Origin of the sequence: Tepidiphilus baoligensis, assembly GCF_012911495.1 — a bacterium.
In the GTDB taxonomy this organism is placed as follows: domain Bacteria; phylum Pseudomonadota; class Gammaproteobacteria; order Burkholderiales; family Rhodocyclaceae; genus Tepidiphilus; species Tepidiphilus olei.
Window position 1 is genome coordinate 54,597 of record NZ_JAAAUB010000007.1, and the last position, 57,671, is coordinate 112,267.

A 57,671-nucleotide genomic window follows, 5' to 3' on the forward strand; every position below is an offset into this window, starting at 1 on the left:
CCTCGCCCCCACTGGATGTTCCAACTGACGATGCGCATTCTTCCCCCTAACCGGTCAACGCGGGGTTGGTCTGCACCGTCGCGATGTAGGTCATCAGGGCGACGGTATCCTCGGGCGTGAGCTCGACGAATTCGATGCCATAACCCTTGGCCCCTTCGAGGGTACGATCCTCGATCTCACGCGATGAACGCACGATGGCCGGCACCGCCAGGATGATCTCCGAACCAGCGATCTCCAGCTTGAATTTGAGCTGAACGCGTTGCCCGACTTTCAGCGGATGGCGCGTGGCCAGCAGCCCTCCGCCCACCGACAGGTCGAGGATGATCCCACCGAAGGCTTGGTTGTCGTCGGAGACCACCGCCGCCACCAAGCGCACCGCCACCCGCTCGCTGCGCCGTAGTCGCACCGCCATCACATCCATCGGATACATGAGATGAAGATGAGGATAGGGGCGCGAGGCATTGACCAATACGGAAGAAGGGAAGACGAAGGCGTAGGAACCGACGCTACCGCGCACCCGCAAGGCAGTGCCTTCGGGCACGAAGAGTGGCAACCCTCCTCGCTCCAAGGCGTCGACGATCACCGACTTGCCGCGCAGTGCCCCGATGTAGCGCGCGAAATAACGATCCTCTTCCTGCCCCAGCTGGAGCTGCAAGACGGTGCCTGGTATGAGGCGCAGTTCCTCGAAATCGAGGTGGATCGTGTTTTTACCCGGTTCGTCCGCCTTTTCGACCACTTTCAGGGCGGTACCGATCGCCTGGCGAAAACGCTCGTCGGTGTTCAGGTTGCGCTCAGGCCCTTGGCGCAAGAGCTTTTCTTTCTCCTCGGCCGAGGCGATCACGTGCCCTTTCGCCAACAACAAGCGGCCGTGCCGGTCGTAGACGTCGAATGGAATGGGCTTGCCGACCAGAAATTCGCTGGGACGAACGGGAACCCGGAGCACCGAGCAGTCTCCTTTTCATGCCGAAACGGTCGATTCATTCTAACCCGGCGCCGTCACGAACGGTAAAAACACCACGAAAAACCGCACGACGTCGCGGATCGACGCAATCGTCCGCGGCCCGACACCCATCTACCGAAAGCGGCAGTCGAGCAAGCGCGCGCCGAGCACCCGACCCTAGGATCGCGCTCCAGCGTGCTCGAGCTGTCCACCGGGGCCGGCATCCTCGCTCTTTTCGCTTTCCGCCGGCAGATAAACGCCGAGCAAATACCATTCCGCCCCCGGCCGTGACGTGAGTTCTGGCCCCACGCCACGCAAATTTCCCTTCGGATCGATCGCCAGCAGCAACTGCCCTCGACCCGCAAACCGCTCCTGGTACGCCTCGAAAGTGAACGCCTCGCTCAAGCGAGTGGTATAGACTTTCCCTCCGCGATCGAACAAGACGAGCAGTTCGGCCAGACCCACTTGCGGTCCGCCCAGCAGACGCGCATAACGTCGATCCAGCACTTGCTGCCTCTTTTTGCTCACCTCTTCGGGCGTGAGTAACACATAGACGTTACCCCGCCCGAATTCACGCTGGTAGCGTAGCGCCGCCAGCGCGTTCAATTCCGGATACGGCGACATCGCCAGCAAATATCCTACTCCGACGAGATCGAGCCGCCGGTCGGCCTCCTTCGAAACCACGTTGCCGAAAAAAGTCTCCAGCCCCGCCATGCGCGCCGTACGCACGAGGGCGTAATCGGTATCGGCGACGATCGTCCGAAACCCCAGCTTGGTGAGCGCCAAACCCAATTCTCGCCCCAGGCGATGCGCCCCCACGATCAGGACCCCGCGCGCTCGCGGCTCCGCCACCCCTAGACGTTGCGCTGCCAGTCGGGCGGTACCGCCAGCGAAGAGCACGGTGCCGATGATCACGGCGAACGTGAGCGGTACCAGAATCTCCGCCCCGGGGTGCCCCAATTCTCGCAAGCGCAAGGCAAAGAGCGCCGACACGGCCGCAGCCACGATCCCGCGCGGCCCGATCCAGGCGATCATGGCTTTTTCCTGCCATCTCAATCCACTTCCCGTGGTCGAGGCCCATACTTTGAGCGGCTGGGCCACGAACTGGATCGCCAGAAAGACCAATACGACCCCTTTGCCCACCTCGGCCAAGCGCTCCACGTCGAGCCGAGCGGCAAGGACGATGAAGAGCACCGAGATCAACAAGATGGTGAGGGTTTCCTTGAACGAGAGTATGTTTTCGAGCGGCACTCCTTTCATGTTGGCCAAACGCATCCCCATCACGGTCACCGCCAACAATCCCGCCTCATGGGCGAGCATGTTCGCTGCCGTGAACACCCCAACCACGAAAGCGAGGACGATGACGTTGTCGAGATAATCGGGTACCAGATAATGCCGCAACATCCGACCCAGCAGCTCGGCCGCGATCCAGCCGACGGCGAACCCGACCGCCACCGCTTTGACGAACACCCACAGCGCCAGCCAGGCCGGAAGATCGGGCAGAGCACGGCTGACGAGAAACTGATAGACCAACACCGCCGCCAGTGCCCCGATCGGATCGATCACGATCCCTTCCCATCGCAGCACCGTGGCTACCTTGGCACTAGGACGAACGAAACGCAATAGCGGCACGATGACCGTAGGGCCCGTCACCATCACCAGCGCCCCGAAAAGCCCTGCCAAGCCCCAATCCAGGCCGACGAACACATGGGCCGCCGCCGCGGCCACGGCCCAGGTCAGCAACGCGCCCAAGCTCACCAAACGCAGCACGACTTGACTCATGCCTCTGAGTTCGCTGAACCGCAGGGTAAGACTCCCCTCGAACAGGATCACCGCCACCGCCAGCGATACCAAAGGAAAGAGCACGGGCCCGAACAAGCGATCCGGATCGAGAAATCCCAGCCCGGGTCCGGCCACGATTCCCAATATCAGCAAAAAGACGATCGCTGGTATCTGGGTTCGCCACGCCACCCACTGCGCCGCCGCGCCGGCAACGACGATGAAAGCGAGCGTCAATAAAATGTTTTCATGCACCGATTTTCTCCCGGCTTCGATTCGTTCCCGATTATAAGAGGACAATGAAGGCCGGCCTGCTTGACCAAAGCCGATCGAGCCGCTAACGTTACGGGTTTACCCGATCTTTGCACGGATCATCCTCACGAGGTATCCCCCATGCTTCTCACCGGCGCCGAAATCGTCGTCCAGTGCCTACGGCGCGAAAACGTCAAATACGTCTTCGGCTATCCCGGCGGCGCGGTCCTGCACATCTACGACGCATTTTTCCAGCAAGACGAGATCCGGCACGTGCTCGTACGCCACGAGCAGGCCGCGGTGCATGCCGCCGACGGTTATGCGCGGGCGAGCGGCGAAGTGGGCGTGGCGCTCGTCACCTCCGGCCCCGGCGCGACCAACGCGGTCACCGGAATCGCCACGGCCTATTGCGACTCCATCCCGGTGGTGATCCTCTCCGGCCAGGTCCCCACCGCCATGATCGGGCAGGACGCCTTCCAGGAAGTCGACACGGTGGGCATCACCCGCCCCTGCGTCAAGCACAACTTCCTCGTCAAGGACGTCGCAGAACTCGCCGACACCCTCAAAAAAGCCTTCCACATCGCCCGTACCGGCCGCCCCGGCCCGGTGCTCGTCGACATCCCCAAAGACGTCTCGGCCGCCAAGTGCGAGTTCCGCTACCCCGAAACGGTGTCGATGCGCTCCTACAACCCCGTCGTCAAGGGGCACCAGGGGCAGATTCGCAAGGCCGTCAAGGCGCTGCGCGAGGCCGAGCGCCCCATCCTCTACGCGGGCGGCGGGGTGATCCTCGCCGATGCCGCCGACGAGCTCACGGCGCTCGCCCGCCGCCTGGGGGCTCCGGTCACCACCACGCTCATGGCGCTGGGCGCCTACCCGGCGAGCGACCGCCAATTCCTCGGCATGCCCGGCATGCACGGCACCTATGAAGCCAACCTCGCCCTGCACCACGCCGACGTCGTGCTTTCAGTGGGCGCACGTTTCGACGATCGCGTCATCGGCAGCCCCGAGCACTTCGCCAGCGAGCCGCGCACCATCATCCACATCGACATCGACCCCTCCTCCATCGGCAAGCGCGTCAAGGCCGACCTGCCCATCGTCGGCGACGTGCGCCACGTGCTCGCCGACTTCCTGCGCATCCTCGACGAAGAGGGCGTCACGGCCCCGAGCGAGGCGCTCGCCCCCTGGTGGGAGCGCATCGAACAATGGCGCGCCCGGCGCTGCCTCGCCTACGAGCAGCCAGCCGAAGGCCCCATCAAGCCGCAATACGTGATCGAGACCCTGTGGAAAGTGACCAAGGGGGATGCCATCGTCACCTCCGACGTGGGGCAACACCAGATGTGGGCCGCGCAATATTACCGCTTCGATCACCCGCGCCGCTGGCTCAATTCCGGCGGCCTGGGCACCATGGGCGTGGGTCTGCCCTACGCCATGGGCGCGCGCTTCGCCCGACCCGAGGCGCCGGTGGTGTGCGTCACCGGCGAAGCCTCGATCCAGATGTGCATCCAGGAGCTCTCCACCTGCAAGCAGTTCCGCCTGCCGCTCAAGATCGTCAATCTCAACAACGGCTACCTGGGCATGGTGCGGCAGTGGCAGCAGCTCTTCCACGGCGGGCGCTATTCCGAATCCTACATGGACTCCCTGCCCGACTTCGCCGCGCTCGCCCGCGCCTATGGGCACGTCGGCATCCGCGTGGATCATCCCGCCGAGCTCGAACCGGCGCTCGAGCGCGCCTTCACCGAGCACGCCAACGAGCTCGTCTTCCTCGACGTTCTCGTCGATCCGCGCGAGAACGTCTATCCCATGATCCAGGGCGGCAAGGGGCTCACCGAGATGATCCTCTCGGCCGACAGCCTCTGACCCACGGCACAGGAACGAACCCCATGCGACACCTCATCTCCGTGCTGATCGAAAACGAATCCGGAGCACTGTCGCGCGTTGCCGGCCTCTTCTCGGCGCGCGGCTACAACATCGAATCGCTCACCGTCGCCCCTACCGAAGACCCTTCGCTGTCGCGCATGACCATCATCACCACCGGTTCGGACGACGTCATCGAGCAGATCACCAAGCAGCTCAACAAGCTCATCGAGACGGTCAAGGTGGTGGATCTGTCGGAAGCGCCGCACCTCGAGCGCGAACTGATGCTACTCAAAGTGCGCGCCACCGGCAAGGACCGCGAGGAGATGAAACGCATGGCCGACATCTTCCGCGCGCGCATCGTCGACGTCACCGACACCACCTACGTCATCGAACTCACCGGCAACCAGGGCAAGCTCGACGCCTTCATCCAGGCAATCGACCCCGCCCTGATCCTCGAGACCGTGCGTAGCGGCGTCTGCGGCATCGGCCGCGGCGAACGCGTCCTGCGCGTCTGACCCTCTCAAGACCACAACGGAAAGGAAACGCCATGAAAGTGTATTACGACAAGGACGCCGACCTCTCGCTCATCAAGGGCAAGTCCGTCACCATCGTCGGCTATGGCTCGCAAGGCCATGCACATGCCCTCAACCTGCGCGACTCGGGCGTGAACGTCACCGTGGGGCTTCGCCGCGGCGGTAGCTCCTGGAGCAAAGCCGAAGCCGCCGGCCTCACGGTCAAGGAAGTGGGCGAAGCCGTCAAAGGGGCGGATCTGGTGATGATCCTGCTCCCCGACGAAACCCAGCCCGAAGTCTATACGCGCGACATCGAGCCCAACCTCAAGCAGGGCGCGGCGCTCGCCTTCGCCCACGGATTCAACATCCACTACAACCAGATCGTGCCGCGCGCCGACCTCGACGTCATCATGATCGCGCCCAAAGGCCCGGGCCACACCGTGCGCTCCGAATACGTGCGTGGCGGCGGCGTACCCACGCTCATCGCCGTGCACCAGGACGTCTCCGGCAAGGCGCGCGACTTGGCGCTCTCCTACGCCGCGGCCAACGGCGGCACCAAGGGCGGCGTGATCGAGACCACGTTCCGCGAAGAAACCGAGACCGACCTCTTCGGCGAGCAGGCCGTGCTCTGCGGCGGGGCGGTCGAACTCGTCAAGATGGGATTCGAGACGCTGGTCGAAGCCGGCTACGCCCCCGAGATGGCCTACTTCGAGTGCCTGCACGAACTCAAGCTCATCGTCGATCTCATGTACGAGGGCGGCATCGCCAACATGAACTACTCGATCTCGAACAATGCCGAGTTCGGCGAGTACACCACCGGCCCCGAAGTCATCAACGAGCACTCCCGCGCCGCCATGCGCCGCGCGCTCGAGCGCATCCGCAACGGCGAGTATGCCAAGCAGTTCATCCTCGAGGGCAAGCTCAACTATCCGAGCATGACGGCGCGCCGGCGCCTGAACGCCGAGCACCCGATTGAACAGGTCGGCGCCAAGCTGCGCTCGATGATGCCGTGGCTCGCCAAGAACAAGCTGGTCGATCAGAGCAAAAACTAACGAACACCTCGAATAACCTACTGCGCGGCTGCATGGCGGCGTTGCGCGGTGCTCGGATGCTCGCCTATCTGGGTGATATGTCTCGCATCCTGCGCTCCGGGCGCCTTGCCCTGTAGCCGCTCGCGACGGTTCTTCGAGGTATCGCCCTGGATATTAACCGCAGCGATAAGCGGCGTCGCACCCCTGCGGTGCCGCCTCCACCCACAGACGCTCGCCGCGGGCGCACAGCCACGCCTCCCCCAGGGGGAAACGCCACACCCCGCCTGCATAGTCCGCCGCCTGGCGCAATCCTTCTTCCAAACGCCGGTGGGTCGGCGGCAGGGCCGGCAGCCGCAGGGTTGCCCAGCGCACCAAATTCTTCTGCCGATGGACCGGCAACCGCAAAAACTCCGCCAAATCCCAGCCGCCCTGCGGATGGCCCACCCGTTCGTCGTCGAGCGCGGCCAGATCGTCCAAGCCTTGCTGCGCCTCGGCCATGGTCTCGGCGGTACGAGCGAGCACGGTGCGCACGCCGGGCAGCCTGTGTTCCAGCTGCGGCAGGATCTCTGCGCGCAGCCAGTTACGGGTGAAGTCGGCGCTCGCATTCGACGGATCCTCGACCCAGCGCAAACCGCGTTCCCGTGCCCAGGCGATGAGCGTCTCTTTGGGCAGATCGAGGAAAGGGCGCAGCCACCACGGCGCCGCCGCCCCGGCCAGGGGCGCCGGTGCAATGGGCCGCATCGCCGCGAGTCCGGCTACGCCCGAGCCGCGCAGCAAACGAAAGAGCACCGTCTCGGCCTGATCGTCGCGATGCTGCGCGAGCACCAACGCATCCCCCGGCACCGCGGCGAGCGCGCGCAGGCGCGCCGAACGCGCCGCGGCCTCCAGCCCTCGGCCGTCCGGCTGCACGCGCACGTACGCCACCTGTAGCGGCACTCCGAGTGAAGCACAGTGCGCTCGCGCTGCCTCGACCCAGGCATCGGCTTGCTCGAGGAGCCCATGGTGCACATGCACCGCCCTCAGTTCCAGCGGAAATTCGGCGCGCGCCTCGGCAAGCGCATGCAGCAGCACGGTGGAGTCGACCCCGCCGGAGAACCCCAATACGAGCCGCAAAGGAAACGCTGAATAATTGGCTGCGCGGGCGAATCGCTGCGTTGCGCGGTGCTCGCTCCGTGCGCCTTGCGCTTCATCCCGCTCGCTCATTTCTTCAGCGCTTCCCAAAGGGTGCGAAGGGATCCGCGCCGCGAGCGATTCGATCGCCTGGAAGATCGCCGCGGCGACCTGATCGCGCTCAGGTGCGCTCGGCGAAGCGGCCATAGGAAACCAGGCGCTGCTGCCGGCGTTCCACCAGCGCTTCGGGCGCGAGCCCTTCGAGCCCGGCGAGCGCCTGCTGCAGATGCCCTTTGAGGATCTCGGCCATCCTCTCCGGTTCGCGGTGTGCGCCGCCCACCGGTTCCGGCACGATGCCGTCGATCAGACCCAAGGACAAGAGCTTGGGCGCGGTGATACCCAGGATCTCGGCCGCCTCGGGCGCCTTCTCCGCGCTCTTCCACAGGATGGAAGCGCAGCCTTCGGGCGAGATCACCGAATAGACGGCGTGCTGCAACATGAGCACCGTGTCCCCCACGGCGATCGCCAGCGCTCCGCCCGAGCCCCCCTCGCCGATCACGGTGACGACCACGGGCACGCGCAGCATGGCCATCTCGAAGAGGTTGCGCCCGATCGCTTCCGACTGTCCCCGCTCCTCGGCGTCGATTCCGGGATAGGCACCGGGCGTATCGACGAAAGTGAAGATCGGCAGGCCGAACTTCTCGGCCAGTTTCATCAAACGCAGCGCCTTGCGATAGCCTTCGGGCCGGGGCATGCCGAAATTGCGTGCGATCTTCTCCTTGGTGTCGCGCCCTTTCTGATGGCCGATCACCATGCACGGCCGCCCGTCGAAGCGCGCGAGCCCGCCGACGATCGCCTTGTCGTCGGCGAAATGACGATCGCCGTGCAGTTCCTCGAAATCGGTGAAGATTCGTTGCACATAGTCGAGCGTATAGGGGCGCAGCGGATGGCGCGCCACCTGCGTCGTCTGCCAGGCATCGAGCCGGGCGTAGAGATCCTCGAGCTGCTTGCGCGCCTTCTTCTCCAGCCGCTCGATCTCTTCGCTGATGTCGACGGCGGAAGCGTCGTGCGCGTAGCGTAGCTCGCCGATCTTCTCCTCCAGCTCGGCTACCGAGCGTTCGAATTCGAGAAAGATCCGTTTCATCACCTACATCCCGACCTGAGAAGAGGGGATTTTACCCGAAGGCCGCCGCCCAGGCCCGAAAAAACGGAAAGGGCGCTTGCCGCGCCCCTTCCTGGCTAGCGAAAAACCGCGTTCGACTCAATCGTCGCCGTTGAACACCCCGAGCAGATGCAACAGGCTCGTGAAGAGGTTGAAGATCATGACGTAGAGGGAAACGGTCGCGAGGATGTAGTTGGTCTCGCCGCCGCGCACGATCTGGCTCGTTTCATAGAGGATCAGGCCAGACATGAGCAGCACGAACATCGCGGACACGGCCAACGACAATCCCGGCATCTGGAAGAAAATCGCCGCGAGTCCGGCAAGGAAGGCAACCAGCACGCCCACGAACAGGAACCCGCCCATGAAGGAGAAATCGCGCTTCGAGATCGTCGCATAGGCCGACAGCCCCAGGAAGATCGCCGCCGTACCGCCAAAGGCCTGCATCACGATCGCCGAGCCGTTGGGCAAGGCCAAATAAGCGGAGAGGATCGGCCCGAGGGTGTAACCCATGAAGCCGGTGAGTGCGAATACGGCCAAGATGCCGCTTGCCCGGTTGGCGAGTTTGTGCACCAGAAAAAGCAACCCGAAGTATCCTACCAAGGTGATGATGAGCCCCGGATGCGGCAAGCCCAAGGCCATGGACACGCCCGCCGTCAGCGCGGAAAACGCCAAGGTCAGCGCGAGCAGGACGTAGGTATTGCGCAGCACCGGGTTGCTTACCGGCAATGCCTCCCCCCGCGCCTCCGACAGAGGGATGGCTCGGGCTTGGGTGGACTCATTCCAGCGTTCGTCGATTCTTTGCATCGTACCCTCCTTCAAAATTTCGTTTCAGCGTATGGGATCACTCTGCGCTGCGCACCGAGAAAGTCCCCATGCTTCAGGCACCTCTCGACTGCCCGGCGCAAGGTTTTCCTCACGGACACTCAGGCTGGCTGTGGCAACACCTGCGGCCGAGCGAAGCGTCGTTCGAGCACGCGCTGTACCCGCTTCACTGCACGTTCGACTGCCAACTGCGCCACGCGTTCCGTGACCGCGAACACCACCTGCGGGCGGTGACGCAGACGCATCTGTACCACGCAGCGCTTGGCCCATGCCCCGGTTTCGTCGCGCACGTCGACCAATTTCACCCGTGCCCAGGTCACCCGGTCACGGAAGCGGCGGATCGCCCCGGAAAAACGGTGCGCCAGCTCCTCCCTGTCGATCTCTGCGCACGTTTGGCCTTCGCAAACGAGTTCCAGTTTCATCATGAGCCTCCTTTCGCTGATCGCAGCTTTGTCATTCTAGATCAACTAGACTCAGATAAAATCAGAAAAAAATGCAAAAACTCTTCGGGAAATTCGAATGATCAGTCTGAAGCAACTCCATCATTTCTGGCTCGTCGGTCGCACGGGCAGCATCCAGCGCGCCGCCGAGACCAGCGGCCTCACCCCCCAGACCATTTCGGGGCAGATCGGCGTACTCGAAGGCGCACTCGGTCGCCGTCTGCTACGGCGCAAGGGGCGCGGCATCGAACTCACCGAAGCCGGCAAGATCGCCTTGCGCTACGCCGAGCGGATCTTCGGTCTCACCGAAGAATTGGAAGCCGCTCTCGCGCACGCGGACGAACGACCCTCCCTACCCTATCGTCTGGGTTTGCTCGACATCGTGCCAAAATCGCTCGCGGCGCTGCTGCTCGAGCCCGTACTCGAACACCGACCGAGGTTGCGCCTGAGCGTGGCCGAAGAGCCGCTACCCCGCTTGCTGAGCGAACTCATGCTGGGCCGGCTCGACGCACTCATCGCCGATGGCCCGCCGCCCACGCAGCTCGGGCACAAGCTGCAATGCCGACTGCTGATCGAATCCCAGCTCGCCCTGTACGCCCGCGCCGACCTCAGCCTGACCGGCCCCTTGCCGCAGTCTCTCGACGCGGCCCCTTTGCTGTTGCCCGGTGAGCACTCGGCGACCCGCCTGGCCTTGTTGCAGCTCTTCGACGAGCACCATGTCACACCGCATATCGTGGGTGAATTCGACGACAGCGCCCTCATGCGCACCCTGGCGGAGAACGGGGCGGGCATCTTTCCTGCCCCCGCCATCCTCGAACCGACGCTGTGCGAAAGTGGAGTCCTGCGCTGTCTTGGGTCGCTCCCCGAAATTACCGAGCACTACTATCTACTCACCCTCGAGCGCAAGTGGCATCACCCGGGAACCCAGGCGCTGCTGCACCGTTTCGCCCCCGATCACCAGCCCGAGCCCCCCTTGGCGTCATCCGATTCCGAGGTGCCTTCCGTTCCCCATCCCTGTCTCCGACGGGAATCTCGATTTTTTCCAGATCCACTGTCTCGACCTGGGAAAAACTCATCGTCACCAGGCTCGGGAAGGCGATCAGCAAGCCGACCATCACCAACTGCAGGATCAGGAAGGGGATCGCTCCCCAGTAGATTTCAGCAGTGGATATGCCGCGGATCTTCTTGCCGGTCACGGAATCGACGTATTCGCCCGCCGGCGCCACGCTACGCAAGAAGAACAAGGCAAAGCCGAAAGGCGGGTGCATGAAGGAAGTCTGCATCACCATGGCGATGAGCACGCCGAACCAGATGAGATCGATCCCCAACGCATGGGCCGCCGGTCCGAGCAGCGGAACGACGATGAAGGCGAGCTCGAAGTAGTCGAGGAAGAAAGCGAGCACGAAGACGAAGAGCGCCGCGAAGATGAGAAAGCCCACCTCACCCCCGGGTAACTGGGTGAGCAAGTGCTGTACCCAGTGGCTCCCCCCCACCCCCTGGAAGGTGAGGTTGAATATGGTCGCGCCGATGAGAATGAACATCACGAAGGAGGACAGTACCGTCGTTCCCTTCAATGCCTGAACCAGCAAAGAAAAACTGAGGCGTCTCCTCGCCAAGGCGAGCAGCATCGCCCCCACCGCGCCCATTGCCCCACCTTCGGTGGGCGTGGCCACCCCGAGGAAGATGGTGCCGAGGACGAGGAAAATGAGCGCGAGCGGTGGAATCAGTACGAACGTGACGCGCTCGGCCATGCGCGAGAGCAGCCCCAGGCGGAACACCCGGTTGACGAGCGCGAACACGAACGCCAGACCCGCCGCGACACACGTGGCCACTACGACCGTCTCGTCGATCGGCCGATCCTGAGGCTCACCGCCACCGAGCCAGGCAACCAGCTCGCCGTAATGCTGTCCGAAGGCGATTCCCACTACGGTCGCGATCGCCGCCAAGACGACCACCGAGCGCGTACCGCTCGAGCCGTCGTCCTCGCGGATGACGCGCGCCTCCGGCGGCAAAGCCGGCAAGGCACGCGGACGCAAGAGGGCCAGGCCGACCACGTAGAGCACGTAGAGTCCGACCAGGGCAAACGCAGGGATGAACGCCCCCTTGTAGAGATCGCCTACGCTCTTGCCCAGCTGGTCGGCGAGCACGATCAGCACGAGCGAGGGCGGCAGAATCTGCGCCAAAGTACCCGAAGCGGCGATCACACCGGTCGCGAGCTTACGGTCGTAGCCATAGCGCAGCATGATGGGCAGCGAGATGAGCCCCATGGAGATCACCGAGGCGGCCACCACGCCCGTGGTGGCCGCAAGCAGCGCCCCGACGAAGATCACGGCGAAGGCCAGCCCTCCGCGCACCGAACCGAAGAGCTGACCGATGGTGTCGAGCAGGTCCTCGGCCATGCCCGAGCGCTCGAGCACCAGGCCCATCAAGGTGAAAAAGGGCACGGCGAGCAAGGTCTCGTTCTGCATGATGCCGAAGATGCGCAGCGGCAGCGCCTGGAAGAACGCCGGCGAGAGCAGGCCGAGCTCGATGCCGATCAGGCCGAAGAAAAGTCCGCAGGCCCCCAAGGCGAAGACGACGGGAAAGCCGTAGAGCAAAAAAAGGACCAGCCCCAGGAACATCAACGGAGCGAGGTTTTCCGCGAGCCATGCCATCATTGCGCTCCTTCCACGCCGTCCGGCGAGCGTATCTCGTCGCTTTCCTTCACGAAAGGTGATGGCAAGGCCCCCTTGAGAAAAGCGATGCGCTTTATCGCCTCCGAAACCCCCTGCAGCAGCAAGAGCGAAAATCCGACCGGGATCATGAGATAGACCGGCCAGCGGATGAGCCCGCCGGAGTTCGAGGACATCTCACCCGATACGTACGCCTGCCAAAAGAAAGGGAGGGAGAAATAGAGCACGCCCAGACACACCGGCAACATCATGAAAACGATCCCGACAAGATCCATCCATGCCTGGGTACGGGGAGAGAAACGCGAGATCAGGATGTCGATGCGCACGTGCTCGTTGTTGCGCAGCGTCAGCGCCGCTGCGAGCAAAAAGGCCGCGGCGTAGAGATACCACTGCGCCTCGAGCCAGGCGTTCGAGCCCACGTTGAACATTTTTCGCACCAGGGCATTGACCGCACTCAAGAGCGTTGCGGCCAGGATCAGCCACATCGCCAGCCGCCCGAAAAACCGGGTGAATGCATCGATGCCACGCGACACCTTCAGCCAAAATTGCATCGCGGTGTTCCTCCGCGGAAAAGGTGCAAATTATAAGACAACCGATCGATGGCGAACCAAATCCCGCTCGGTCACGGCACGAGCTTCCCAGGATTTAGGATCCCGCGAGGATCGAGCGCGGTCTTGATGGCGCGCATCACTGCCACACCCGCTTCCCCTGCTTCGCGGGCGACGAACGCACGCTTTCCCATCCCCACGCCGTGCTCGCCACTACAGGTTCCTCCCAGTGACTGCGCAATCTCCACGAGCTCGGCGCTCAAGGTCTCGGCCCGTTCGAGCTCGGCCGCGTCTTCCGGATCGATCAAAATCACGGTGTGGAAATTGCCGTCGCCCACGTGCCCCAGGATGGGGGCGATCAAGCCGGAAGCGTCGATCGCTGCTCGTGCCCGCAGCACCGCCTCGGCCAGCTTGGAAATCGGCACGCAGGAATCGGTGGTGATGCCGCGGCAACCCGGACGCAGGTTGATGCAGGCGAAGTAGGCCTGATGCCGCGCCTCCCACAGACGCGACCGCTCCTCCGGGCGGCTCGCCCAGGAGAAGTCCTCGGCACCGTGTTCGCGGGCGAGTTCCCCGACGAGCGCCACCTGCTCCTCGATCGCGCGGGGCGAGCCCTGGAATTCGAAGAAGAGCGTGGGCGCTTCGGCAAGATCGGTCTTGCTGTAGCGGTTGATGGCGTGAATCGAGACCTCGTCGAGAAATTCGACGCGCCCGATAGGCACGCCGCTCTGGATGGTGTGGATCACCGTTTCCACCGCCGCCTGCATCGAAGGAAAACGCACCACCGCCACGGCCGAATCCTCCGGCAAGGGGTGCAGGCGCACCGTGATCTCGGTGAAGATGCCCAAGGTTCCTTCGGAGCCGACGAAGAGGCGCGTCAGATCATAGCCAGCAGAAGCTTTCTTCGCCCGGGTGCCGGTACGCAGCACCCGCCCGTCGGCGAGCACCACCTCGAGCGCCAGCACATTCTCGCGCATGGTGCCGTAGCGCACGGCGTTGGTGCCCGAAGCACGCGTGGCGGCCATCCCGCCGATCGAGGCGTCCGCCCCCGGATCGATGGGAAAGAAGAGCCCCGTACCCCGCAAGGCGGCGTTGAGCTGCTTACGCGTCACCCCCGGCTGCACCACCGCGAGCATGTCCTCGGCGTCGATCTCCAGGACGTGATTCATCTGGGAAACGTCCACGCTCACCCCCCCATAGGGTGCGAGTACGTGCCCCTCGAGCGAAGTGCCCGTGCCGTAGGGTATGAGCGGCACACCGTATTCGGCGCAGGCACGTACTACTTCGACCACCTCCGCGGTGCTGGCGACGAAGGCCACTGCCTGTGGGGGTTGATCGGGGAAATGGGATTCGTCGTGCCCGTGGTGGGCGCGTACCCCCGAAGAGAGGCTGAAACGCTCGCCCAGACATGCCGTGAGCCGTGCCACGAGGGCGGGCGGTAATTCACGGCCCACCCCCATCGAGTCATTCATGTTCGCCCCCCCTTCACAGCGGCGCCGCGGCCATGTATTGATCGTAGCTGAGTTCCGATAGACGGAACCAGGCGTATTCGTCGCGCAGGAACTTTTGATAGTGGGCGTTCAGCCGGCGGAAATCTTCGTTCTTCGCCTCGAACTCGGCAAAGACCTCTCGGCTCGCCTTGAAGGCCGCGTCCATCACTTCTTTGGGCATACGCTGGATCTTGGCGCCCTCGGCGATGAGGCGACGCAGCGCCTCGGGATTGCGCGCATCGTACTTGGCGAGCATTCGCGTGTGCGCGTCGGTGGCGGCGATGCGCATCGCTTCTCGATAGGCCTTTGGCAGGGTCTCGTAGGCTTTGGCATTGACGAGCAAAGTCACCTGCGCACTACCCTCCCACCATGCCGGATAATAGCCATAGGGAGCGACGCGATGAAAACCCAGTTTCTGGTCATCATAGGGAGAGCTCCATTCCACCGCATCGATCGTCCCTTTCTCGAGCGCCTGATAGACCTCACCGCCGGGAATGGCCTGGGATACCGCCCCGAGTTTGCCGAGCACATGGCCGGCCATGTTGCCCATGCGCATCTTCAAGCCCTTGAGATCCTCGACCGAGCGAATCTCCTTGCGATACCACCCACCCCATTGGGTGCCGGTATTACCGAGCGGGAAGTTGACGATGCCATAGCGGGCATAGATCTCACGCAGGAGCTGCAATCCCCCGGCGTCGTACATCCAGGCATTCATCATGCGGGCATTCATGCCGAAGGGCAGGATCGCGTCGAAGGCGAACGCTTCGTTCTTGCCGATGAAATAGAAGGTGATGGCGTGCGCCATTTCCACCGTGCCGTTTTGCACCGCATCGAACACGCTCAGCGCCGGAACGATCTCCCCACCGGCAGAGACTTCGATCTGGAAAGCGCCGTCGGTGAGATCGGCAATGTTGCGGGCGAAATCTTCGCTCACGCCAAAGAGCGTATCGAGCGAACGCGGATAGCTCGAAGCCAGACGCCAGCGGACGTTGCGCTGGGCCATCACGACGGCCGGGGCGACGCCAGAAGCAAGAATTCCGGCCAACCCAGTCCCTTGGATGAAACGACGTCGTTCCATTTCCTCCTCCCATTATTTTTTTATGGACAAATATATTTCACCGATCAGACTACAACAAAACGAGGGCGACGACAATCGACGCGAAAGATGCCATCTCGGCAGACGTAGGAGAAGACACTCGACGCGTTCAACTCACCTTGTTTTTTCATAGTACGCCAAATACCAAGCGACGAATTTCCCGATCCCCTCGCGCACGCTGGTCCGGGGGCGGTAGCCCACGGCCGCCTCGAGCTCGCTCGTATCGGCGTAGGTGTCGGGCACGTCGCCCGGCTGCAGGGGTAGGTATTCGCGCTTCGCTTTCCGGCCGAGCGCCTCTTCGAGCGCTTCCACGTACTCGATGAGCGGCACCGGACGGCTTGCGCCGATGTTGTAGATACGCCAGGGGGCACGGCTCGACGCCGGATCGGGCGCATCGCCAGACCAGTTCGGGTCGGGTTCGGCCGGCTTGGCGGCGAGCCGCAGCACCCCTTCGACGATGTCCTCGACGTAGGTGAAGTCGCGCGTGTGCCGACCTTCGTTGAAGAGCGGGATGGGTTCGTCGGCGAGGATCTTGCGGGTGAAGATGAAAAGCGCCATGTCCGGGCGCCCCCAAGGGCCATAGACGGTAAAGAAGCGCACTCCCGTGGTCGGAATGCCGAAGAGATGGCTATAGGCGTGCGCCATCAGTTCGTTGGCACGCTTGGTGGCGGCATAGAATTGCAGGGGATGGTCGGCCGGCTGGTGTTCGGAAAAGGGCAAGCGGGTGTTGGCGCCGTAGACGCTCGAGGTGCTCGCATAGACGAGGTGCGGATGGGGCGTGGCGGCACGGCAGCATTCCAGCACATTGACGAAGGCGTCGATGTTGCTGTGCACGTAGGCGCGCGGGTTCTCCAGCGAATAGCGCACGCCCGCCTGTGCGGCCAAGTGGATCACCGCGTCGAACCGGTGCGCGGCGAAACACGCTTCGAGCACTGCACGATCGGCGAGGTCGGCGCGATGAAATGTGTACGGCGTGCCGGTGCGCGCGGCCGTGGCCTCGAGCTCGCGCAGCCGCGCTTCCTTGAGCGCGGGGTCGTAGTAATCGTTCACGACGTCGATGCCGACGACGCCCACCCCCCGTTCGAGCAGGGTGCGCGCCGTATGAAAACCGATGAAACCGGCGTTGCCGGTAACGAGATAAGTGGCCATGCGCGAGCCTTTCGTCGTTGCGATCCGCGAAATTATAAGGTACTCTCATTTTCATCCTCGCCGCTTCGTGCGATCCCATGATCCCCTGGCTCGACCCGCGCCTCCCTCCTCGATTCCCCTCGCCGCGGCTGGCGCTCGCCGAACCCAACGGCCTGCTCGCCGCGGGGGGCAGCCTTGCCCCTTCGTGGCTACTGGAAGCCTATCGACAAGGGATCTTTCCCTGGTTCTCGGAAGGGCAACCCATCCTGTGGTGGAGCCCGGCGCCGCGCCTCGTACTCGAACCGCAGCGGCTGCGGGTGCGCCGCTCGCTGCGCAAGGTGCTGCGCCACCGCGGTTTCGTCACCACGCTGGACGCGGATTTCCCGTCCGTGATCGCCAACTGTGCGCGGCTGCGCCCCGAGGGTACCTGGATCACACCGGAGATGATCGACGCCTATATCCGCCTGCACGCGCTCGGCCACGCGCACAGCGTCGAGACCTGGCACGAGGGTCGCCTCGTGGGCGGTCTCTACGGCGTGGCCCTGGGCGGGGTTTTCTTCGGTGAGTCGATGTTCCACCTCGAGTCGGACGCTTCCAAGGTGGCGCTGGTGCGACTGTGCGCCGAGTGCCGTGCGCGCGGCATCACCCTCATCGATTGCCAGATGAGCACGCCGCATCTGCGCTCGCTCGGCGCCGAGGAGATCTCGCGCGAAGAATTCCTCGCCCAGCTTGCCCGGCTCGTGCCCGAGCGCCCCACGCCACAGCGCTGGCAGAGCGAACTACCGGCCGTCGCACTCGCAGAGGGAATATTCTCCCGGGAGCCCCTTCCATGAGGCATGCCACTCCACCCGAGACGCTGCGTTTCTACCCCTCTCAGCCCTACCCGTGCCCTTATCTTCCCGATCGTACGGCGCGTTCCTGCGTGGCCACGCCGGCGCACCTCGTCGATGCCGCCACCTACGGCCGACTGGTACGCGAGGGGTTCCGGCGCAGCGGCTATTTTTCCTATGGCATGATCTGCGACCAGTGCGAAGCCTGCGTGTCGGTGCGCGTGCCAGCCGCGCGTTTTTGCCCCGACCGCTCGCAGCGCCGCACCTGGTTACGCTGGGTCGGCAAACTCGCCGCCACCGAGCAGCCCCTCGTCTTCATTCCCGAGCACTTCCGCCTCTATCGCCGCTACGTGATGGCGCGCCACGACGAAGCCGACGAGGACGCCTCGCCCGAGAACTACGAGCGATTCCTTCTCGCCTCGCACGTCGACACGCGCCTCGTCGAATTCCGCACCCCCGACGGACGGTTGGTGATCGTAAGCCTCGTCGACGTGCTCGACGATGGGCTTTCCTGCGTCTACACGTTCTACGATCCGGAAGACCCCCGGGCGGGTTTCGGTACCTGGTCGATCCTGTGGCACATCGCCCAGGTCCAAGCGAACGGCATGCCCTACGTCTACCTCGGCTACTGGATTGCCCGCTCGCGCAAAATGGCGTATAAAGCACGCTTTCGCCCGCTCGAAGGCTACTGGCGGGGCCGCTGGCTGCCCTTCGAGCGTATCGAACCGCTCTTCCGGACCGTACCATGATCCCTTACTGCTTCGCCCGTCCGGCGCTCTTCGCGCTCGAACCGGAGACCGCCCACGACCTGACGATCCGCGCGTTTGCCACCCTGGGGCGGCTGCTGCCCCCGCCCGAGCCGCCCCGGCGCGCCCCCATCACCCTCATGGGCCTGGAATTTCCCAACCGCGTCGGGCTTGCCGCCGGGCTGGACAAGAACGGGGAGGCGATCGATGGTCTGGCGCGGCTAGGATTCGGTTTCATCGAGGTGGGCACCGTCACGCCACGGCCGCAGCCGGGCAATCCCAAGCCGCGGCTCTTCCGCCTGCCGCAGGCGCGCGCCCTCATCAACCGCATGGGATTCAACAACGACGGCGTGGACGCGCTGGTCGCACGGGCACGCGCTCGCCGCTGGCGCGGGATTCTCGGCATCAACCTCGGCAAGAATGCCGACACACCCCTCGAACGCGCCCTCGACGACTATGTCGCGGGACTGCGCCGCGTGTGGACCACGGCCGACTACGTGACGATCAACGTCTCCTCACCGAACACGCGCGCCCTGCGCGAACTGCAGCGCGGCGACTCGCTCGAGGCGCTACTCGGAGGGCTACGCGAAGAGGCCGAACGGCTCGCGGCGAGCCACGACAAGCGCACGCCGCTCGTGCTCAAGATCGCCCCCGATCTGGAAGAAACCGAGCTCGATCTCATCGCCGAAAAAGTGCTCGAATACCGCATCGACGGCGTGATCGCCACCAATACCACGATCTCGCGCGAGGGCGTGGCGCACCTGCCGCACGGTCAGGAAACGGGGGGGTTATCGGGCGAGCCGCTGCGCGAACGCGCTACCGCCGTACTCGCGGCACTCGCCCAGCGCCTTCAGGGGCAGGTGCCGCTCATCGCCGCCGGCGGCATCCTCTCGGGCGAAGATGCGCGCGCCAAGCTGCGCGCCGGCGCTTCCCTCGTGCAGATCTACACCGGGCTCATCTATCGCGGCCCGGCGCTGGTGGAGGAATGCCTCAAGGCGACGGAGGAAGAATGCTGCCGATAGCTCCTTCTTGGGCGGGCAGAGCGGATGTCGCACCAGCTCCACCGGAATCGATGAGGGATTCGAGCCTGATCGTCACACGACGGTTCTTCTGCCGCCCTTCCTCGGTGGCATTGTCCGCGATGGGACGCTGATCGGCGTAGCCTACCGCAGCGAGGCGGGACGATGCCACCCCTTGCTCCTCGAAGAGCCGCACGACCGCTGCCGCCCGGGCCGCGGATAGTTCCCAGTTGGAGGGATAGCGCGCCCCTCGGCGCAAGGGAACGTTGTCCGTGTGACCTTCGACCCAGATCGGCCCATCGCCGGCATACGCCAGAACGTTGGCCACTTGTCTGAGGATGGCGATCGCCATCGGGCCCAGCGTTGCTTCACCACTGGGAAAGAGGATGCCAGCGTCGATCTCCACGGTCACCCCGAACGCTCCCTCGCTCACCGTGACCTGACCGCTCTCGATCAAAGGCTGAAGCGCGGCACGCAAAGCCGAAGCGGCGTGGGCGGTGGTTGCAAGCGCCTGGCGCACCCGCTCTTCGCCGCGCTCGCTCCCCTGATCTCCCCGCTGCGGCACCGGCAGCGGTACGCCGCTGACGACGGCCGGTATCGGAATTTGCTCCTTCACTTCACCGGTTTGGGGCACGATGATGCCAGCACGAAAGGCTTGGTGGAGGGATTCGGATAGAACGCGATATTTTCCCTCGTTGAGGGAAGACAGGGCGTACATCACCACGAAGAACGCGAAGAGCAACGTAATGAAGTCGGCATAGCTCACCAGCCAGCGCTCCAGATTCTCGTGTTCTTCGGAAGATTTCCTGCGCCTCGCCATGGTGCGCCCCGCTCAGGAGGAAGTGCCTGAACGAATCTCGGCCAGATACGACCCCATCCTGCTTTCGATCAGCCTCGGATTATCCCCTTGGGCGATTCCCACGAGTCCATCGACGAGCATTTGGCGTTGCACCGTGAGCGTGTGGATGTGGGTCATCAGCTTCTTCGACACCGGGATGAAAATGAGATTGGCCGCACCTACGCCGTAGATGGTGGCCACGAAAGCCACGGCGATGCCTGCGCCCAGCTGAGAAGGATCGGCGAGGTTTTCCATCACGTGGATGAGCCCCATCACAGCTCCGAGAATGCCGATGGTGGGAGAATAACCACCAGCCGATTCCCACACCTTGGCACGCAGTTTCAACTGTTCCTCGGCCATGTCGATCTCGGTCTCGAGCACCTCGCGCATTCGATTCGGCTCGATGCCGTCGACGAGTAGTTGGAGCCCTTTCTGCACGAAGGGATCCCTTTCCTGAGCGATCCGCGCTTCCAGCGACAAAAGGCCGTCACGCCGAGCGACACGCCCCCATTCCGTGGTTTTCTCGATGAGCGCATTGGAATCGTCCGCGGGGGTGACGAAGACCCATTTGAGCAGACGCAAGGCTCCGACGAAGATGGGCAAAGGGGTTTGCAACAGCACGGCTCCCGTCGTGCCACCGAAGACGATGAGAAACGCCGTCGGCTGCAGCAGGGAGCCGATATGTCCTCCTTCGAGGATCTGACCGACGACGATGGCCGCCAGCCCGAGGACGAGGCCGATGAGGCTGGTCGCATCCATCGCCGTCAGGCTTCGTCCGCCGTGGTGTCGGGCCGCTCAGCAATACGGCCCGCTTTGGGCGGGCGACCTCGACGGGCCCGTGGCAGCGGGGATTTCTCCCCCAGCAGGAAGGACCTCAGGCGCAAAATGGCTTGCGCGTGCAATTGCGACACCCGCGATTCGCTCACCCCGAGAACGGCGCCAACCTCTTTGAAATTGAGCTCATGGTCGTAATAGAGCGAGAGCACCAGTTTTTCCTTTTCCGGCAAGTCGATGATCTTCTTTACCAATTGCGCCCGCAGTTCGGCCGACTCGGTGAGATCCTGGGGACCCGGCTCGTCATCCCCGAGATGGCGTTCGAGAAAGTCCTCACCCGCCTCGGGTTCGTACATCAAATCGTCGAAATAAAGGATCTGGTGACCTTTGGCTTTGGAGAGCAGCTTTTGATAGGCTTCGAGTTCGATGCCGAGCGCTTCGGCCACCTCCCTCTCACTGGGCGCCCTCCCCAGGTGCTGCTCGAGCGCTGCGATGACCTCCTCGACGCGGCGCATTTCCTTGCGCAGCTGGCGCGGAACCCAGTCGTTCTCGCGCAAGGCATCGATCATGGCACCGCGGATACGAGCGAGCGCATAGGTTTCGAATTCGGCACGATCATCGTCGCGATAGCGCTCGATGGCCTCCACCAGCCCCATCATGCCGCATTGGACGAGATCGTCCAGCTCCACGTTCGGCGGCAAACGGTTGACCAGGTGCATGGCGATGCGCTTGACCATCGGCGCATACGCCCGTACCAGTGCCGCCATGTCCGGCTTGCCCGTCTCGTCCAGCATCCATGCGACCTTGCGTTTCGACGGATCGCGCGCCTCGAATTTACGCACGAACCCCGCCCACAGGGGGGATTTTCCCTCAGCTCGTATTTTTTTACCAGAGGGAGTCAACGCAGCCGTCACCATGAGTTCGTCCCTGCCTGGGTCCCGACCGCCCCCGAGGGCCAGCCGGGTGACTTGGCCATTCCCCCGTCCTCGCCGGTCATCGCCTGCCATGCGCGCGCATCGAGGGTTTCGAGCCGACTCCAGCCTGCCACCCGTAAAGAGAGTTTGCGCCACCATATTCCTTGCAACTCGCGCACGAAAGCCTCGGCCTCGGCGGCATCGCGCCCACCCACCGTCACGACGCCCAGGCGCGAGCGCCCATGCAACGTGGCATCTTGAGCCCGGCCGAGCGCTTCACGCACGCCATCGGCCGATAGTTCCGCGAGCACCACGGCACTCGGCGCACTCGTGAGAAAGGCAGACGCATCGGCCGCGTCACCCCGGCCCGCATGGACCAGCGCCGTTTCGAAGGGTCGCAACAAGGTTTGAAACGAACGCAGCAAGCGTTCACGACGCATCTCGTCGAGCAAGGGAAGCGCGAGCGCCGCCGCCTTCACGTTGAGATAACTCACGCCGCCGGGCAGCGCCACGAGGAGACGGATCGCGCGTTCGGTCGAGCCCAGGGCACTCAATAGATCGGCCGTGCGGCCCGCCCCAGCCGCCTCGGGTAGAGTCTGGCTGGAGACAGCTTCGTCGACGACGAGGACCGGTCCCGAGCGGCGCGCCAGCCGACGAGCGAGCCGCATCGTGTGATCCGCCCACCCCGCACCCGTGGAGAACACCGTACAGACGGTTGGCGGTCGCTGCCGGAAAAGCCGCCTCAGGGTTCCTGCCTGGTCTCCGAGTATTTCACGCATGATGCTCTCCTCGATCACGCCCCGACCGCTGCGGCCAGCCATAGTGCCGCCTCGTCGGCGGCCATCGTCACCCGTTCGCTCCCGGCGCCACGAAACGCCCGCTGCAGCAGCCAAGCGCGGTTGGGCAAGTGCAGATCCTCCGGCACGCGCTGCCCGTTGGCGACGTAGTGCACGCGCAGTCGATGCCGGATCGCCACGTCCAGCGCCGCGGCGATGGTGGCGGCCTCGTCGACCTTGGTGAAGATGCAGCCAGCGAGCCCTTCGCCGCCAAACGCGCGGGCGACGTCGTCGAGCGTATCGCCCCGGCTCGTGGCGTTGAGGCACACGAGCCGGCGCACCGGCCCCGCGCCCATGAGCATCGCCACCTGCTCGGTCACCGCCTTGTCGCGCTGGCTCATGCCGATGGTGTCGATGAGCACCATGTGTCGGCCACGCAGCTCACCGAGCGTGGCGCGCAGATCGTTCGCGTCGCGTGCGGCGAACACCGGAACGCCCAGGATACGCCCATAGATGCGCAGCTGTTCATGAGCGCCGATGCGGTAGCCGTCGGTAGTGATGAGCGCCACCCGAGCCGCCCCGTGGCGCACCACGCAGCGGGCGGCGATCTTGGCGGTGGTGGTCGTCTTGCCCACGCCCGTCGGGCCGACGATGGCATAGACGCCGCCGCGGTCGATCAGATCGTCGTCGCTGCCGACCACCTCCAGCCGCGCACCCAATCGCGCCATGGCCGCTTCGCGCGCGGCGTCCCAATCCTCGGTCGCCTCGATACGGTCGCACACCTCGCGCGCGAGCGCCGGCGAAAATCCCGCCTCCAGCATCTCGCCGAGCAAACGCGCGCGGGCCGGCGCCTTGCGCACGGCTTCGTTCCAGGCGAATCCGGCGAGTTGCCGCTCGATCATCTCCTGGATCTTGCCCAGTTGCCGTGCGAGCACAGCGTTTTGTTCCTGCAGGGCCTCGATGCGGCCCTCCAGCGCCGGCGAAGACGGGGGCTCGACGGGCGCCGCACCGAACCAACCCGGCTCGCGCAACGGTTCCGGTGCTGGCGGCTCCTTGCGCGCCGCCTCCATCGCCCGGCGAATGCGCTCGGCCTCCTCCTCTTCCTTACGCACGACGTATTCCGGTGTCTCCATGCGCGGCGGAGCGAATGGCTTGATCTCGGGGGCACTGCGCCGCTGCGGTCCGCGAGAGGAGAGCGTCACCACCGGCTCTTCCTCGGGGGCAGACGCTTGGGCATAGGCCGCGGCCGCGGCCCGCTTGCGCCCGCCTGCCGATTCAGCCTGCCGAGGCGCCGTCGCGGCGGCGCTCGACCCACCGGGCAACGCCCCCACCGCGTCGGCCGGCAGCGCCAGAATCTCGACGCCGCCCTCGACGGAGCGGTTTGCCAGAACGATCGCATCCGCGCCCAGTTCCTGTTTGAGCTGCCGCAGCGCCTCACGGGCTGTCGGTGCGAAATAGCGTTTGACGTCCATCTGGCTGCTCCCCCATGCACGGGCCGTCCGGTCGGCCCCTCGATCCCATTATCGGCGGCCGACCTCTGGACTCGTCGCATGAAAAAAGCGGGGTAAACCCCGCTTTTCTCCGGCCGACGACGGATGCATCACGACGCGGGCGAACCGATCATCTCCACGATCTCGATCGAGCGCTCCTCGGGCATCTCGCTGGTGGCGATCACCCGGAGATTCGGCACGGCACGGCGCAAGAAACGGGCGAGCAACCAGCGCAGCTGCGGCGGCACGAGCAAAATGGGCGCCAGCCCCTGTTGCTCCAGACGTTGCACGGCCAACCCGCTCTGGCGTAGCAAAGTGTCGGCCAAACCCGGTTCGATCGCCCCCGGCTTACCTCCGCCCGCACCCACGGCCTGCATCAGGATACGCTCGAGCGCCGGATCCAGCATCAAGACGGGAACCTTGCCGCTGCCGGGTGCGAGCGACTGCACGATGGCACGTCCTAAGGCTTCACGCACCCGGCTGGTGAGCTCCACTGGATCCTGCGTCTTCGGCGCCCATTCGGCCAAAGTTTCGAGGATGGTGCGCATGTCACGGATCGCCACCCCTTCCTCGAGCAGATATTGCAGCACCTTCTGCACCGTCGTCACCGGCACCACGGTGGGCACCAGGTCCTCGACGAGTTTGGGAGATTCCTTCTGGATGCGATCGAGCAGTGCCTGCGTCTCCTCGCGACCCAGCAGTTCGCCGGCATGCTCGACGAGTACCTGGTTGAGGTGCGTGGCGATGACCGTGGCGGCATCGACCACCGTATAGCCCAACGCGTGCGCCCGCTCGCGCAGCCCGGCGTCGATCCACTTCGCCGGCAGGCCAAAGGCGGGATCCTTACCGGGCCGCCCCTCTATCGGGCCGAGCACTTGCCCCGGATCGATCGCCAGATATTGTCCGGGATAGACTTCGCCGCTGCCGATCTCCACCCCTTTGAGCAGGATACGGTAGGCGTTGGGCCTGAGTTCGAGATTGTCGCGGATATGGACGGGAGCGGGCAGAAAGCCCACCTCCTGGGCAAACCGCTTGCGCAATCCCCGGATGCGCTTGAGCAGCTCCCCGCCTTGCGACTGATCGACGAGCGGGATGAGGCGGTAGCCGATTTCCAGGCCCAGGACGTCCACCGGCTGCACGTCGTCCCAGCTCGCCTCGATCACCTCTTCCTGCGGCGCAACGGCGGCAGGCGCAACGGTTTTCGGCTCCGCCGCTCGCCGACGTTCGTTCGACCAACGTTTCCATGCCATCCACCCCAGGGTGCCCCCGATGAGCAGGAAAACGAAGTTCGGCATCCCGGGAATCATGCCCATCACCAAAAGGATACTGGCCGCCAGAGCCAACACCTGCGGGTTGGTGAAGACCTGCTGGATCAACAACCCTCCCAGATCCATCGACTCCTCGCCCACCCGCGACACCACCATACCGGCGGCGATCGACACCATCAGCGCCGGAATCTGCGCCACCAGCCCATCGCCGATCGTCAGGATCACGTAGGCATCGGCCGCGCGCGACAGATCCATGCCGTGACCGACCACCCCGACGATGAGCCCGCCCAGGATATTGATCAGCAGGATCAGGATTCCAGCCACCGCGTCGCCGCGCACGAACTTCGACGCACCATCCATCGCGCCGTAGAAATCGGCCTCCTGCGAAATTTCCTTGCGCCGGCGCCGCGCCTCCGCTTCATCGATGAGACCGGCATTCAAATCCGCGTCGATCGCCATCTGCTTGCCGGGCATGGCATCGAGGGTGAAGCGCGCACTCACCTCGGCGATGCGCCCGGCACCCTTGGTGATCACCACGAAGTTGATGATCACCAGAATCACGAACACTACGATGCCGATGGCCATGTTGCCACCGACGAGGAACTGACCGAAGGATTCGATCACCCGCCCGGCCGCATCCGGCCCCGTGTGTCCGTGTAGCAGCACCACGCGAGTGGACGCCACGTTCAGCGCAAGGCGCAGCAGCGTAGTGACCAGCAAAACGGTGGGAAATACCGAAAAATCCAGCGGGCGCACGGTATACATCGCCACCAACAGCACCACGACCGACATGGCGATGTTGAACGTGAAGAAGAGATCCAGCGCAAAGGGCGGCAGCGGCAGCACCATCATCGACAGCACGACGAAGATGAACACCGGCGCGGCCAGCAAGCGCATTTTCGAAGGCACGAACCACGTTCGCCAATCGATCAAGGTCCGCTCTCCTGCCATCGTCTCACTCCCTTACGGCGCACATCGCGCTCACGGCTCCCCGTCCCCAGCCTCTGCCGTGGCCACTTCACCCGGATCGAGTTCTGGTGGCACCGGCACTTCTTGTGGCGGCTGGGGCTTGGGTCCACCCTGGGCCATCCAGCGATCCAATTGAAACACATAGGCCAGAATCTCGGCTACTGCCGCGAAGAGGGTCGGCGGTATCGTCTCGCCGATCTCGACGTGCGCATAGAGCGCACGCGCCAAGGGCGGAGCCTCCACGCGGGGCACCTGGGCTTCGTCGGCGAGTTCGCGGATCCTCTGCGCGATGACCCCCCTGCCCTTGGCCACCACCATGGGAGCGGCCATCGATTTTTGATCATACTTCAGAGCCACGGCGAAGTGCGTCGGGTTGGTCACCACCACGTCGGCCTTGGGCACCTCGGCCATCATCCGTTTACGCGCCATCTCGCGCTGCACCGAACGGATACGCGCCTTGAGGTGCGGGTCCCCTTCTTGTTCCTTGTATTCCCGCTTGACCTCTTCTTTGGTCATGCGTAGTTTCTTGTAGTACTGCCACAATTGGAAAGGCACGTCGACCGCAGCGATCAGCGCGAGTCCGGACACGATCAGCAAAGCCCCGAATAGCATCTCGCGCAAAAAACTTCCTGCCGCATCGCTCACCGGCAGAACGCTCAAAGAGAGCACGACGTCGCGCTCACGCCGAAAGGTAATCCATACCATCGCCGCCACCACCGAGACCTTGAGTAGCGACTTGACGACCTCCATCGCCCCATGCAGCGAAAAAAACATACGGCGCAAGCCATTCATCGGATTGAGCCGCCCGAGACGGAAACCCAAGGTCTTGGGAGCGAACACCAGCCCACCCAGCATCAGGGGACCTGCCACCGCAGCGAGCATCAAGAAAAGCAAGAGCGGCGCGAACGAGATCAGCGATTCGACGTACAGCCGCTGCAATATCCCCAGCATCCGCGTCAAATCGAAAGCCGTATCGCGCTCGAAAGCGAACCCCTGAGTCAGCACCCCCATCCAACGCCGGCCCATCCACTCCCCTGCGATCATCAAGGTGATCACGCCGACGAAGAGCACGAGAAAGGTCCCGAGTTCACGCGAATGCGGGACCTGACCCTCTTCACGCGCCTTTTCCAACCGCCGTGGTGATGGCTGTTCGGTCTTTTCGAGATCGCTCTCTTCGGCCACGTCGTGGCCCTCCTTCTACCCGATACATCCATGATCGCAGTCGGAGCGCCAAGACCAAAGGCGAAAAAACGCCCCCTTGGTACCGTATTTCCCTACCCTGAAAAAAAGCCGGCTGCTTTGCCGGCTCTCGGACCCTCGAAGAAAAAGCGCTCGGCGTTCGTGCCTCAATCGAGCGCCTAAACGGATGCACGCAGCGGGCCCATCTTTCGGATGGATCGCGTCGGCACACGGCGAGGCACCCCTCGCCGCGGCCCCGCCTGCACTGCTTTTCGGCTCTGATCAGATCTTGTCGAAGCGGAAGATCCCGTTCTCCACCGTGACGCGAATCGTATCCTTCGGTCCGAAACGACCTTCGAGGATCGCCTTGGCGAGCGGATTCTCGATGAGGTCCTGGATCGCCCGCTTCAAAGGCCGCGCGCCGTAGACCGGGTCGTAGCCCGCCTTGGCGAGTTCGCGCAGGGCCTCTTCCGTCACCTCGAGGGCCATGTCCATACGCGCGAGCCGCGCCTCGAGCCGGCGCAGCTGGATGCGCGCCACCCCGGCGATGTGCTCCTCGGCGAGCGGATGGAACACCACCACCTCGTCGATGCGGTTGAGGAACTCGGGACGGAAGAACCCGCGCACCTCGGCGAGCACGGCGAGCTTGATGACCTGATAGTCGTCCCCGGACATCTGCATGATGCGCTGGCTGCCGAGGTTGGAAGTCATCACGATCACGGTGTTGCGGAAATCCACCGTGCGTCCCTGGCCGTCGGTGAGCCGACCGTCGTCGAGCACCTGCAACAGCACGTTGAACACGTCCGGGTGCGCTTTCTCCACCTCGTCGAAGAGGATCACGCTATAGGGCTTGCGCCGCACCTGCTCGGTGAGATAGCCCCCTTCCTCGTAGCCGACGTAGCCCGGAGGCGCACCGATGAGCCGCGCCACGGAGTGTTTCTCCATGTATTCGCTCATGTCGACGCGGATCATGTGATCCTCGGAATCGAAGAGGAAGTCGGCGAGCGCCTTGCACAGTTCCGTCTTCCCGACCCCCGTCGGCCCGAGGAAGAGGAAGGAGCCGATGGGACGGTTCTCGTCGCCCAGACCCGCGCGCGAGCGCCGGATGGCATCGGAGACGAGCCGTACCGCTTCGTCCTGCCCCACCACCCGCTGATGCAAATGCTCTTCCATCTTGAGGAGCTTTTCGCGCTCGCTCTGCATCATCTTGCTCACGGGAATGCCCGTCATGCGCGAGACCACTTCGGCGATCTCCTCGGCGCCGACCTGGATGCGCAAGAGCTTGAACGGCGCGCCGGATTTCTCCGCCTCTTCGGCCTTCTTCAGCTCGGCCTCGAGCTGGGGCAACCGTCCATATTGGATCTCGGCCACCTTGTCGAGCAGCCCCTTGCGCTGATACTCCAGCATCTGCGCCCGCAGGCGGTCGATCTCTTCCTTGAGGTGTTTGGTGCCCTGGATGCGCGCCTTCTCGGCCTTCCACACCTCTTCGAGCTCGCTGTATTCACGCTGCAGCCGCTCGAGCTCTTCCTCGATGAGCTTCAGACGCCGCTGCGAGGCTTCGTCCTTCTCCTTCTTCACCGCCTCGCGCTCGATCTTGAGCTGGATGATGCGCCGCTCGAGCTTGTCGAGCGCCTCGGGCTTGGAGTCGATCTCCATCTTGATGCGTGCGGCCGCCTCGTCGATGAGGTCGATCGCCTTGTCCGGCAGGAAACGGTCGGTGATGTAGCGGTGCGAGAGCTCGGCCGCGGCGACGATGGCCGGATCGGTGATCTCCACGCCGTGGTGGATCTCGTACTTCTCCTGTAGCCCGCGCAAGATGGCAATGGTCTGCTCGACGGTAGGCTCCTCGACCATCACTTTCTGGAAACGGCGCTCGAGCGCGGCATCCTTCTCGATGTACTTGCGATACTCGTCGAGCGTGGTCGCGCCGATGCAATGCAGCTCGCCGCGCGCGAGCGCAGGCTTCAGCATGTTGCCCGCATCGAGCGCCCCTTCGGCCTTGCCTGCGCCCACCACGGTATGGATCTCGTCGATGAAGAGGATGATGCGCCCCTCTTCCTTGGTGATCTCGGTGAGGATGGCCTTCAGGCGCTCCTCGAACTCGCCGCGGTACTTGGCCCCGGCGATCAAGGCCGCCATGTCGAGCGCCAGGATGCGCTTGTCGCGCAGGCTCTCGGGAACCTCGCCATTGACGATGCGCTGCGCGAGCCCCTCGACGATGGCCGTCTTACCCACGCCGGGCTCACCGATGAGCACGGGATTGTTCTTGGTGCGTCGCTGCAGGATCTGGATGGTGCGCCGGATCTCGTCGTCGCGCCCGATCACCGGATCGAGCTTGCCGCGACGCGCCCGCTCGGTGAGGTCGATGGTATATTTCTCCAACACCCCGCGCTGCGCCTCGGCCTCGGGCGTCTCCACCTTCTGCCCGCCGCGCATCTGCTCGATGGCCGCCTCCAGCGCCTTGCGCGTCAAGCCGTGCTCGCGCGCGAGGCGCCCCGTCTCGCCCTTGTCTTCGGTGAGCGCGAGCAGGAACATTTCGGTGGCGATGTAAGGATCACCGCGTTTTTGCGCCTCGCGGTCGGTGAGGTTCAAAAGGTTGGCCAGATCGCGCCCGATCTGGACCTCTCCACCCGTGCCCTGCACCTGGGGTAGCGCATCGATCGCCTGGTGCAAGGCCGCCTTGAGCCCGGCGACATTGACGCCGGCGCGCTGCAGCAGGCTCACGGTCGAGCCGTCTTCCTGCTCGAGCAGCGCGAGCAGCAGATGCTGCGGCTCGATGAACTGGTTGTCGTGCCCCACCGCGATGCTCTGCGCTTCCTGAAGCGCCTGCTGGAACTTGGTGGTGAGTTTGTCGAATCTCATGGAACGCTCCGTCGAAGGAAAGCAATGGATGCCTTGTATATAGGTGCCGGATAGGAGAAATTCAAGCCCGACGGAGCAAAAAATGCCAAAAGATTTAGCCGGTGGCATTGTGCAGTGCATCACATTTTTCTTGCACCCTTCTAGGAACGATGCTATAGTAAAAAAAGCGTTTTATCCACGTCCGTCACCATACTTACTGCGGGAGCAGATCATGAAGACTCAAAACAATTTGGCGCAATTGCAGCAAAAGCAATTGGAAAACGCGATGAAATTCACCCAGATGGCCATCGACAACACCCAGCGCCTGCTCGCGCTGCAGATCGAAACGGCCAAAGCCCTCTTCGAAGAAGGCGCGCGCAGCACTCAAGCGCTGCTCGCCGCCCAAGCGCCCGAGGAGCAATTGAAACTGCGCCAGGAGTTCGCGCAGAAATCGGCCGAAAAAATCATGGGCTGCATCAACGAGATCGCCCAACTCACCGTCAAGGCCCAGGCCGAGCTCAACCGCCTCGTCTCCGAAGCGATCACCACGGGTTCCCAGGAATGGACGCAGGCCGTGCAATCGCTGGGCACCAATCTGCCGAAAATGGGCGGTGAAGACCCGATGAAAGCCGTGCAGAGCGCGATCGACCAATCGCGCGCCGTGCTCGAGCAGATGTCGAAAATGACCACCGAAGCCTGGCAGAACATGATCTCCGGGGCGCAACAGCAGCCAGGCGGCAAGAAGTAAAACGACGCGGATTGAGCAGGGTGCGCTGTGATCACCAACGGCGCGCCCTATCCTCGTCTCCCTCCTTTGCCTCGACCCAACGGGTCCCTTCTTCCGTCTCTTCTTTCTTCCAAAACGGCGCTTCGGTCTTGAGGCGATCGATCAGGAATTCGCTGGCCGCAAACGCTTCGGCGCGGTGGCGGCTCGCCACCCCCACGAACACGATGCGCTCGCCCGGCAACAATCGCCCAAAGCGATGAATCACCGTGACCGCCGCCAAAGACCACCGCCGGCGCGCCTCCTCGACCAAAGTCTCGAGCGACTTCTCGGTCATACCTGGATAGTGCTCGAGCGTCATCGCCCGCACAGCCCCGCCCCGTACCGTCCCGATGAAGATGACGACCCCACCCACCTCGTCGGCCGCCCGGTGCAGCCGTTCGCTCTCGGCCCCGACGTCGAAATCCTCGGACTGTACCCGCACCACGTCCATGCGCTCAACCTCCGGTGACGGGGGGAAAAAAGGCGATCTCGTCCCCATCGCAGACCGGCTCGTCCCAACCGCACAGGCTACGATTGCGCGCACAGCGAAGATTCTGCCACTCGAGCAAAGGCGCCCATTGCGCCCCCCGGCTGCCCAGATACGTCCGCAGAGCGCCCACCGTATGCACCGTCTCCGGCAAGGGGATACGCTCCCCTTCGCTCGAGAGCACATCGCGCAGCGCCGCGAAATAGAGCACATTCACCACCATGCGTCCTCCTTTTCCTGCAAGCCGTGTCGCACTCCCCCCGTGGGTTCACGGCCAGTCGACGGGGGCACACGGCGCGTCGACGAAACCAAGCCCGATGACGGGAAAGCCCCGTGCCACCCCTAATTCAACAGCTCCGCCAAGGGCCAATACCGCACGAGATCCCCCGTCTGCACCGGGGTGCCCGGAGGAAGATCCACCAGGCCGTCAGCCCACACGAGCGAAGCCAGGGCCGACGACCCCTGGTCGGGGTAAGGCACGGCCCAGCCACGCGCATCGAGCCGCACTCGTAAGAATTCACGCCGGGGATCGGGTCGGGTACGCGCGAACCCCGCCGGCACGCGCCAGGTGCGCGACGCAGCCTCCTTCGCTCCTTGCAAACGACGCAGGAAGGGGCGCACGAACAGGACGAAAGTCACGAACGCCGAGACCGGGTTACCCGGAAGCCCGACGAAATGCGCCGCCCCGACACGTCCGTAGGCAAGCGGCTTGCCTGGCTTGATCGCCAGTTTCCACAGATCGAGCCGTCCTTGCGCACGCACCGCGGCCACGACATGATCTTCCTCGCCCACCGACACCCCCCCGCTCGTGATCACCACGTCGGCGGCATCGGCCGCGCGGTGCAAAGCCAGCCGCGTCGCCTCCAACCGATCGGGCACCACGCCGTGGTCATCGACCAGACATCCCATGCCTTCGAGCAGCGCGCGCAACTGATAGCGGTTGGCATTGTAGATCTGCCCCGGCCCCAAAGGGGTACCAGGCATCACGAGCTCGTCACCGGTCGAAAAAATCGCCACGCGTACCCGACGACGCACCGGCAAGGTGTCAAAACCCACGCTTGCGGCCAACGCCAGGGCCTGGGGGGTGAGCACGGCGCCGGCGGAGAGGATCTCGGCGCCGAGGGCGATCTCACTGCCAGCGCGCCGTACCGACTCACCTGGATGAGGCACGTGGCGAAACACGACCCGATCGCCCTCCACCTCGACGCGCTCCTGCATCACGACCGCATCGGCCCCTTCGGGCAAAGGCGCCCCCGTGAAGATACGCGCCACCGTGCCTTCGGCGAGCGGCAAACCGATCGTTCCCGCAGGGATACGCTGGCTTACCGGCAAACGAACGCCGACCCGTTGGAGCTCGGCGCAGCGTACGGCGTATCCATCCATCGCCGCGGTATCCTGTCGCGGTATGCTGATCGGCGAGTACAGCGCATCGGCAAGCACACGCCCGCGCGCCTCCAACGTATCGATGAGTTCCACGTCGCGCACCGGTTCGACCGCCGACAGCAGCCGCGCCACCCCTTCCTCGAACGACATCAAAGCTTGCGTCACTACGTTTCCCCTCTGGATCCGATGTCTTCACTGGGTGCATCCGCACCCTGGCTCGACGCAGCATTCTCTTGCGCCGCCGTCGTCGCGATGGTACCCAAAAATTCCTCTGCGCGGCGCACGTCACGCGTACGGCGCATCGGCGGCAGACTGGACCACAAAATCTTGCCATAGACTCGGGTAACCATGCGCGGATCACAGATACACAACACGCCCCGATCGCTTTCGCTGCGAATGAGTCGACCCGCACCTTGTTTGAGCTGAATCGTGGCCTGCGGCAACTGTAGCAGGGCAAACGGAGACTGCCCCTCCTTTCTCAGCCGTTCCATGCGCGCCGCGAGCACGGGATCGTCCGGCGGTGCAAACGGCAGTTTGTCGATGACGACGAGCGAGAGGGCCTCGCCGGCGACGTCCACCCCTTCCCAGAAACTCTGGCTGCCGACGAGCACGGCTCGGGGCGTGGTGCGAAAGCGCTCGAGCAGCGCGTGACGTGGCCCCTCTCCTTGCACCAGCACCGTGTACTCGGCCCCCAAACGCGCTCGCAGTCCCTCACCCAGGCGCTGCATCGCCTTGAGCGAGGTACAGAGCACGAACGCCCGCCCTTCGGCGGCACGGATCAACCGCTCGGCCAATTCCTCCACCGCCGGCAGATGCTGCGGCGAACCCGGCTCCGGCATGCCGTGGGGCACCAGCAACAAAGCCTGGCGGCGATAGTCGAAGGGGCTCGCCCAGATTCCTTCGCGTACCGGCAGTTCCTCGTCGAGCAGCCCGAGGTCACGGCGAAAATGTGCGAACGAACCGGCCACCGCCAGCGTCGCCGAAGTCATCACCCAGGCCCGCTTCCCCGCGCTCAGGAGCCGGGAAAACGCCGGCCCCGCCTCGATCGGCGTGCGGTGCAGCGTAAACCGCGTACCAACGGCCTCCACCCAGCGCACGAAACACGCTCCTTCTTCGCCCCATTGGGCGAGCAAGCGCTCGACCGCTTCGGCCCTGGTTACGAGCCGCTGCAAGTCCTCGCTGCGTTCCTGCTGGCTCGCCAGCACCTCACGCAAGACGCCCGCGCTCGTCATCAAGGTCTGCAGGGCCGATTCGAACCCAGCGGCCTGCTCCAGCGCCTGCTGCCGCGGCCAGCGCAGCGTCTCGGCTGGCAGGCTCAAGCGCAGGTCCTTCACCGCCTTGTCGAAGGCGTCGATCGCGTCGCGCAAGGGCCGAAAATCCGGCGCCGCCACCAACGCCTCCACCCGGGCATCGCGCACGAGCTCGAAACACTGGGTCGACGCCAGGCTCTCACCGAAGAAAACCGCCGCGAGCTCGGGCAGCTGATGCGCCTCGTCGAACACCACCAGATCTGCCTCTGGCAAAAGCCCGCCGACCCCCTCGTCGCGCAGCACCAGATCGGAGAAAAAGAGGTGGTGGTTCACCACCACGCACTCGGCCTCCTGCGCCGCGCGGCGTGCCTTCATGAGAAAGCACTCCTGCCAATGAGGGCAGTCCTGACCAAGGCAGTTGTCGCGCGACGAAGTGGCGAAGGTCCAGACGAAGGAGGCTTCGGGCACAGCGACACATTCCGCCTTGTCGCCGGAAACCGTGTGCTGCGCAAAGCGCGCGATGAGCCGCAACAGCGCCGCATCTTCGGCCGTGATGAACCGTCCGTGAGCGAGATTGCGCTCGAGATGATAGTGACAGACGTAGTTCTGCCGCCCTTTGAGGAGCGCCGTGCGCACCGGAATTTTCAGCGCCGCCTTCAGGCGCGGCAGGTCGCGATGAAAGAGCTGATCCTGCAAGGTCTTCGTGCCGGTCGACACGATCACCTTGCGCCCCGAGAGCAAGGCCGGCAGCAGATAGGCGAAGGTCTTGCCCGTGCCGGTGCCGGCTTCGGCGAGCAACACCCCTTTCTCCTCGATGGCGCGGGCCACGGCGAGCGCCATTTCGTGCTGCTGCGGCCGATGGACGAACCCGGGGATCGCCGCCGCGAGCCGTCCGCCCGGGCCGAGCTCCTCTTCGATGCGCGCCTCGAGCGTCTCCCCGTCCATTGCCGCTTCCGTCAATCGGGCCGGTGTGCTTCGGCCAGATAGTCGCGCGTGCGCATCTCGATCAGGCGGCTCGCGGTGCGGACGAATTCGTGCGCGTTCAAGCCCTCGCGGTAGAGTTCCTGTGGTTCGGCTTCGGCGGTGGCGATCAGTTTCACCCGATGATCGTAGAGCACGTCGATGAGCCAGGTGAAACGCCGCGCCTGCGAAGCCTGTGCCGGCCCCATCCGCGGGATGCCGCTCAGGAGCACCGTATCGTGTTCGCGCGCGATTTCCAGGTAATCGTTCTGCGAACGCGGCCCATCGCACAGGGCGGAAAAACTGAACCAGATCACGTCCTGGTGCCGACCGAGACAAGGAATTTCTCGGCCGAAGATCGGGTAGGTACCAGGCACCGGCTCATGCCCCGTGAGGCGGCGGAAATCGTCCCGCAGCTTGGCCTCGTTCTCGGGCGAAGGCGGCACGAGGTAGAGCTCGACGTTCTCCAGGGTGCGCAGGCGATAGTCGGTGCCCGAATCGACCTCTAGCACGTCGAAGGTCCGTTCGATGAGGGCGATGGTGGGCAGGAAATTCACCCGCATGAGCCCGTTGGGATAGAGCCCGTGCGGCGGATAGTTCGAGGTGAGCACGAAGACCACGCCGCGTGCGAGCAAGGCTTCCAGAAGCCGGCCCAGAATCATGGCATCGGCGATGTCCGAGACGTGGAATTCGTCGAAACACAGCAGCCGCACCTCTGCGGCGATGTCCTCGGCCACCTTGGCAAGCGGATCGGGAACCTCCTTGTGCCGGCGCAAATTTTCATGCACGCGCTGCATGAAGGCGTGGAAATGCACCCGCCTCTTGGCGGCAAAGGGGCAAGATTCGAAGAACACGTCCATCACGAAGCTCTTGCCACGCCCCACGCCCCCCCAGAGATAGACGCTGCGCACCGCCGGCTCGGTCGGTGCCGTATGCTTCGGCTTCGCTGCGAAGACACGACGCAGAAAACCCAAGGGGACGCGCGCAGCCCCCTCGTCCCCAGGTCGTGGGCGCTCGGCGCGACACAACGCCTCACACAGACGTTGCAGCCGCTCGACGGCACGGCGCTGCGCCGGATCGGTACGATAGCCCCGCTCGGCGAGCGCCGCATCATAGGCCGCGACGATGTCACCCGCCGCGGCCGCGACCTGCTCGGCCATCAGAAATGCAGCGCCCGGCGATCGACCGCCAGCGCCGCTTCGTGCATCACCTCGGACAAAGTCGGGTGGGCATGGCAGATGCGCGCGATATCCTCGGACGCCGCCCCGAACTCCAGCGCCACCACCGCCTCGGCGATGAGCTCGGAGGCGTTCGCCCCGATGATGTGCACGCCCAGGATGCGGTCGGTCTTGGCACAGGCGATCATCTTGACGAAACCCTGCGGCGCCCCCATACCCAACGCCCGTCCGTTGGCGAGGAAAGGAATCTTGCCGACGCGATACTCCACGCCCTCGGCCTTGAGCTGGGCCTCGGTCTTGCCCACCCAGGCGATCTCGGGTGCGGTGTAGATCACCCAGGGGATGGCGTCGTAATTCACGTGCCCCGCCTGACCGGCGATGCGCTCTGCCACCATCACCCCTTCTTCCATCGCCTTGTGCGCGAGCATGGGGCCGCGCACCACGTCGCCCACGGCCCAGACGTTGGGCAGGTTCGTGCAGCAATGATCGTCGACCACGATCTGACCCCGCTCATTGACCTGCAAGCCGACCCCCTCGGCACCGAGCCCGTCGGTGTTGGGCACGCGCCCCACCGAGACGATGACCCGGTCGGCCTTCAGCGTCTGCTCCTTGCCTTCCTGGTCGCGATAGCGCAAGATCGCCCCGTCACCTTTTACCTCGGCGCCCTCGATGGTGACGCCGAACTGGAACTTGAACCCCTGCTTGGTGAAGAGCGACAGCGCCTCCTTGGCCACGTCCGCGTCGGCGGCGGCGAGGAAGTCGGGTAGCGCTTCGAGGATGGTCACTTCCGACCCCAGACGACGCCACACCGACCCCATCTCGAGCCCGATGACACCGGCCCCGACGATGACGAGCCGCTTGGGCACGGCCTGCAGCTCGAGCGCGCCCACGTTGTCGCACACGATGCGGTTGTCCACCGGCAGGTTCGGCAGATGGCGCGCCTTGGAGCCCGTCGCCACGATCACGTGCTTGGCGAGCACCGTCTCCTCGCCCACGCGCACCTGCCAGCTCTCCCCTTCGCGACCGAGAAACTGCCCATGACCGGGCAGCAAGGTCACCTTGTTCTTGCGAAAGAGCCCCTTGATCCCCTGGGTGAGCTGGGTGACGATGCCGGCCTTGCGCTGCATCATCGCCGGCACGTCGATCGCCAGCCCCTGCACACGGATGCCCTGATCCGCAAAGGCATGGGCCGCCTCCTCATAGAGATGCGAAGTGTGTAGCAGAGCCTTCGAGGGAATACAACCCACATTGAGGCAGGTTCCGCCGAGGCGGGGTTCACCCTTGGGGTCGGCATAGGGATTGGATTCACAACAAGCGGTCTTGAAATCAAGCTGCGCGGCGCGGATCGCCGCGACGTAACCCCCCGGGCCACCGCCGATCACCAAGACGTCGAAACTTTGCATCGATCCTTCCTCCTCATGACGAAAAAGGGGCGGCATATGCCGCCCCCTACGGCAATCACACGCCAAAGAGCAGGCGCGCCGGATCTTCCAGGGCTTCCTTGATCGTCACGAGTCCCAGCACCGCCTCACGCCCATCGATGATTCGATGATCGTAAGACAGGGCGAGGTAGTTGATCGGACGGATCACGATCTGGCCGTTCTCGACCACCGGACGGTCTTTGGTGGCATGGATGCCGAGGATGGCCGACTGCGGCGGGTTGATGATCGGCGTGGAGAGCATGGAACCGAACACACCGCCGTTGGAGATGGAGAAGGTTCCCCCGGTCAATTCCTCGAGCGACAGACGCCCGTCCTTGGCCTTCTCGCCGAATTCGGCAATTTTTTTCTCGATCTCGGCCATGGAGAGCTGGTCGGCATCACGCAGGATGGGCACCACCAGGCCGCGCGGCGAACCGACGGCGATGCCGATGTCGATGTAGCCATGATAGACGATGTCGTCGCCATCGACCGAGGCGTTGAGGATGGGGAATTTCTTCAGGGCGGCGCAAGCGGCCTTGACGAAGAAGCTCATGAACCCCAGACGCACGCCGTGTTCCTTCTCGAACTTCTCGCCGTACTTCTTGCGCAGCTCGATGACGGCGGCCATGTTCACCTCGTTGAAGGTGGTCAGCATGGCGTTTTCGTTCTTCGACTGCAGGAGACGCTCGGCGATGCGCTTGCGCAGCTTGGTCATCGGTACGCGCTGCTCGGGACGTTCCCCCGTCACGGCAACGGCGGACGCGACCGGAGCGGCACCGCCGGCCGGTTTGGTTGCGGGCTGAGCCGCCAGCGCATCTTCCTTGGTGATGCGCCCGCCGCGCCCGCTACCCGACACACTTTCGGGCGCGATGCCCTTTTCTTCGAGGATCTTGCGTGCGGCGGGGCTCGCCACGGCGGCAGTGGTGGCGGAGTCACTCTGGCCCTTGGCCGGCGCTTGCGCCGACTCGGACGCCGCCGCCCCCGACGTCGCACCGGCAGACGGCTTGGCTTCGGTATCGATCTGAGCGATCACCTCGCCGGAGGTCACGGCTTCTCCATCCCCCTTGAGGATCTTCACCAGGACCCCATCGGCCGGGGCCGGCGTCTCCAACACGACCTTGTCGGTCTCGATATCGACGAGGTTCTCGTCGCGCTTGACGAAATCCCCCTCCTTCTTGTGCCAAGCCACCAGCGAGGCTTCGGCCACCGACTCGGACAGCTGGGGCACTTTCACTTCGATCAACATGTCATTCTCCTGACGGTCTGGTATGACTGCGCGCTCAATCGGCCTCGATCGGGCCGAACGCCCCTTCGATCACGGCCTTCTGTTGCACCACGTGCTTGGCGAGGTACCCCACGGCGGGCGAGGAGCTGGCCGGGCGCGCGACGAGCAGTAGGCGACGACCGCGCCCGAGCTCGTTCTTCAGATGCTGGCGCGACAGCAGCCAGTACCACACGCCCTGGTTGCGCGGTTCTTCCTGCACCCAGACGAGTTCCTTGGCTTGGGCGAAGGGCTTGAGGGCAGCGTTGAGCGCCTCTGCCGGGAAAGGATAGAGTTGCTCCAGCCGGATGATGGCCGTATCGTCTATCCCTTTCTCGCGCCGGTAAGCGAGCAACTCGTAATAGATCTTGCCTTGGCACAGCAGCACGCGCTTGACCTTCTTCGGCGCAAGCTCTTCGACTTCACCGATCACGGTACGATACCCCCCGTGCAGGAAGTCTTCCATGGGTGAGCCAGCTTCTTTCAGGCGCAGCAGCGACTTGGGCGTGAACACCACCAAGGGCTTGCGCACGCGCCGCAGCATCTGACGGCGCAGCAGATGGAAGATCTGCGACGCCGTGGTGGGCACGCACACCTGCCAGTTACGCTCGGCCGATAGCTGCAGATAGCGCTCGATGCGCGCCGAAGAGTGCTCCGGCCCTTGCCCCTCATAGCCGTGCGGCAGCAGCAGGGTCAGCCCGCACAACCGCCCCCACTTGGCTTCGCCCGAGGCGATGAACTGGTCGATCACCACCTGAGCGCCGTTGGCGAAGTCACCGAATTGGGCCTCCCAGATGGTGAGCTGGTTCGGCTCGGTGATGGCGTAGCCATAGTCGAAGCCCAGCGTCCCCTCTTCCGAGAGGGTGGAATCATAGACGTAGAACGGCGCTTGCCCTTCCTGGATGTTCTGCAGCGGAACGTAAGTGCCTTCGTCGCGCCGCTCGCGGTTCTGGTCGTGCAGCACCGCGTGGCGGTGGAAGAAGGTGCCGCGCCCCACGTCTTCGCCCGACAGGCGCACGCCGAAACCCTGCGCCACGAGCGAGGCATAAGCGAGGTTCTCGCCGAATCCCCAGTCGGCCGGGATCTCGCCGAGCCCCATCGCCCGCCGATCCTCGATGATCTTCTGCACCCGCGAATGCAGGACGAATCCTTCGGGAATCGTGGTGAGCCGTTCGGCCAGGCGCCGATATTCGGGTGCGGGAATGGACGTATCGCACTCGTCGGTATATTCCTGTCCGATGAACGGGGTCCAGTCGATCGCGTGCTTGCGCACGACGTTGGCCACGACGGGATTGTAGAGGAGCTCCCCGCGGTCGAGATGTTCGCGGTATTCCTGGATATAGCGCTCGGGGTCGTCAGAGGCGATCACGCCGCTCTGCACGAGATGATCGGCATAGAGCTTGCGCGTGCCCGGATGCTGCCGGATGCGGCGATACATCAGCGGCTGGGTCACCGCCGGTTCGTCCTGTTCGTTGTGTCCGAGCTTGCGGAAGCAGACGATGTCCACGACCACGTCTTTCTTGAATTCCTTGCGGAATTCCATGGCGAGCTGCATCACGAAGGCCACTGCCTCGGGGTCGTCGCCGTTGACGTGGAAGATGGGCGCCTCCGCCATCTTGAAGATGTCGGTGCAGTAGGTCGAGGAGCGCAGATCGCGCGGATCGGAAGTCGTGAAGCCGATCTGGTTGTTGATGACGAGGTGCACCGCCCCGCCCACGCCGTAGCCGCGCGTCTGGGCGAAGTTGAGCACCTCCTGGTTCACCCCTTGGCCGGCCACCGCCGCGTCGCCGTGGATGATGATCGGCACGACCTGATCCTTGGCCTCGGCCGGATCGCGGCGCTGCTGGCGCGCGTAGCTCGAACCGAGCACCACCGGATTGACGATCTCCAGGTGCGAGGGGTTGAACATGAGCGAGAGGTGCACCGGTCCGCCCGGGGTGAGCACGTCGCTCGAAAACCCCATGTGGTACTTCACGTCGCCGGCGGTGAGCTCCTCGGCCTTCTTGCCCTCGAATTCAGCAAAGAGCATGGCCGGCGGCTTGCCCAGAACATTGACCAGCACGTTGAGGCGCCCGCGGTGCGCCATGCCAATGACGATTTCCTGCGCGCCATGCCGCCCGGCCACGCGGATCGCCTCGTCCAGCGCCACGATGGCCGACTCTCCCCCTTCGAGCGAAAAGCGCTTCTGACCGACGTAGCGGGTATGCAGGTAGCGCTCCAGGGTTTCGGCGGCGGTGAGCCGCTCGAGGATGCGTTTCTGCTGATCGACCGTGAGCTTCGCCTTGCCATGCACCGGCTCGAAGCGCGCCTGCAACCAGCGCTTCTGTGCCGTGTCGGTGATGTACATGTATTCGACGCCCACGGTGCGGCAATACGTCTGACGCAGCGCATCGAGGATCTCACGCAGCGTGGCCGTCTGCTTCTCCAACCCGCGGAAAGAGCCGACGTTGAACTCGCGGTTGAGATCGGCTTCCGTGAGCCCATAGGTGGCCGGCTCGAGCTCCTCCACACGCGGCTTTTCATGCAGTTTCAGAGGATCGATGTCCGCGACGCGGTGCCCGAGGAAGCGGTGCGCGTTGATGAGCTGCAGCACCCCCACCTGACGCTGGCCATCGTCGGTGCCGGTCTTGACGAAGCGCACCGGCCCCATCTTGGCCATTTGCTCGAACGCGGCGCGGATCGGAGCGTGTGGCACTTCCTGCTCCGGCCCCGGTCCCTGACGCAGGGCATCGAAATAGCGCCGCCATTCTTCGGGGACCGACTGCGGATCGACGAGATAATGCTCGTAGAGCTCCTCGACGAACGGGGCGTTGGCCCCGAAAAGGACGGTCGTGTCCTGGAATTCCTTGTACATGGGGATCTCTCTTTCAGGCCTGGGCCTGGGTTCCGGTCATACGATGGCTCATCCCCGAGCGTCGAGCGGCACGACGTCGCGACGCGGCGCACCGACGTAGAGCTGGCGCGGACGGCCGATCTTGTATTCGGGATCGGTGATCATCTCTTCCCACTGCGTGAACCACCCCACCGTGCGCGCGAGCGCGAAGATGCAGGTGAACATCGAAGTCGGGATGCCAATGGCGCGCTGCACGATGCCGGAGTAGAAGTCCACGTTGGGATAGAGTTTCTTCTCGACGAAGTATTCGTCCTCCAATGCGATCTTCTCCAACGCCATGGCCAATTTGAAGAGGCGATCGTTCTCCAGCCCCAGCTCCTGCAGCACCTCGTGGCAGATCTGGCGCATGAGCTTGGCACGCGGGTCGTAGTTCTTGTAGACGCGGTGACCGAATCCCATGAGCTTGAAGGGGTCGTTCTTGTCCTTGGCGCGCTCGATGTACTCACCCACGCGAGAGACGTCGCCGATCTCCTCAAGCATGCGCAGACAGGCCTCGTTGGCGCCGCCATGCGCCGGGCCCCACAGGCAGGCGATGCCGGCAGAGATGCAGGCGAAGGGATTCGCCCCCGAGGAACCGGCCAGACGCACCGTGGAGGTGGAAGCGTTCTGCTCGTGGTCGGCGTGCAGGGTGAAGATGACGTCCATCGCGCGTACGAGCACCGGATTGGGCTCGTACTTCTCGCAGGGCGTACCGAACATCATGTGGAGGAAATTGGCCGCATAGCCAAGATCATTGCGCGGATACATGAAAGGCTGGCCCACGTTGTATTTGTAGGCCATCGCCACGATGGTGGGCATCTTGGCCACCAGCCGGATGAAGGAAACGGTGCGATGCTCGGCGTCGCTGAAGTCGAGCACGTCGTGATAGAAGGCCGAAAGGGCTCCGACCACGCCGACCATCACCGCCATGGGGTGGGCGTCGCGACGAAAACCGGTGAAGAAACGGTTCATCTGGTCGTGCAGCATGTTGTGACGCCGCACGCGGTTGTCGAAGTCTTCGAGTTCGGTCTTGGTGGGCAGCTCGCCGTTGCGCAGCAGATAGGCGACTTCGATGAAGGAACACTGTTCGGCCAACTGCTCGATGGGATAGCCGCGGTAGAGGAGTTCCCCCTTTTCTCCATCGATGTAGGTGATGGAAGAGCGACAGCTCGCCGTGGAGAGAAAACCGGGGTCGTAGGTGAAATGCCCGGTTTCGCTGCCGAGTTTGCGGATGTCGATCACGTCGTTGCCGAGCGTGCCCGAGAGGATGGGATAGTGATATTCCTTGCCGTCGATGACGAGCGTCGCTTTACGTTCCGTGCTCATGCTTTTTCTCCTTCGTTTTCGAGGGTTCCGAACCCCTCCTCACCCGTCAGGCGCGTGCGCCGGTGCACCCTCACGCCGCGCAGTTTTTCGACCATCCCGCTCCAATGCGGCCGAGGGATGGGACGGGTACCATTGACGAGAGCCCACAGTTCGTGGTCTTCCAATGCCAGCAGCTCTTCGAGGATCGCGAGTTCCTCGTCGCCAAGCCGGTCGAACTCGACCTCCAGGAAATCCTGGAAGATGAGGTCGAGTTCGAGCAGGGCCCGCCGACAATGCCAGCGGATCCGTCCCTTGGGCTCGTCATACCGCACGCGAGACCATCAGCTCCTTGATCTTGCCGATGGCCTTGGTGGGGTTGAGATGCTTGGGACAGACATCGACACAGTTCATGATCGTATGGCAGCGGAAGAGCCGATACGGATCGTTGAGGTTGTCGAGCCGCTGATTCGTGGCCGTGTCGCGCGTATCGGCAATGAAGCGATAGGCGTTCAACAACCCCGCTGGGCCGACGAACTTGTCCGGGTTCCACCAGAAGGACGGACAGGAAGTCGAGCAGCACGCGCACAGGATGCACTCATAGACGCCGTTCAGCTCCTCGCGCTCCTCGGGCGTCTGCAGGCGCTCGCGCTCGGGTGGAGGATCGTCGTTGATGAGATACGGCGTGATCGAATGGTACTGCTTGAAGAACTGCGTCATGTCGACGATGAGGTCGCGGATCACCGGCAGGCCCGGCAGCGGCCGCAGCACGATGGGCTGTGTCAGGCTGTCGATGTCGGTGAGGCAGGCCAGGCCGTTCTTGCCGTTGATGTTCATCGCATCCGACCCGCACACCCCTTCGCGACAGGAGCGGCGGAAGGACAGCGAATCGTCCTTGGCCTTGACGCGCACGAGCGCCTGCAGCAGCTTCTTGTCGGTCGGTTCGAGCTCGACCGAAATGTCTTGCATGTAGGGTTTCTGATCCTTGTCGGGATCGTAGCGATAGATGCGGAATTGCACCACTCGGGTCATGGTCGATTCTCCCGCCGGTCAGTACGTGCGCTTGGCGAGCGCGATGGGTTGGGTGTCGGGGTTGAGCGGCTTGAGATTGACCGGCTTGTACTCGAGCCGGTTGCCGTCGCGGAACCACAGGGTGTGTTTGAGCCACTCCTTGTCGTTGCGCCCGTTGGGGAATTCGGGCGTATCGGGACAATCGTCGCGCACGTGCGCCCCACGGGATTCCTTGCGCGCCGCGGCCGAGATCATCGTCGCTTTGGCCACCTCGATGAGGTTCTCGAGCTCGAGCGCCTCCATGCGCGCCGTGTTCCATACTTTGGAATGGTCGCGGATGGCCGTGCGACGCACCCGTTCCTCGACCGCGAGGATTTTCTGCACCCCTTCCTCGAGCTTGTCCTTGAAGCGGAAGACGCCCGCGTGGTTTTGCATCGTGCGCTGCAGCTCGAGCAGCACATCGGCCACCGGCTCGCCTTCTTTCTGGTTCTCGAGGCGCGCCAGGCGCGCGAGGCTCACCTCGGCCGCATCCTTGGGCAGCTCACGCAAGCTCAGGTTACCGCTCTTGATATCGGCCACGGCGGTTTCGGCCGAGGCCTTGCCGAAGACGAGCAGGTCGAGCAGCGAGTTGGTGCCCAGACGGTTGGCGCCGTGCACCGACGCACAGGCGCACTCGCCGGCGGCGTAGAGCCCGGGCACCGGCGCGTTGGGATCGCCGTTCTTGGGCATCACCACCTGACCACGATAGTTGGTCGGAATGCCGCCCATCATGTAGTGGCAAGTAGGTACCACCGGAATCGGCTCCTTGATCGGATCGACCCCGGCGAACTGGATGGCGATCTCGCGGATGCCCGGCAGCCGCTTCATGATGATCTCGGGCGAGAGGTGCGTGATGTCGAGCAGGACGTAGTCCTTGTTCGGCCCACAGCCGCGCCCCTCGTTGATCTCGGTGACCATGGCACGGGCAACGACGTCGCGCGAGGCCAGATCCTTGAGGTTGGGCGCATAGCGCTCCATGAAGCGCTCGCCGTTGCAATTGCGCAGAATGCCGCCTTCGCCGCGCACCCCTTCGGTGATGAGCACGCCCGCACCGGCAACGCCCGTGGGGTGGAATTGCCAAAACTCCATGTCTTCGAGCGGAATGCCGGCACGCGCGGCCATCCCCAGACCGTCGCCGGTATTGATGAAGGCGTTGGTCGAGGAATGATAGATACGCCCCGCCCCGCCGGTGGCGAAGATGGTGGCCTTGGCGTGGAAGATCGCCACTTCGCCCGTTTCGAGTTCGAGCGCCGTAACGCCGAGCACGTGCCCCTCGCTGTCGCGGATGAGGTCGAGGGCCATCCATTCGACGAAGAAGTGGGTGCGCGCGCGCACGTTGCGCTGGTAGAGCGCATGCAGCATCGCGTGCCCGGTGCGGTCGGCCGCGGCACAGGAGCGCATCACCGGCGCCTCACCGTAATTCATCGAATGCCCGCCGAAGGGACGCTGATAAATCTTGCCCTCGTCGGTACGGTCGAACGGCATGCCATAGTGCTCGAGCTCGATCACGACCTCGTTGGCCTTGCGCACCATGAACTCGATCGCATCCTGGTCACCCAGCCAGTCGGACCCCTTGACGGTGTCGTACATGTGCCAGTGCCAGTGATCGGGCGTGGAGTTGCCCAGCGAGGCGGCCACTCCGCCCTGCGCCGCCACGGTGTGCGAGCGCGTGGGGAACACCTTGGTGAGCACCGCCGTGCGCAACCCCGCCTCGGCCAGTTGCAGCGCTGCGCGCAGGCCGGCGCCACCGGCGCCGACGATCACGGCATCGAAGGTATGCTTCGCGACTTTCACGGTCAGAGTCTCCACAGGATTTTGGCCGCCCAGCCGGCGTAGCCGACGAGCAGGAAGAGCGTGACGAGATGCAACGCCAGGCGCAGGCCCAGCGGCTTGACGTAATCCATCCAGATGTCGCGCACGCCGACCCACGCGTGATAGGCAAGCGACATGAAGAAGAGGAAGGTGAGGAAGCGCATCAGCCCGCCCGAGAAGAGTGCTGACCAGTGTTCATGGTCCATCTTGGGCAAGGTTAGCGCCGAGAAGGCAAAAATGATGGTATAGAGCGCCATGTAAGCACCGGTGGCGCGCTGACCGAGCCAATCGCGCAGGCCGTAGCCGGCGCCGACGACGAGACGTTTCACCATAGCCAGACTCCCAGGATCACGGTGAGCGTAAGGCTGACGATCAGCACCAGCCGCGCGCTCTGGCGCGCTTGCTCGAGCTCGATGCCCTTGTGCAGATCGAGCAGCAGGAAGCGGATGCCGGCGCAGAAATGGTGCAGGTAGGCCCACAGCAGACCGAAGAGGATCAGCTTCACCAGCGGATGGCCGACGATCGCCTTGTAGGTGGCGAACGTCTCGGGTGAAGACACGCTCAAGTCGAACAGATACAACAAAAACGGCAACAGCAGGAACAACCCGGCCCCGCTGATCCGATGCAGGATCGAGACGATCCCCGGCAACGGCAGCCGAATTTCCCGCAGGTCGAGAAACTTGGGCCGCGCCTTTCGTGCCACGCTTGCTTCGCTCATCGCGCTTGCTCCCTTGGTCACACATACGCGCCCGCCCCGGCGGACGCACCCTCGAAAAAACGGCGCTCGCCGACCCGACTCAGGTCAGCTCGTTGTGGTAATGGTATTGCGTGGTGAGATAGCGCCCACGGCGCCATTCCACCGGCCGATCATTGTAAGTATACGTCACGCGCTCCACCGACAAAAGCGGCGTTCCCTCCTTCACGCCCAGCGTCTCGGCGGCCATGCGGTCGGCGGCCACGGCGCGGATGCGCTCCTCGGCCCGCAGCATGCGCACGCCGAAGCGCGTCTCGAAGAAACTGTAGAGCGAACCCTTCCACTCTTTGAGCGTGTCGAGCGTGAGCCCCTCGAATACTTCGCCAGGGAGATAGATTTCGTCGAGCACCACCGGTTTGCCCGAAAATTTCAATACCCGCCTGAGGATGATGATCGGATCGCCTACGGGAATCTGCAGCACACGCGCCGCCTCCTGTCCCGCCTTGGCGCGCCAGCAATCGAGCGGCACGCTCTGCGGCTGGGTCAGGCTGCCGTCGTCGGGCACGAGCCGCAGGAAACGGAAGAACTGGCGCGGATCGTGGTGCGAGACCACGAAGGTTCCTTTGCCCTGCTTGCGCTCGAGCACGTTCTCCGCGGCCAATTCGTCGACGGCCTTGCGCACGGTTCCTTGAGAAACGCCGAAACGAGCCGCCAGCTCCTGCTCGCTGGGGATGGCCTCGCCCGGTCGCCATTCGCCGGATTCCAGCGCCTGGACGATCAACGATTTGATCTGCCGATACAACGGACTGAAGGAGGGTGCATTCGAAGCCATGTTTGCTATTTCAGCACAAAAAAGATAGGACGTCTACCATGTCTACCGTCTTATATAAGATATAAGACATGGATTGACAAGCTGCGATCACCCGACTAGGATTTAAAGGTTATCGTTCACCATGGAGAACACCGATGAGCAAAGCCCCCGTTCGCGTCGCCGTCACCGGCGCCGCCGGTCAGATCGGCTACAGCCTGTTGTTCCGCATCGCCAGCGGCGAAATGCTGGGGAAAGACCAGCCCGTCATCCTGCAGCTGCTCGACCTGCCCCAGGCGCAAAAAGCGGTCAAGGGCGTGATGATGGAACTCGAAGACTGCGCCTTTCCGCTGCTCGCCGGCATGATCGCCACCGACGACCCCAACGTCGCGTTCAAGGATGCCCAAATCGCCCTGCTCGTGGGCGCGCGCCCGCGCGGGCCCGGCATGGAGCGCAAGGATCTGCTCTCCGAAAACGCGAAAATCTTCACCGTGCAGGGTAAGGCGATCGCCGAACACGCCAATCCCGACTGCAAGGTGCTGGTGGTCGGCAACCCCTGCAACACCAACGCCTACATCGCGATGAAGACCGCCGAGAAAGTCGGCCGCATCCCCGCGAAAAATTTCACCGCCATGCTGCGGCTGGACCACAACCGGGCGCTCGCCCAGCTGGCGATCAAAACCGGCCGGCCGGTGTCGAGCTTCGAGCACATCGTCGTCTGGGGTAACCACTCCCCCACCATGTACCCCGACTATCGCTTCTGCACCTCCAACGGCGAGTCGGTCAAGGATCTCATCAACGACGAAACCTGGTACCGCGAAGTCTTCATCCCCACGGTCGGCAAACGCGGCGCCGCCATCATCGAGGCGCGCGGCCTCTCTTCGGCCGCCTCCGCCGCCAACGCCGCCATCGACCACATCCGCGATTGGTGGCTGGGCACGAACGGCCGCTGGGTAACGATGGGCGTGCCTTCCGACGGCTCCTACGGCATTCCCGAAGGCATCATCTTCGGTTTCCCCTGCGTGTGCGAGAACGGGGAATACCGTATCGTCCAGGGCCTGCCGATCGACGATTTCTCCCGCGAGCGCATCCTCGTCACGCTCAATGAGCTCATCGAGGAACGCGAAGGCGTCAAGGACCTCCTCGGCTGAGCCTCCAGAAAACGATCGCTGCGCTCGGGCCTGGCCGACTCCTACGCGAGACGGCACCGCGCCCGATCCTTGATGCGATCGATTCGGAGGCGTCGAGGCAAACCCGCTGCAAAAGCGGTATCATCGAGGCACGGAGTGCGCATTGCGCTTCCGTGCCTTTTTCCATCCCATCACTACGCCATGACCCGATCCCAATTACTGCGCCCCGCCCAAGTCCTCTTCGAACACGAGCGCGAACTGCCCGACATCCCGGCCGTGGATCACTACGCCGGTAGCGAGAAGTTCATGCGCCGAGCGCTCGCCCTCCAGGTCGACATGGGGCCCATGTTCGACGTCACGCTCGATTGTGAAGACGGCGCACCTGCCGGCAACGAAAAGGCCCACGCGAAGATGTGCGCCGAACTCGTCGTCTCGAGCGAAAACCGCCATGGCCGTGTCGGCGTGCGCATCCACGACCTCACGCACCCGCATTGGTTGCGCGATCTGGAGACCATTCTGCCAATCGCCGCGTCTCGACTCGCCTACCTCACCGTGCCCAAGGTGCGTTCAGCGCGCGACGTGCGCATCGTACGCGAGGCGATGCGCTCGCTCCTGCCGCCCGGCACTCGCCCCCCGCCGCTGCACGTACTCATCGAAACGCCGGAAGCCTTGGCCGAAGTCACGCGCATTACCCGTGAACCGGGCGTGGAATGCCTCGACTTCGGCCTGATGGATTTCGTCTCCTCGCACCGCGGCGCCATCGCAGCGGAAGCGATGCGCTCGCCGACGCAATTCGAACACCCCTTGATCCGGCGCGCCAAGGCCGAGATCTCGGCCGCCGCCCACGCCGCGGCCATCGTGCCGGCGCACAACGTGTGCACCGAGCTCGAAGATACTTCCCTGGTTTATGCCGACGCGCATCGTGCCCGCACTGAATTCGCCTTCCTGCGCATGTGGAGCATCCATCCCAACCAGATCCGCCCCATCCTCGAAGCGATGCAACCCAGCGCCGCGGAGATCGAAGACGCGGTGCGCATCCTCGGCTCAGCCCAGGACGCCGCCTGGGGCCCGATCCGCGATCGAGGCCGGCTTCACGATCGCGCTTCCTACCGCTATTATTGGTCGGTGCTGCAACGCGCCCGTCGCACCGGCATCGCGCTCGCCAACGACGTCCTGCATCGCTTTTTTGGACCCGACTCGTGAACCGCCCATCTTTTTTTGCGCAACGGCGCTTTCCACGCTGGATCATTCCCCTGCTCCTGTCGCTGCCGGTGGCCGGAGCCAACGCACAATCCTCCTATCCTGCGCTTTCCGAGGACGAATTCCGCGCCTGTCTGGAACGCCTCGCCCCCGAGGCCGAGCAACGCGGCATCCCAGCCGACCGGTTCCTCTCCCTCATCGCCGATCTCAGCCCCGACCCGAGCGTAATCGCCCGCCTAGACCGCCAGCCCGAGTTCGTCACCCCCATATGGCAGTATCTCGCCAATCTCGTCGACGCTCGGCGCATCCAAACGGCCCAGGAAAAGCTGCGCGAGAACGAAGGCTTGCTGCGCTACGTCGAAGCCACTTATGACGTCGACGCCGAGCTCATCGTCGCCTTCTGGGCGGTGGAGAGCAATTTCGGACAGAATCTCGGCCGCGACGACCTGCTGCAATCGCTCGCCACCCTGTCGTGCTTCGGCAGGCGCCAGAGCTACTTTCGCTCTGAATTCCTCACGGTGGTCAATATCCTCGAGCGCGGCGACACGGGGCAGACGCGGCTGCGCGGTTCCTGGGCCGGGGCCTTCGGGCAGACGCAATTCATGCCCAGCACCTTCGAGCGCTATGCCGTCGATTTCGATGGTGACGGCAAGCGTGACCTCTATCGTTCCCTGCCCGACATTTTCGCTTCCACCGCCAATTTCCTGAAACAAGCCGGCTGGCGACGCGGAGAACCCTGGGCGATCGAAGTCGTACTGCCGCCCACGTTCGATGCCAAACTCGCCGGACGTACGAAAAAACGCCCGACGAACGAATGGTTCGCCATGGGGCTTTCCCGTGCCGATGGCAAACCCTGGCCGCGCACCTTGCCGGAAAAAGCCGCGCTGCTTCTGCCTGCTGGCCGGCAAGGCCCGGCGCTGCTGGCTTTTCCCAACTACGACGCGATCTTCCGCTACAACGCGGCCGAATCCTATGCCTTGGCGATCGGGCTCCTCTACGATGCACTCAAAGACCCCATGAAGGCCGCCCGGTTCGACCCCAAGCAACCTTTCGTCCAACCTTGGCCCACCGACGACCCCCCGCTCACCCGGTCCGAGACCATGGAGCTACAAGAGCGCCTCTCTGCTCTAGGGTACGATCCAGGAGTCATCGACGGTGTGGCCGGCACGCAAACGCGCGAAGCCCTCACTCGTTTCCAGCAAGAGTGCGGCAATCAGGCATTCGAGGCCGATGGCTGGCCCGGCACGAAGGCGCTCGAGCAAGTACGGCAATTCGAAGGGGGATGCGAGCAAACGCGCTGAGCCGACGCTCCTCGCCGAATAACACCAAAAAAAAGAAGCCACCCTGTTCGGGTGGCTTCCCTGCTGCCAGGCGGTCCAACGTCCCGCCGCGGCGGGGCAGACGTCAGGCTTTCTGAATGTTCGACGCTTGCTTGCCTTTCGGCCCTTGCGTGACTTCGAAGCTGACTTTCTCGCCTTCCTTCAGGGTTTTGAAGCCCGGCATGTTGATCGCGGAGAAATGCGCGAACAGATCCTCACCGCCGTCATCGGGGGTGATGAAGCCGAACCCTTTGGAATCGTTGAACCACTTGACAGTACCAGTTGCCATGATGAAGCTTCCTTCGTTACTACTTTATTGAAACGGGCCGGATGACCCACGGTGTGCCGAGCAGGAATCGCGAATCTCCGCAAGCGGTGAAGACGATGCGCGCTTCGAACACTGTCGCTACAATACGCGCCTTTTACGCGGGCGTCAATACATTTTTCTCCATGCGCACAATTTTTTTACGTCAGCGCGCGCAGCAGCTTCACGGTGGCGAAACCGCCTGCCGTTGCCAGGAGCGATCCGCCCAGGTGCAACACCATGGCGACGAGCGCAAGCGCGAATCGTCCGTGTTGCATCAAGGCGAAGACTTCGGCGCTGAACGTAGAGAAGGTGGTCAGGCCGCCACACAACCCCGTGGTGACGAACAGACGCCATTCCAAAGGAATTTCCGGCCAGGTCGAGAACACCGCGATCGCCGCCCCGATCACGAACCCACCGATCAGGTTCGCCGCGAGCGTCCCCGGCGGCAGTTCGGGAAACCAGGTATTGAGCCGCACGCCCAGCTGCCAGCGCAGCAAAGCCCCCAAGGCCGCACCCACGGCGATCGCCGCCGCTTGCGCCAGCACGCTCCCACCGTTCATCATGTTCTCCTGATGCCACAGCCTTGATCTTGCCGCTCGTCGAGAGCCCCTGTTATCATCCCCTGCATGAGACTCACCCCTGCCCAAATCGAACGCATCCGCTCCCTCGTGACCGAACTCGCCGGAGCTCAGGCCACCGTACGGCTCTTCGGCTCCCGACTCGATGACTCAGCCCGCGGCGGCGATGTCGACCTGCTCATCGAAGTCGTGGAACCGGTTGACGAACCGGCCCTACTCGCCGCCCGCATCGCAGGCCGAGTAAGCCGCCTGCTCGACGGCCGCAAGGTAGACGTCGTGCTCGCCGCGCCGAACCTGAAAGAGCTCCCGATCCATCACGTCGCCCGCCGCGAAGGAATCGTCCTGTGATCGCCGATCGCCGCGCCGCCGAACGCTTGCAGCAGTTGCTACAACTGGCCGAGCGCGAGCTCGCCCATCTTCTCCTCACCGACCAGCGCCTCTTTTCCAAACCCTTTACCACCGCCAGGGCACTGCAGCTGGAAACGGATCCCGACCTCGCCGAACGCGTCGATGCGTTCGTCGCCCGCTTCGGGCGCTTGCAAGATACGCTGGGCGACAAAGCCCTGCCGGCCTATCTGGTCGCGCACGGAGAGCGCATCGCCACCTTCATCGACAACCTCGACCGCGCCGAACGGCTCGGTCTGATCCGCGATGCCCAACAGTGGATGGACATCCGCAAATTGCGCAATCTCATGATTCACGAATACGTCGAGGATCCGGCGATGCTCGCCTCCGCGCTGCAAGCCGCCCACGACTTCGTGGCTGAACTCGCCGCCGTGGTCGAGCGTTTGCGCTCGGCCACTTTCTAATCCCCGCCATCCTTCTCCCGCCGCCGCCAACGCCGGCGCAGCGGCGCGCCCTCACCAGCGGCGGAGTGGATTTCGGCCATGCGGCGCAGCTGCGCCGCCACGGCCTCGTTGACCGTGCGTGGCCGGCCGGTGGGAATACGTCCGTCGGGCGCACCGGCGGGCATACCGGTGAGCAAGGCCATCGCCTCGTCTACCGTATCTACCGCCCAGATTGCGAATTTCCCTGCCCGTACGGCTTCGACCACTTCCTCGCGCAGCATCAGGTGGCGCACGTTGCCCCGAGGGATGATCACTCCTTGCTCGCCGGTCAGCCCCCGGCGAGCGCACAGAGTAAAAAACCCCTCGATCTTCTCGTTCACCCCGCCGATCACCTGGACTTCGCCGAACTGATTGACCGAACCGGTCACCGCCATTCCCTGCGCGAGCGGCAGGCCGGAGATGGCCGACAGCAATGCACACAGCTCGGCGAGCGAGGCCGAATCGCCCTCGACGAACGCATAGGATTGCTCCATCACCAGGCTCGCCGACAGCGACAGCGGCTGATGGCGTCCGAAGCGCCCGGCAAGAAAAGACGCGAGGATCATCACCCCCTTGGAGTGGATGGCTCCGCCGAGCTCGGTCTCGCGTTCGATGTCGACGACCTCACCCTCACCGCCCAAGCGCACCGTGGCGGTGATGCGCACCGGATAGCCGTAGCTCTGATGCGCGACGTCGACCACCACCAGGCCATTGATCTGCCCGGCGCGCGCGCCCTCGGTGGAAATGAGGAGCTCCCCCTCGAGCATCGCCTCGATCGTCTCCTCGGCGTGACGGGCAAGGCGACGCTCACGCGCCGCCACCGCCGCGCGCACGGCTTCCACCCCGATCTCCTGCGCTGCGTCGGCATGCGACAGGGCGTCCGCCTCTCGCAGCAGATCCACCAGAGTTCGCGTGCGCAAGGTGAGGCGATGGGCATGCTCGGCCTCGCGGGCGGCCTGATCGAGCACTGCCGCGAGCGCCGCGGCCGACGGCGGGCGCAAGGCGTTCTCGCGCGCCAGATGCAGCAGCAAGCGCGCCAGGCCCGCCTCGGTTTCGGGCGTGCGCGGCACGTCGTCGGCCGCTTCGGCCGGAATCTTGAAGAGATCCTGGAAATCGTCGTCCAGATCGAACAAGATATGAAAAGTGTCGGCCGAGCCGATGAGCACCACTTTGAGCGGACAATCGATCGGCTCGGGCTCCAGCATGCGTACGCTGCCCCAACCGGCCGCCTCCGGAGGCGGTTCGATGCGCACCTCGCGCCGCTGCAGAGCGCGCTTCAAGGCGTCCCACGCCGCCGGCTGTGCCAGCAGCCGCTCGGCATCGAGCAGAAGAAAACCGCCCCGCGCGCGCACGAGCGCCCCGGCACGGATCAACTGGAAATGCGTGATGCGCTCACCGAGCTGCTGCAGCGTCTCGACCCAACCCACGAGGTTGGCGTAGCTCGGGTTGTCTTCGAACACCACCGGGGCACCCTCACCGGCCTCGTGCGCCACCAGCACGTGGATCTGGTAACGGATGAGGGGAGAAAATGCGGCATTGCGCCCGCCCTCTTCGTCGTCCTCCAGCCACTCGCGCTCACCATCGAGGATGTCGCGCTCGATTTCGTCGAGCAGGCCGATCACCGCGGACAAACCGGCGTATTTCTCCCGCAACGGGGTGAGCAAGTGTCGTACCACCGGCTCGAGTGCTTCCCGTTCGGCGCGCCGGATCGCGCTGTAGAGCGCTTCTCGCCAGGCGGGGAATTCGTCGAGCACTTCCACGAGGCGCTGGCGCCAGCGCTCCACCGCCTGCTCGATGCGCGCCTTCTCCTTGGCCGAGAAGGCTTCGTAGCGCTCGGGCGCGAGCGGCTCGCCTGCCTCGTCCACCGGGACGAAGGCCCATCCATCGCCGGTCTGCAGCAGCTTGAGCCGATCCTCGGCGCACGCCTGCACGATCGCTTCGATCGCCCGGCTCTCGCGCTCCTTGTGCGCCGATTCCAGCGCCTCGATCCGCTCCTGATGGGCTTTCGCCTCGAAGGCCGCGTTTACCGCCGGCTCGAGCTGTCGCGTGAAATTCTGCAGGTCGTCGGCGAGCCTACGCGCCGTGCCCGCGGGAAGTTTCAGCAGGCGCGGCCGTTGCGGATCGGAGAAATCGTAACGATAGGCGAGATCTTCGGGCGCCGGCAGGCGGCGAGCCGCCTCCCCGATGTGGTGCAAGGCGATCGCGTGCCGCCCCGTGCCCGGCAGGCCGAAGAGAAACACGTGATAGCCGCCCACGTGATTCATCGCCAGAGCAAAGCGCAGCGCCTCCTCGGCCCGCTCCTGCCCCAGTCCCACGGGCACCGCCTCGCCCGGCTCGGCCAGCACCGCCGCGATCACGGCTGGATCCGTTACCCGGCGTAAAGACTGCGGCGGCAAGCGATGATGCGCCCGCCGCATTTCCCCTGCGAATTCGTCCATCGCGCGCCGTCAGTCCGCCAGCGGTTCGATGCGCAGCCGCGTGACGGCCCCCTGCACGGCCTCCAGGGCTTCGATCGCCGCGATCGCCCGGTTCATCGCCGCTTCGCTCGCCCGGTGCGTAGTCATCACGATCTCGGCCCGACCACCCTCCGGCGCCTTCTGGATCATGGCCGCGATGGAGATTTCTTCGGCAGCGAGCACGTGGGTCAACTCGGCGAGCACCCCGGGACGGTCGAGTACCTCGAGTCGCAGATAGGAGGACGTGTGGCATTCCGCGATCGGCAGCGCCGCCACTTCGTGCACCTGGTCCGGCTGAAAAGCCAGGTGAGGCACCCGATTCCCCGAATCGACCGTGTGCAGGCGCGTGACGTCGACCAGGTCGGCGATCACCGCGCTCGCCGTGGGCTCCGCCCCCGCCCCTTTGCCGTAGAACATCGTCTGCCCCACCGCATCGCCCTTGACCAGAACCGCGTTCATGGCGCCATGGACATTGGCGAGCAGATGATCGGCCGGCACCAGCGTGGGATGTACCCTCAGCTCGAACCCGCCGTCGCGGCGCTTGGCGATCCCCAGCAGTTTCAGGCGATAACCGAGTTCCTCGGCATAGGCCACGTCGCGCGGCTCGATCCGGGTGATCCCCTCCACGTAGGCGCGCTCGAACTGGATCGGCACGCCGAAGGCGATCGAGGCCATGAGCGTGACCTTGTGCGCCGCGTCGATCCCTTCCACGTCGAACGTGGGATCGGCCTCGGCATAGCCGAGCTGCTGCGCCTCGGTGAGCGCCTGGGCAAACGTCACGCCGCGCTCACGCATCTGCGTGAGGATGTAATTGGTCGTGCCGTTGATGATGCCGGCCACCCATTCGATGCGGTTGGCCGTGAGCCCCTCGCGCAGCGCCTTGATGATGGGGATGCCGCCCGCCACCGCCGCCTCGAACGCCACCATCACGCCTTTCTCCTGAGCCCGGGCGAAGATCTCGTTGCCGTGCACGGCGAGCAGCGCCTTGTTGGCGGTCACCACGTGCTTGCCCGCCTCGATCGCAGCGAGCACCAGGTCCTTGGCGATGGTATAGCCGCCGATGAGTTCGACCACGATGTCGATGTCCGGCGCGCGCACCACGGCGAAGGCGTCATCCGTCACCTCCGCCGCCCCGGCGGTGAGCGCCCGGGCACGTTCCACGTCGCGATCGGCCACCCGCGTGATGCGAATCGGCCGCCCGGCACGGCGCGTGATCTCTTCGGCATTGCGTTGCAACACGCGCCACGTTCCGCCACCGACGGTCCCGATTCCCAACAGCCCTACCTGCATCGCCTTCATCGTCATTTGTCATCGATCCTTTTTCGCTGAACCCATCACCACCTGATGCCGTCGCCGGTAGCGCTCCAAAAACCGCTCGATGCGCCCGATCGACTCGTGCAGATCATCGACGTGCGGCAGGAACACCATGCGGAAATGATCCGGCTGCGGCCAGTTGAACCCCGTGCCCTGCACCAGCAACACTTTTTCCTCCTCCAGCAGCTGGAGGATGAACTCCTGATCGTCGGCGATCGGATACACCTTCGGGTCCAGCCGCGGAAACATGTAGAGCGTCGCCTTCGCTTTCATCACCGATACGCCGGGGATGCGGCTCAAGAGCGCATGCGCCGTATCGCGCTGGCGCGTGAGCCGCCCCTGCGGCGCCACCAGATCCTGGATGCTCTGATACCCTCCCAGGGCCGTCTGGATCGCCATCTGCCCCGGCACGTTCGAGCACAGGCGCATCGAGGCGAGCATGTTGAGCCCCTCGATGTAATCGGCCGCGTGCCGCTTCTCGCCCGAGATCACCATCCACCCGGCGCGATAGCCGCAGGCACGGTAGTTCTTCGAAAGGCCATTCATCGTGATGAAGAGCACGTCGTCGGCGAGCGCGGCGATCGAAGTATGCGTGTTGCCGTCGTAGAGCATCTTGTCGTAGATCTCGTCGGCGAACACGATCAGCTGATGCTCGCGCGCGATCTGCACGATGCCTTCCAGGATCTCGCGCGGATAGAGCGCGCCGGTGGGGTTGTTGGGGTTGATGACCACGATCGCCTTGGTATGCGGCGAAACCTTCTTGCGGATGTCGGCCAGATCCGGCAGCCAGTCGGACGCCTCATCGCACAGGTA

General features: G+C 64.2%; 52 protein-coding genes and 2 pseudogenes (2 of these 54 cut by a window edge). 14 read left to right on the plus strand and 40 right to left on the minus strand.

From position 1 onward, the window contains the following. The 3 genes from GV368_RS06240 to GV368_RS06250 all read right to left on the minus strand — a co-directional run. Positions 1-38: the start of an endonuclease/exonuclease/phosphatase family protein gene (locus GV368_RS06240; protein WP_169115908.1), read on the minus strand. It extends 790 nt beyond the left edge of the window; the window shows 38 of its 828 coding nt (coding positions 1-38); its start codon is at positions 36-38; its stop codon lies beyond the left edge, outside the window. Between the two features lie 8 nt (positions 39-46). Continuing rightward, complete coding sequence (locus GV368_RS06245; protein WP_169115909.1) at positions 47-943, minus strand: flagellar brake protein; 897 nt, start codon at positions 941-943, stop codon at positions 47-49. 174 nt (positions 944-1,117) lie between these two features. Next, positions 1,118-2,974 carry a cation:proton antiporter gene (locus GV368_RS06250; protein WP_169115910.1) on the minus strand — a complete coding sequence of 619 codons (1,857 nt, stop codon included), beginning with the start codon at positions 2,972-2,974 and terminating at the stop codon, positions 1,118-1,120. Positions 2,975-3,112: 138 nt separating this feature from the next. On the opposite strand from GV368_RS06250, the gene ilvB reads away from it, so the two are divergent. Genes ilvB through ilvC form a run of 3 tightly spaced genes read left to right on the plus strand, consistent with a single transcriptional unit; the run spans position 3,113 to position 6,392 of the window. Further along, a complete protein-coding gene (gene ilvB, locus GV368_RS06255) occupies positions 3,113-4,828 on the plus strand; it encodes a biosynthetic-type acetolactate synthase large subunit (protein WP_169115911.1) in 1,716 nt (571 codons plus the stop codon). Between the two features lie 23 nt (positions 4,829-4,851). Further along, on the plus strand, positions 4,852-5,343 hold the full coding sequence (gene ilvN, locus GV368_RS06260; RefSeq protein WP_169115912.1) for an acetolactate synthase small subunit: 492 nt from the start codon (positions 4,852-4,854) through the stop codon (positions 5,341-5,343). A 32-nt stretch (positions 5,344-5,375) separates the two neighbouring features. After that, a complete protein-coding gene (gene ilvC, locus GV368_RS06265) occupies positions 5,376-6,392 on the plus strand; it encodes a ketol-acid reductoisomerase (protein ID WP_169115913.1) in 1,017 nt (338 codons plus the stop codon). A 153-nt stretch (positions 6,393-6,545) separates the two neighbouring features. Here ilvC and tilS read toward each other — a convergent pair whose 3' ends face one another. From tilS to GV368_RS06285, 4 genes are all read right to left on the minus strand, one after another. Continuing rightward, a complete protein-coding gene (tilS, locus tag GV368_RS06270) occupies positions 6,546-7,574 on the minus strand; it encodes a tRNA lysidine(34) synthetase TilS (protein ID WP_169115914.1) in 1,029 nt (342 codons plus the stop codon). Positions 7,575-7,662: 88 nt separating this feature from the next. After that, positions 7,663-8,625 carry an acetyl-CoA carboxylase carboxyltransferase subunit alpha gene (locus GV368_RS06275; RefSeq protein WP_169115915.1) on the minus strand — a complete coding sequence of 321 codons (963 nt, stop codon included), beginning with the start codon at positions 8,623-8,625 and terminating at the stop codon, positions 7,663-7,665. 117 nt (positions 8,626-8,742) lie between these two features. Next, positions 8,743-9,447: a Bax inhibitor-1/YccA family protein gene (locus tag GV368_RS06280; protein ID WP_142804302.1), complete on the minus strand. Its 705-nt coding sequence runs from the start codon at positions 9,445-9,447 to the stop codon at positions 8,743-8,745. Positions 9,448-9,566: 119 nt separating this feature from the next. After that, entirely contained in the window at positions 9,567-9,890 is a 324-nt protein-coding gene (locus GV368_RS06285) for an HPF/RaiA family ribosome-associated protein (RefSeq protein WP_142804301.1), read from the minus strand. Positions 9,891-9,984: 94 nt separating this feature from the next. Here GV368_RS06285 and GV368_RS11775 point away from each other — a divergent pair. Both GV368_RS11775 and GV368_RS11780 read left to right on the plus strand, forming a co-directional pair. Next, positions 9,985-10,113, plus strand: a pseudogene (locus tag GV368_RS11775) (LysR family transcriptional regulator); the annotation flags it as partial. 174 nt (positions 10,114-10,287) lie between these two features. Next, a pseudogene (locus tag GV368_RS11780) lies at positions 10,288-10,785 on the plus strand (LysR substrate-binding domain-containing protein); the annotation flags it as partial. Positions 10,786-10,795: 10 nt separating this feature from the next. Here the strand turns inward: GV368_RS11780 and GV368_RS11340 are convergent. From GV368_RS11340 to GV368_RS06310, 5 genes are all read right to left on the minus strand, one after another. After that, a complete protein-coding gene (locus GV368_RS11340; RefSeq protein WP_408033898.1) occupies positions 10,796-12,559 on the minus strand; it encodes a TRAP transporter large permease in 1,764 nt (587 codons plus the stop codon). After that, positions 12,559-13,128: a TRAP transporter small permease subunit gene (locus GV368_RS06295; protein ID WP_169115917.1), complete on the minus strand. Its 570-nt coding sequence runs from the start codon at positions 13,126-13,128 to the stop codon at positions 12,559-12,561. Before GV368_RS06295 ends, GV368_RS11340 begins: the two co-directional genes overlap by 1 nt. 71 nt (positions 13,129-13,199) lie before the next feature. Further along, entirely contained in the window at positions 13,200-14,597 is a 1,398-nt protein-coding gene (locus GV368_RS06300; RefSeq protein WP_169115918.1) for an FAD-binding oxidoreductase, read from the minus strand. Positions 14,598-14,610: 13 nt separating this feature from the next. Next, a complete protein-coding gene (locus GV368_RS06305) occupies positions 14,611-15,693 on the minus strand; it encodes a TRAP transporter substrate-binding protein (RefSeq protein WP_169115919.1) in 1,083 nt (360 codons plus the stop codon). Positions 15,694-15,825: 132 nt separating this feature from the next. After that, on the minus strand, positions 15,826-16,860 hold the full coding sequence (locus GV368_RS06310; protein ID WP_169115920.1) for an NAD-dependent epimerase: 1,035 nt from the start codon (positions 16,858-16,860) through the stop codon (positions 15,826-15,828). A gap of 77 nt (positions 16,861-16,937) precedes the next feature. Here GV368_RS06310 and aat point away from each other — a divergent pair, with 77 nt between their 5' ends. The 3 genes from aat to GV368_RS06325 are packed head-to-tail and all read left to right on the plus strand — an operon-like array spanning position 16,938 to position 19,437. Next, positions 16,938-17,672, plus strand: a complete 735-nt coding sequence (gene aat, locus GV368_RS06315; protein ID WP_169115921.1) for a leucyl/phenylalanyl-tRNA--protein transferase — start codon at positions 16,938-16,940, stop codon at positions 17,670-17,672. Then, entirely contained in the window at positions 17,669-18,418 is a 750-nt protein-coding gene (locus GV368_RS06320) for an arginyltransferase (RefSeq protein ID WP_169115922.1), read from the plus strand. The genes aat and GV368_RS06320 overlap by 4 nt, the downstream gene beginning before the upstream one ends. Further along, positions 18,415-19,437, plus strand: coding sequence for a quinone-dependent dihydroorotate dehydrogenase (locus GV368_RS06325; RefSeq protein ID WP_194240912.1), 1,023 nt, complete (start codon positions 18,415-18,417; stop codon positions 19,435-19,437). Before GV368_RS06320 ends, GV368_RS06325 begins: the two co-directional genes overlap by 4 nt. Here the strand turns inward: GV368_RS06325 and motD are convergent. The 8 genes from motD to clpB all read right to left on the minus strand — a co-directional run bounded on the left by motD (position 19,406) and on the right by clpB (position 30,504). Beyond that, a complete protein-coding gene (gene motD / locus GV368_RS06330; protein WP_169115923.1) occupies positions 19,406-20,254 on the minus strand; it encodes a flagellar motor protein MotD in 849 nt (282 codons plus the stop codon). The genes GV368_RS06325 and motD overlap by 32 nt on opposite strands. 12 nt (positions 20,255-20,266) lie before the next feature. After that, positions 20,267-21,031, minus strand: coding sequence for a flagellar motor protein (locus GV368_RS06335; RefSeq protein ID WP_169115924.1), 765 nt, complete (start codon positions 21,029-21,031; stop codon positions 20,267-20,269). Positions 21,032-21,036: 5 nt separating this feature from the next. After that, positions 21,037-21,840: an RNA polymerase sigma factor FliA gene (locus GV368_RS06340; protein ID WP_169115944.1), complete on the minus strand. Its 804-nt coding sequence runs from the start codon at positions 21,838-21,840 to the stop codon at positions 21,037-21,039. Positions 21,841-21,956: 116 nt separating this feature from the next. Next, positions 21,957-22,739: a hypothetical protein gene (locus GV368_RS06345; protein WP_169115925.1), complete on the minus strand. Its 783-nt coding sequence runs from the start codon at positions 22,737-22,739 to the stop codon at positions 21,957-21,959. 14 nt (positions 22,740-22,753) lie between these two features. Then, a complete protein-coding gene (flhF, locus tag GV368_RS06350) occupies positions 22,754-24,208 on the minus strand; it encodes a flagellar biosynthesis protein FlhF (protein WP_169115926.1) in 1,455 nt (484 codons plus the stop codon). A gap of 128 nt (positions 24,209-24,336) precedes the next feature. Next, positions 24,337-26,445: a flagellar biosynthesis protein FlhA gene (flhA, locus tag GV368_RS06355; RefSeq protein WP_169115927.1), complete on the minus strand. Its 2,109-nt coding sequence runs from the start codon at positions 26,443-26,445 to the stop codon at positions 24,337-24,339. A gap of 30 nt (positions 26,446-26,475) precedes the next feature. Next, positions 26,476-27,645: a flagellar biosynthesis protein FlhB gene (gene flhB / locus GV368_RS06360; RefSeq protein ID WP_169115928.1), complete on the minus strand. Its 1,170-nt coding sequence runs from the start codon at positions 27,643-27,645 to the stop codon at positions 26,476-26,478. A gap of 279 nt (positions 27,646-27,924) precedes the next feature. After that, the gene (gene clpB / locus GV368_RS06365; protein ID WP_169115929.1) at positions 27,925-30,504 is read right to left on the minus strand and encodes an ATP-dependent chaperone ClpB; all 2,580 of its coding nucleotides are present in this window, start codon (positions 30,502-30,504) and stop codon (positions 27,925-27,927) included. 211 nt (positions 30,505-30,715) lie between these two features. Here clpB and GV368_RS06370 point away from each other — a divergent pair, with 211 nt between their 5' ends. Beyond that, on the plus strand, positions 30,716-31,231 hold the full coding sequence (locus GV368_RS06370) for a phasin family protein (RefSeq protein ID WP_169115930.1): 516 nt from the start codon (positions 30,716-30,718) through the stop codon (positions 31,229-31,231). A 31-nt stretch (positions 31,232-31,262) separates the two neighbouring features. Here GV368_RS06370 and moaE read toward each other — a convergent pair whose 3' ends face one another. The 15 genes from moaE to GV368_RS06445 all read right to left on the minus strand — a co-directional run bounded on the left by moaE (position 31,263) and on the right by GV368_RS06445 (position 47,751). Beyond that, positions 31,263-31,700, minus strand: a complete 438-nt coding sequence (moaE, locus tag GV368_RS06375; protein ID WP_142811377.1) for a molybdopterin synthase catalytic subunit MoaE — start codon at positions 31,698-31,700, stop codon at positions 31,263-31,265. A 4-nt stretch (positions 31,701-31,704) separates the two neighbouring features. Next, on the minus strand, positions 31,705-31,959 hold the full coding sequence (locus tag GV368_RS06380; protein WP_169115931.1) for a MoaD/ThiS family protein: 255 nt from the start codon (positions 31,957-31,959) through the stop codon (positions 31,705-31,707). Between the two features lie 119 nt (positions 31,960-32,078). After that, positions 32,079-33,284: a molybdopterin molybdotransferase MoeA gene (locus tag GV368_RS06385; protein WP_142803424.1), complete on the minus strand. Its 1,206-nt coding sequence runs from the start codon at positions 33,282-33,284 to the stop codon at positions 32,079-32,081. Then, positions 33,284-35,314, minus strand: a complete 2,031-nt coding sequence (locus GV368_RS06390) for an ATP-dependent DNA helicase (RefSeq protein WP_169115932.1) — start codon at positions 35,312-35,314, stop codon at positions 33,284-33,286. Before GV368_RS06390 ends, GV368_RS06385 begins: the two co-directional genes overlap by 1 nt. 11 nt (positions 35,315-35,325) lie before the next feature. After that, a complete protein-coding gene (zapE, locus tag GV368_RS06395) occupies positions 35,326-36,489 on the minus strand; it encodes a cell division protein ZapE (RefSeq protein ID WP_169115933.1) in 1,164 nt (387 codons plus the stop codon). Beyond that, the gene (gene lpdA, locus GV368_RS06400) at positions 36,489-37,910 is read right to left on the minus strand and encodes a dihydrolipoyl dehydrogenase (protein ID WP_169115934.1); all 1,422 of its coding nucleotides are present in this window, start codon (positions 37,908-37,910) and stop codon (positions 36,489-36,491) included. Before lpdA ends, zapE begins: the two co-directional genes overlap by 1 nt. A gap of 55 nt (positions 37,911-37,965) precedes the next feature. Then, complete coding sequence (gene odhB, locus GV368_RS06405) at positions 37,966-39,174, minus strand: 2-oxoglutarate dehydrogenase complex dihydrolipoyllysine-residue succinyltransferase (RefSeq protein ID WP_169115935.1); 1,209 nt, start codon at positions 39,172-39,174, stop codon at positions 37,966-37,968. 34 nt (positions 39,175-39,208) lie between these two features. Further along, a complete protein-coding gene (locus GV368_RS06410; protein ID WP_169115936.1) occupies positions 39,209-42,043 on the minus strand; it encodes a 2-oxoglutarate dehydrogenase E1 component in 2,835 nt (944 codons plus the stop codon). 48 nt (positions 42,044-42,091) lie between these two features. Further along, positions 42,092-43,387 carry a citrate synthase gene (gene gltA, locus GV368_RS06415; RefSeq protein ID WP_169115937.1) on the minus strand — a complete coding sequence of 432 codons (1,296 nt, stop codon included), beginning with the start codon at positions 43,385-43,387 and terminating at the stop codon, positions 42,092-42,094. Continuing rightward, on the minus strand, positions 43,384-43,698 hold the full coding sequence (locus GV368_RS06420; protein WP_169115938.1) for an FAD assembly factor SdhE: 315 nt from the start codon (positions 43,696-43,698) through the stop codon (positions 43,384-43,386). The genes gltA and GV368_RS06420 overlap by 4 nt, the downstream gene beginning before the upstream one ends. Continuing rightward, a complete protein-coding gene (locus GV368_RS06425) occupies positions 43,688-44,395 on the minus strand; it encodes a succinate dehydrogenase iron-sulfur subunit (RefSeq protein WP_169115939.1) in 708 nt (235 codons plus the stop codon). Before GV368_RS06425 ends, GV368_RS06420 begins: the two co-directional genes overlap by 11 nt. Positions 44,396-44,413: 18 nt before the next feature. Next, positions 44,414-46,207: a succinate dehydrogenase flavoprotein subunit gene (gene sdhA, locus GV368_RS06430; RefSeq protein WP_142811359.1), complete on the minus strand. Its 1,794-nt coding sequence runs from the start codon at positions 46,205-46,207 to the stop codon at positions 44,414-44,416. A 2-nt stretch (positions 46,208-46,209) separates the two neighbouring features. After that, complete coding sequence (gene sdhD / locus GV368_RS06435) at positions 46,210-46,557, minus strand: succinate dehydrogenase, hydrophobic membrane anchor protein (protein ID WP_142811357.1); 348 nt, start codon at positions 46,555-46,557, stop codon at positions 46,210-46,212. Beyond that, positions 46,551-46,943: a succinate dehydrogenase, cytochrome b556 subunit gene (gene sdhC, locus GV368_RS06440; RefSeq protein ID WP_142803435.1), complete on the minus strand. Its 393-nt coding sequence runs from the start codon at positions 46,941-46,943 to the stop codon at positions 46,551-46,553. The genes sdhD and sdhC overlap by 7 nt, the downstream gene beginning before the upstream one ends. A gap of 79 nt (positions 46,944-47,022) precedes the next feature. After that, complete coding sequence (locus GV368_RS06445; protein ID WP_142803436.1) at positions 47,023-47,751, minus strand: GntR family transcriptional regulator; 729 nt, start codon at positions 47,749-47,751, stop codon at positions 47,023-47,025. Positions 47,752-47,885: 134 nt separating this feature from the next. On the opposite strand from GV368_RS06445, the gene GV368_RS06450 reads away from it, so the two are divergent. The 3 genes from GV368_RS06450 (at position 47,886) to GV368_RS06460 (ending at position 51,358) form a co-directional block, all read left to right on the plus strand. Then, the gene (locus tag GV368_RS06450) at positions 47,886-48,878 is read left to right on the plus strand and encodes a malate dehydrogenase (RefSeq protein ID WP_142803437.1); all 993 of its coding nucleotides are present in this window, start codon (positions 47,886-47,888) and stop codon (positions 48,876-48,878) included. 180 nt (positions 48,879-49,058) lie between these two features. Continuing rightward, positions 49,059-50,060 (plus strand): HpcH/HpaI aldolase/citrate lyase family protein, encoded by a 1,002-nt coding sequence (locus tag GV368_RS06455; protein ID WP_169115940.1) that lies wholly within the window; start codon positions 49,059-49,061, stop codon positions 50,058-50,060. Then, complete coding sequence (locus GV368_RS06460) at positions 50,057-51,358, plus strand: lytic murein transglycosylase (RefSeq protein ID WP_206673312.1); 1,302 nt, start codon at positions 50,057-50,059, stop codon at positions 51,356-51,358. The genes GV368_RS06455 and GV368_RS06460 overlap by 4 nt, the downstream gene beginning before the upstream one ends. A gap of 103 nt (positions 51,359-51,461) precedes the next feature. Here GV368_RS06460 and GV368_RS06465 read toward each other — a convergent pair whose 3' ends face one another. Both GV368_RS06465 and crcB read right to left on the minus strand, forming a co-directional pair. Beyond that, the gene (locus tag GV368_RS06465; protein ID WP_028874475.1) at positions 51,462-51,665 is read right to left on the minus strand and encodes a cold-shock protein; all 204 of its coding nucleotides are present in this window, start codon (positions 51,663-51,665) and stop codon (positions 51,462-51,464) included. 176 nt (positions 51,666-51,841) lie between these two features. Beyond that, entirely contained in the window at positions 51,842-52,246 is a 405-nt protein-coding gene (gene crcB / locus GV368_RS06470; protein WP_235933698.1) for a fluoride efflux transporter CrcB, read from the minus strand. 63 nt (positions 52,247-52,309) lie between these two features. Here crcB and GV368_RS06475 point away from each other — a divergent pair, with 63 nt between their 5' ends. Continuing rightward, positions 52,310-52,609, plus strand: coding sequence for a nucleotidyltransferase domain-containing protein (locus GV368_RS06475; RefSeq protein WP_142803439.1), 300 nt, complete (start codon positions 52,310-52,312; stop codon positions 52,607-52,609). After that, complete coding sequence (locus GV368_RS06480; RefSeq protein WP_142803440.1) at positions 52,606-53,070, plus strand: hypothetical protein; 465 nt, start codon at positions 52,606-52,608, stop codon at positions 53,068-53,070. Before GV368_RS06475 ends, GV368_RS06480 begins: the two co-directional genes overlap by 4 nt. Here the strand turns inward: GV368_RS06480 and GV368_RS06485 are convergent. The 3 genes in view from GV368_RS06485 to GV368_RS06495 are tightly spaced (at most 9 nt apart) and all read right to left on the minus strand, a layout consistent with a single transcriptional unit that may run on beyond the window. Beyond that, entirely contained in the window at positions 53,067-55,526 is a 2,460-nt protein-coding gene (locus GV368_RS06485; RefSeq protein WP_169115941.1) for a Lon protease family protein, read from the minus strand. The two genes, GV368_RS06480 and GV368_RS06485, sit on opposite strands and share 4 nt — an antisense overlap. 9 nt (positions 55,527-55,535) lie before the next feature. Beyond that, on the minus strand, positions 55,536-56,843 hold the full coding sequence (locus GV368_RS06490) for a homoserine dehydrogenase (protein WP_169115945.1): 1,308 nt from the start codon (positions 56,841-56,843) through the stop codon (positions 55,536-55,538). 9 nt (positions 56,844-56,852) lie between these two features. Beyond that, positions 56,853-57,671: the 3' portion of a pyridoxal phosphate-dependent aminotransferase gene (locus GV368_RS06495; protein WP_169115946.1), read on the minus strand. Its footprint extends 438 nt past the window's final position; only the last 819 of its 1,257 coding nucleotides appear in the window; its start codon lies beyond the right edge, outside the window; its stop codon occupies positions 56,853-56,855.

Bases quoted from the DNA above. Each gene is read 5' to 3' on its own strand.
- GV368_RS06450 (WP_142803437.1), top strand. From the start codon at position 47,886: ATGAGCAAAGCCCCCGTTCGCGTCGCCGTCACCGGCGCCGCCGGTCAG.
- GV368_RS06295 (WP_169115917.1), bottom strand. From the start codon at position 13,128: ATGCAATTTTGGCTGAAGGTGTCGCGTGGCATCGATGCATTCACCCGG.
- GV368_RS11340 (WP_408033898.1), bottom strand. From the start codon at position 12,559: ATGGCATGGCTCGCGGAAAACCTCGCTCCGTTGATGTTCCTGGGGCTG.
- lpdA (WP_169115934.1), bottom strand. From the start codon at position 37,910: ATGCAAAGTTTCGACGTCTTGGTGATCGGCGGTGGCCCGGGGGGTTAC.
- GV368_RS06320 (WP_169115922.1), top strand. From the start codon at position 17,669: ATGAGGCATGCCACTCCACCCGAGACGCTGCGTTTCTACCCCTCTCAG.
- ilvC (WP_169115913.1), top strand. From the start codon at position 5,376: ATGAAAGTGTATTACGACAAGGACGCCGACCTCTCGCTCATCAAGGGC.
- GV368_RS06490 (WP_169115945.1), bottom strand. From the start codon at position 56,843: ATGAAGGCGATGCAGGTAGGGCTGTTGGGAATCGGGACCGTCGGTGGC.
- GV368_RS06485 (WP_169115941.1), bottom strand. From the start codon at position 55,526: ATGGACGAATTCGCAGGGGAAATGCGGCGGGCGCATCATCGCTTGCCG.
- GV368_RS06280 (WP_142804302.1), bottom strand. From the start codon at position 9,447: ATGCAAAGAATCGACGAACGCTGGAATGAGTCCACCCAAGCCCGAGCC.
- GV368_RS06380 (WP_169115931.1), bottom strand. From the start codon at position 31,959: ATGGTGGTGAATGTGCTCTATTTCGCGGCGCTGCGCGATGTGCTCTCG.
- GV368_RS06455 (WP_169115940.1), top strand. From the start codon at position 49,059: ATGACCCGATCCCAATTACTGCGCCCCGCCCAAGTCCTCTTCGAACAC.
- GV368_RS06325 (WP_194240912.1), top strand. From the start codon at position 18,415: ATGATCCCTTACTGCTTCGCCCGTCCGGCGCTCTTCGCGCTCGAACCG.
- crcB (WP_235933698.1), bottom strand. From the start codon at position 52,246: ATGATGAACGGTGGGAGCGTGCTGGCGCAAGCGGCGGCGATCGCCGTG.
- GV368_RS06335 (WP_169115924.1), bottom strand. From the start codon at position 21,031: ATGGATGCGACCAGCCTCATCGGCCTCGTCCTCGGGCTGGCGGCCATC.
- tilS (WP_169115914.1), bottom strand. From the start codon at position 7,574: ATGAGCGAGCGGGATGAAGCGCAAGGCGCACGGAGCGAGCACCGCGCA.
- GV368_RS06285 (WP_142804301.1), bottom strand. From the start codon at position 9,890: ATGATGAAACTGGAACTCGTTTGCGAAGGCCAAACGTGCGCAGAGATC.
- GV368_RS06445 (WP_142803436.1), bottom strand. From the start codon at position 47,751: ATGGCTTCGAATGCACCCTCCTTCAGTCCGTTGTATCGGCAGATCAAA.
- GV368_RS06310 (WP_169115920.1), bottom strand. From the start codon at position 16,860: ATGGCCACTTATCTCGTTACCGGCAACGCCGGTTTCATCGGTTTTCAT.
- GV368_RS06475 (WP_142803439.1), top strand. From the start codon at position 52,310: ATGAGACTCACCCCTGCCCAAATCGAACGCATCCGCTCCCTCGTGACC.
- GV368_RS06370 (WP_169115930.1), top strand. From the start codon at position 30,716: ATGAAGACTCAAAACAATTTGGCGCAATTGCAGCAAAAGCAATTGGAA.
- GV368_RS06275 (WP_169115915.1), bottom strand. From the start codon at position 8,625: ATGAAACGGATCTTTCTCGAATTCGAACGCTCGGTAGCCGAGCTGGAG.
- clpB (WP_169115929.1), bottom strand. From the start codon at position 30,504: ATGAGATTCGACAAACTCACCACCAAGTTCCAGCAGGCGCTTCAGGAA.
- ilvN (WP_169115912.1), top strand. From the start codon at position 4,852: ATGCGACACCTCATCTCCGTGCTGATCGAAAACGAATCCGGAGCACTG.
- GV368_RS06390 (WP_169115932.1), bottom strand. From the start codon at position 35,314: ATGGACGGGGAGACGCTCGAGGCGCGCATCGAAGAGGAGCTCGGCCCG.
- aat (WP_169115921.1), top strand. From the start codon at position 16,938: ATGATCCCCTGGCTCGACCCGCGCCTCCCTCCTCGATTCCCCTCGCCG.
- ilvB (WP_169115911.1), top strand. From the start codon at position 3,113: ATGCTTCTCACCGGCGCCGAAATCGTCGTCCAGTGCCTACGGCGCGAA.
- GV368_RS06300 (WP_169115918.1), bottom strand. From the start codon at position 14,597: ATGAATGACTCGATGGGGGTGGGCCGTGAATTACCGCCCGCCCTCGTG.
- sdhC (WP_142803435.1), bottom strand. From the start codon at position 46,943: ATGAGCGAAGCAAGCGTGGCACGAAAGGCGCGGCCCAAGTTTCTCGAC.
- GV368_RS06340 (WP_169115944.1), bottom strand. From the start codon at position 21,840: ATGCTGGACGAGACGGGCAAGCCGGACATGGCGGCACTGGTACGGGCG.
- odhB (WP_169115935.1), bottom strand. From the start codon at position 39,174: ATGTTGATCGAAGTGAAAGTGCCCCAGCTGTCCGAGTCGGTGGCCGAA.
- flhA (WP_169115927.1), bottom strand. From the start codon at position 26,445: ATGGCAGGAGAGCGGACCTTGATCGATTGGCGAACGTGGTTCGTGCCT.
- sdhD (WP_142811357.1), bottom strand. From the start codon at position 46,557: ATGGTGAAACGTCTCGTCGTCGGCGCCGGCTACGGCCTGCGCGATTGG.
- zapE (WP_169115933.1), bottom strand. From the start codon at position 36,489: ATGGCCGAGCAGGTCGCGGCCGCGGCGGGTGACATCGTCGCGGCCTAT.
- GV368_RS06425 (WP_169115939.1), bottom strand. From the start codon at position 44,395: ATGACCCGAGTGGTGCAATTCCGCATCTATCGCTACGATCCCGACAAG.
- GV368_RS06410 (WP_169115936.1), bottom strand. From the start codon at position 42,043: ATGTACAAGGAATTCCAGGACACGACCGTCCTTTTCGGGGCCAACGCC.
- GV368_RS06345 (WP_169115925.1), bottom strand. From the start codon at position 22,739: ATGCGTGAAATACTCGGAGACCAGGCAGGAACCCTGAGGCGGCTTTTC.
- motD (WP_169115923.1), bottom strand. From the start codon at position 20,254: ATGGCGAGGCGCAGGAAATCTTCCGAAGAACACGAGAATCTGGAGCGC.
- moaE (WP_142811377.1), bottom strand. From the start codon at position 31,700: ATGGACGTGGTGCGGGTACAGTCCGAGGATTTCGACGTCGGGGCCGAG.
- GV368_RS06305 (WP_169115919.1), bottom strand. From the start codon at position 15,693: ATGGAACGACGTCGTTTCATCCAAGGGACTGGGTTGGCCGGAATTCTT.
- GV368_RS06465 (WP_028874475.1), bottom strand. From the start codon at position 51,665: ATGGCAACTGGTACTGTCAAGTGGTTCAACGATTCCAAAGGGTTCGGC.
- gltA (WP_169115937.1), bottom strand. From the start codon at position 43,387: ATGAGCACGGAACGTAAAGCGACGCTCGTCATCGACGGCAAGGAATAT.
- flhF (WP_169115926.1), bottom strand. From the start codon at position 24,208: ATGGACGTCAAACGCTATTTCGCACCGACAGCCCGTGAGGCGCTGCGG.